Source organism: Caulobacter sp. SSI4214 (assembly GCF_012184455.1).
Classification (GTDB): Bacteria; Pseudomonadota; Alphaproteobacteria; order Caulobacterales; family Caulobacteraceae; genus Caulobacter; species Caulobacter vibrioides_E.
In genome coordinates, this window is the sequence record NZ_SZWJ01000012.1 from 1 (window position 1) to 57,671 (window position 57,671).

Sequence of the window (57,671 nt, forward strand, 5' to 3'; positions counted from 1 at the left end):
CGAGACGACGGGGCCGACTGGAAGGGCGCGGCGCAGGCGGCCGCGGCCTCGGGCCGCACGACCTGGACGGGCTCGGTGGGCGACACCGGCCGGCTCTATGTCGCCACCGCCGCGACGCTGGACCACACCCGCGCCTTCGTGATCGCCAGCGGCGACGCCTCGCGCCTGGTGGCCCAACCCGACAAGGGCGATGGCGTCGCCCTCGCCCTGCCCGACGGCAAGCTGCTCGCCGGCCGGGGTCGCGCCGCCCAGGGCGCGAGCAATATCAAGGAGGCGTTCGCCATCTCGCCCGACGATGTCGCCGGCGGCCTGTCCGCCCTGCGCGGACAGGCTTCGGACGGCGCGGGCCTGGACGTGGCCGTTCGACCGATCGGCGAGGGCGCGCTGCTGGCCCTGGCCGCCGCGCCGGCGCATGGCGGCGCCAATCTGGATGAACAGGTGATCGAGGGCGTCTTCAGCCTGCTGGCCCCACTGGCCGCCGGCATCGCCCTGGCCTTGCTGCTGATGGTCCAGAGCCGCAAGGCCGAGGTCGCGCACCGGGAATTCGTCGACAGCGAGCAACGCTTCCGCCTGGCTGTGGAAGCCGCCCGCTGCGGCATCTGGGAATGGGATCTGAACGCCGACCAGGTTTATCTGTCGGATGTCACCGGCGTGATGTTCGGCTGGGGCGGCGGCGGCGTCGTCTCGGGCCAGGACCTGATCGACCGCATCTCGCTCGACCACCAGGAACGCGTCCGAAAGGCGCTGGCCAACGCGGCCACCTATGGGGCGTTCGACGTCTCGTTCCGCGTGCCCGCCGCCGAGCAGGGCGCCCGCTCGCTCTGGATCGACGCGCGGGGTCAGGGCTTCGGCAAGCCGGGCGCGGACGGACACAACCGCATCATTGGCGTCGCCCTGGACGTCACCGAGGAGCGCATCGCCCAGGCCCGCGCCCAGGCCGCCGAGAACCGTCTGCGCGACGCCATCGAAAGCGTGTCGGAAGCCTTCGTCCTGTGGGATCGGCAAGGCCGCCTGCTGATGTGCAACCGCAACTATCGCAGCGTCTTCTCGCTGGAGCCCAAGATCCTGAAGCCCGGCGCCGCCCGGGCCGAGGTCAACCGCTTCGCCGCCCTGGCCATCAAGCACGATTTCCCCGCGCCCGACGGTCAGCGGGGCGTGCGCGAGGCCGAGTTGATGGACGGCCGCTGGATCCAGATCAGCGAACGCCGCACGGCCGAGGGCGGTCTGGTGATGACCGCCGCCGACATCACCGCCATCAAGAACCAGGAAGAAGCCCGGCGCCTCAACGAGGAGCAATTGCAGAAGGCCGTCACCGGACTGGAACGCAGCCAGGAGCAGCTGGCCGAACTGGCCCGCAAGTACGAGACCGAGAAGGTCAAGGCCGAGAGCGCCAACAAGGCCAAGAGCGAGTTCCTGGCCAACATGTCCCACGAGCTGCGCACGCCGCTGAACGCCATCAACGGCTTCTCCGAGATCATGATGAACGAGATGTTCGGCCCGCTCGGCGACGCGCGCTACAAGGGCTACAGCCAGGACATCCACGCCTCGGGCCAGCACCTCCTGGCCCTGATCAACGACATTCTGGACATGTCGAAGATCGAGGCCGGCAAGATGAACCTCAGGTTCGAGCCGATGCATCTGGAGGACGTGGCCGAGGACGCCGTGCGCCTGGTCCGCAATCGCGCCGAGGCCGCGGGCTTGAAGCTGGTCGTCGACTTCCCGCCCCTGCCCGAGATCGAGGCCGATTACCGCGCCGTCAAGCAGGTGCTGCTGAACCTGCTGTCGAACGCCATCAAGTTCACGCCGCGCGCCGGCAGCGTCACCGTCCGCGCGGAGATGCGCCGCGACCCGTTCCGCGACACCGTCAAGGTGTCGGTCACCGACACCGGCATCGGCATCGCCAAGGAAGACCTCGCGCGCCTGGCCAGGCCGTTCGAGCAGGTCGAGAGCCAGTTCTCCAAGACCACCCAGGGCACGGGGCTGGGCCTGGCCTTGACCAAGTCGCTGATCACGCTGCACGACGGCGTGCTGGACATGCACTCGACCCCCGGCGAGGGCACCACGGTCAGCTTCACCCTACCTGTCCGCCAGAGCGAACAGAAGCCCGCGCGAGACTTCGTGGCGGCCTAAGCTGGCCCGCACGGAATATTACTTATACGTCATAGACTTAATTCGACGTCATGAAGCACTCGTAACGGGTGTCCGGCGCTGGCCCAGACTACACCTTCCTCAACGGATCGCCTGGAGCGCGTTAGGTTTAAGTGCGAGCGGTTAAGCCGCTCGAACGCGCTCTCAATATTGGACTCTAGAGCCTGTCTGCCCGCTTCAAATGACTCCCTTTGAAGCGGACAGGCTCTAAGGCGGTCAATCGAGAGAGGGACCTGATCATGAGCGCTATCGTCAATCGCATCGCCGCCATCGCCGCCCTGGCCCTGGCCGCAACGCCGATCGTCGGCCTGGCCAGCGCCCACGCCGCCGAGCCGGAACAGCCGGTGATCCGCATCCCGATCGGCGACTTGGACCTGTCGCGGCCGGCCGACGCGCGCGAATTCCAACGCCGAGCCGACCGCGCCGCCGTCCAGATGTGTTCAGAACGCGGGGTGCGGGGCCTGTCCTACCGCGCTTGCCTGATGGATTTCCGCGAGGACCTGCGCGCCGAGCTGAGCCCTCTCCAGGTCGCCGACCTGCGCGCCGCGCGCAAGGCCGAGCCGGCGGTCTTCGCCTGGCGCGACTTCTGAGCGCTACAGTCCCCGCCTCAGCCACGCCGCCACGGCCCAGGCATGGGCGTCGTGGCGCAGGGCGACCACCGCGTCGCGCGGGTCAAGCCAGACCAGCCGATGGTCGTCCTCGACCTTCAGGGCCGGCTTTTCGTCCAGAAGCTTGACGACATAGACGCCGCCGAAGTTCCGAACAGGCTGGCCGTCGGACTTCAGAAAGAGCTGGGAGACCGTCTCGATCAGGACGCCCGCCTCGACGACGAGCCCCGTCTCCTCGCCGAACTCTCGCGCGACGGCCTGCCGTTCGGTCTCGTCGCCGTCCACCGCCCCGCCCGGCAGGTCGAAGTAAGGCGCCTTTCCCGGCTTGGTCACCTCCGCCAGGGCGATCTTGCCCTCGGCGTTCTCGGCGACGCCGAACGCGGCGGGACGGTCCTTGTAGATCGCCCCCGCGAAGGGCGCGCCGAAAGCCAGCATTCCTAGTCCTTGCCGTAGAGGTCGAACCACGGATCGGCCTTGCCGGACTCAACGTCGGACACGCTGATCTCGGGCCGATAGCCGATCGTACCCTTGGCGCTGGCGGTCCAGGCGTCGACCACCAAATCGCGCAAGGCCGCGGCGCCGGCGGCGATCCGCTCCTGGGTGAACGCCCGCCCTTGCGGATCGTTCTCGTTGAGCTTGCCGGCCTTTTCCAGCTGGTACAGCGGCTCGACCTGCTTCCAGGTGGTGGTCAGATAGCCGACGACGCGGGTCTCGATCGAGCAGTCGCAGGCCTTGTAGGCCGGGACCAGGGCCTTGATCGCCTTCTCGTCGTCGACGGCCTTGGCCAGCGGTCCCTCGAACTGGAAGTGAATCTGGCGCGACTGGGTGTAGCCGTTGGGGTTGGGATAGTCGCCCCAGCCGTTGTAGTGCACGCTCATGTGCAGCGGCTGGCTGGCGTCGCCGACATAGTGGGCCCAGACGCCCAGATCGCGGATCAGCAGCTCCTGGCGGCGCTTCAGATCGGCCTTGTAGTAGGCCAGCTTCGTGGCGTCCTTCTCGGTCTTCACCACCGCGCTCAGGATCCGCCAGTAGGTGAAGTCCTTCACCAGCTGCTGGTAGCCGTCGATGATCGAATACGGCAGGTAGCCGGCCTTCCAGCTGTCGACGCCGACGGCTTGCAGCGCCTTCTCGTAGTCGGCGCGGGTGGGCGGCAGGGTCGCCACCGTGAAGGCGGGACCGCCGAACATCCGACCCTGGTCATCGATATCCAGGAAGTGGGCGGCGTCGCGATCGGTGTCGTGAAGCTTGCCCGAGCCCTTCCAGCGATCCGGCTCGCGAGCGTATTCGCCGATGGCCGCCACCGCGTCCGGCGTGCGCAGGAAGGCCGGCAGATCGGCCGGGAAACTCTCCGCGCCGACGACGCCGACGACGCGGTGGCCCGAGGCCCCCCAGGCGAAGGCCGAGGCGGCCGGCGCCGACAGGGCGGCGGCGAGAGCGAGCACTTTCAGGCTGGACGACAGTCGCAAGGGAGGAACTCCGAGGAATCAGATCATGCCGAGCGCGGTCTTGAGAGCCGCCCTCGCGCGTCACGCGGGTGTAAGGCGCCGGTGGCTTATCCGCCAGGGTCAGCCGCGCCCCGACCAGAACGGGGGTTTGTTGCAACGGTGTTTCCAGGCGGGTTCCGGCCAAAAAGCTTGCCGAACGGTAAAAATCGACGCTTCAAGGCTCCGCTTCAACAGGCTGAATCCACGCCGCTTTTTCGCTCGACGGGAGAAATCGTCCGGGAACGCATCGACTCCCAGGGTTGTCACAGGCCTGTGATCCGACTATCCAGACGGCCGCCCGACAGAATACGCCGATAAGAGGACCCCCTCGATGCGACGCAAGCTCGCCGGAATTTTGGCCACCGCGGTCATCTCCGCGTTCGCCCTTCCCGCTCTCGCCCATGCCGCCCCCGGCGAGGATTCCGCCGCCGCGCCGGCCGCCCGCCAGGACCCGCTGGGCGACCTGATCGCCTCGGCCCTGGGCGGAGGCCTGCCGGGCACCGTCGAGTGGAAGATGAGGGCCACCCTGTACCACGCCGGCGCGCGCGGCATCCGGGCCTTCGACTCGCTGGGCTGTAAGGTCGCGGCGATGCGCACGGTGGCCGTGGACCCCAAGGTCATTCCGCGCCGCACCGTGATCTTCATCAAGGAAACCGTCGGCCTCACCATGCCCGACGGCAGCAAGCACGACGGCTACTGGTACGCCTCCGACATCGGCGGCGCGGTCAAGGGCCAGACCCTGGACCTGTTCAGCGGCTTCGGCGCCGCCTCGATGCGCGCCCTGGGCGGCCTGGACCTTTCCAATCTGTCGGTGAGCAAGGTCGGCGAATTCAAGGGCTGCCCGCCGCAATAGGCGGCATCTTCGGTCTCTTGGACTGGAATTGATCCTCGAACTCGGCTTGGATCCCCGTCTCTGGGGATGAGCATTCGGGGACCATCATGCGCAATCTGTCCGTCAGCGTCCTGGCCTTGCTTTCGGCCATGGTTCTTTCAACCAGCGCTGCTCGGGCTGATGACCTCCCCCGATTGAAGGCCCGCGCCGCCGCCGTTTCGATCACCCGCGACGACTGGGGAATCGCCCACGTCCACGGCAAGACCGACGCCGACGCGGTGTTCGGCATGGCCTACGCCCAGGCCGAGGACGACTTCAACCGCGTCGAGACCAACTTCATGACCTCGCTGGGCCGCACGGCCGAGGCGGAGGGCGAGAGCGCGATCTGGGCCGACCTGCGCCAGAAGCTGTTCATCGATCCCGTGGTGCTGAAGGCCGACTACGCCAAGAGCCCGCCCTGGCTGAAGGCTTTGATGAACGCCTGGGCCGATGGCCTGAACTTCTATCTGGCGACGCACCCGGCCGTGAAGCCCAAGGTCATCACCCATTTCGAGCCCTGGATGGCGCTCAGCTTCTCGGAAGGCAGCATCGGCGGCGATATCGAGCGCGTGCCCCTGACCCAGCTGGAAGCCTTCTATGGCCGCCGCCAGCTGGCCATGACCGCCGACGAGAAGGGCCTGCTGTTCAAGGAGCCGAAGGGCTCGAACGGCATCGCCATCGCGCCGAAGCTGACCGCGACCGGCCACGCCATGTTGCTGATCAATCCGCACACCAGCTTCTTCTTCCGCTCGGAGCTGCAGATGTCCAGCGACCAGGGCCTGAACGCCTATGGCGCGGTGACCTGGGGCCAGTTCTTCATCTACCAGGGCTTCAACGCCAAGGCCGGCTGGATGCACACGTCCAGCGGCGTCGACTCGGTCGACGAGTTCGCCGAGACGATCGTCGAGAAGGACGGCCAGCGCTTCTACAAGTACGGGTCCGAGCTGCGCCCCCTCAAGAGCCAGACGATCACCGTCCCCTACCGCGCCGCCGACGGGTCGATGGCCGCCAAGACCTTCACCGTGTTCAAGACCCACCATGGCCCGATCGTGCGCGAGGACGGCGGCAAGTGGATCGCCTTCGCCTTGATGAACAAGCCGGTGGCGGCGCTGGAGCAGTCGTTCCTGCGAACCAAGGCCGTCGACTACGCCGGCTTCATGAAGGTGGCGCAGCTGAAGGCCAATTCGTCGAACAACACCCTGTTCGCCGACAGCAAGGGCGAGATCGCCTATCTGCACCCGCAGTTCATCCCGCTGCGCGACGACCGCTTCGACTACACCAAGCCGGTGGACGGCGCCGATCCCGCCACCGACTGGAAGGGCCTGACGCCTCTGGACAAGGCCCCGCATGTGCTGAACCCGCCGAACGGCTGGGTCTTCAACACCAACAACTGGCCCTATACGGCCGCCGGTCCCTACAGCCCCAAGCAGGCCGATTTCCCGAAGTACATGGATACGGTCGGCGAGACGCCGCGCGGCGTCCACGCCCAGCTGGTGCTGAAGGACGCCAAGAACCTCACCCTGGGCGGACTGATCGACAAGGCTTACGATCCGTACCTGACCGCCTTCGCTCGCCTGGTCCCGACGCTGGAAACGGCCTATGCCGCCACGCCCGATAGCGACCCGCTGAAAGCCAGGGTCGCCGAGCAGGTCGCCGCGTTGAAGGCCTGGGACCGCAAGTGGTCAGCCAAGTCGACCGAGACCTCGCTGGCGGTGTTCTGGGGCGAGGCGATGTGGGCCAAGGCCGCGCCCGCCGCCAAGGCCGCGGGGCTGAACACCTACGACTACATGGCCGATAAGCTGACGCCGGCCGACAAGCTGGCCGCCCTGGCCGAGGCCTCCGACCGCCTGACCGCCGACTTCGGATCGTGGAAGACGCCCTGGGGCCAGATCAACCGCTTCCAGCGCAACGACGGGTCGATCGTGCAGACCTTCGACGACAACAAGCCCAGCATCCCGGTGCCGTTCACCTCGGCCCAATGGGGCTCGCTGGCCTCGTTCGGGGCCAAGCGTTATCCGGGGACCAAGAAGTACTACGGGACGCTCGGCAACAGCTTCGTGGCGGTCGTGGAGTTCGGCGACAAGGTCCGCGCCCGCGCGGTCTCGGCCGGCGGCGAGAGCGGCGACCCGGCCTCTCCGCACTTCAACGACCAGGCCCTGCGCTACAGCCTGGGCAATCTGCGCGACGTCTATTTCTATCCGGAAGACGTAAAGGCCCACGCGGTAAAGACCTACCGGCCGGGGGAATGAATAGACTAGATGCTCCGCCGCATCGCGGCGGAGCCTTAACCCTAGATATCCCCGCCCACGTTCGGCGCGACGCCTGGGGCCCGCGCGACGTGGATGCCGCACTCGGTCTTTTCCTGCCCCGCCCAGCGTCCCGCGCGGCCGTCGTCGGAGGGCTGGGTGCACGGCCAGCAGCCGATCGACGCATAGCCCTGGGCGACCAGCGGGTGGGCCGGGAGGTCGTGCTCGGCGGCGTAGGCGTCCAGCTCGACCTTGGTCCAGTTGGCCAGCGGGTTGAACTTCACCTTGCCGTCCGCGACCTCGACCACCGGCAGGCTCAGGCGGTCGCCGCCGTGGAAGCGCTTGCGACCGGTGATCCAGCCGTCGAAGCCCGCGAGCGCCCGGTCCAGCGGCAGCACCTTGCGGATGTGGCAGCAGTCGTCGACGCTCGTGCGCCAAAGGTCCGCCTTCGGGTCCTGGATCGCCAGGTCCGCGAAGGCCGGGCGCAGGTCGCGCACGTCGCTGAGGCCCAGCCGGGCGGCGAGGGACTTGCGATAGTCCAGCGTCTGGCCAAACAGCATTCCGGTGTCGAGGAACAGGATCGGGATGCCGGGCGAAACCTGGGCCGCCAGGTGCAGCAGCACGGCCGACTCGGCCCCGAACGACGAGACCAGGGCGAGGCGCGCGCCGAACCGCTCGTGCGCCGCGCGCAGCACGGTCAGCGGGTGGGCCTCCCGCAGTTCGGCGTCCAGCCGCGCCGCGAGGCCGGCGGCGCTGCCCTCGATCTGGTCGTAGGCCATCAGGACGCCCTTTCCTCGAAGGCCGTCGGCCGGGCGTCGGCCCCGCGCTGATAGACGTGGCGGAAGCGGCTGGCCGCCTTCGTCCAGGCCTCGGGCGTCGCGCCGTCGGCAGGCTCGAACGCGTCGAAGCCGCAGCGGACCATAAAGCCGGCCTGCTCGCGCAGCACGTCGCCGACGGCGCGGATCTGGCCCTGATAGCCGAACCGCTCACGCAGCAGACGGGCCGAGGTATAGGCGCGGCCGTCGCGATATTTCGGAAAGGCCAGAGCCACCACCGCGATGCGCGGCAGGTCATAGGCCAGCCCCTCGACCTCCTCGTGCGACTCGACCCGCACGCCGACACGGCGGCTGTTCGAGCTGAGCAAGGCGTCGCCCTCGGTCTCGAAGCGCGCCAGGGACAGGATCACGTCGCCCGTTTCCGGGATGGCGTCCTCGTCGGCGATCTGGGCGAAGCCGTCCTCGGTCCAGCGGGCCTCGCCATCGACCAGTTCAATAAGCCTGGGCATAGACAGCCTCCTTGAAGGGCTCGAGGCCGACGCGGCGATAGGTGTCGAGGAAGCGCTCGCCGTCATCGCGGACGGACAGATAGGCCCCGACCAGTTGGTCGACCGCCGTGGCGACCTTGTCGGCCGGCAGGGCGGGGCCGAGGATCTTGCCGATCGAGGCGTCCTCCGCGCCCGAGCCGCCCAGCGACAGCTGATAGAATTCCTCGCCCTTCTTATCGACGCCCAGGATGCCGATGTGGGCGATGTGGTGGTGGCCGCAGGCGTTGATGCAGCCGCTGATCTTGATCTTCAGCTCCCCGATCGCCTCGGCGCGATCGGCGTCGGCGAACTGGCGGGCGATGTCCTGGGCGATCGGGATGGCGCGGGCGTTGGCCAGGGCGCAGTAGTCCAGGCCGGGGCAGGCGATGATGTCGCTGATCAGATCGATGTTCGGCGTGGCCAGCCGCGCCGACTGAAGGGTCGCGAAGACCGTCGGCAGGTCGTCCAGCTTCACGTGCGGCAGGACCAGGTTCTGAACGTGGGTCACGCGCAGGTCCGACAGGCTATAGCGCTCGGCCAGATCCGCCACGACCTCCAACTGGTCGGCCGAAGCGTCGCCGGGCGTCTGGTCGGCGGCCTTTAGCGAGACCTCGACGATCGCATAGCCCGGCTGCTTGTGGGGCCGGATATTGTTGCGGACGAAGCGGGCGAAGGCCGGATCGTTGGCCTTGGCCGTCTCGAAGGCTTCCGAGCGAGCCGGCAGAGTCTCGAAGGGCGTCTTGGCGAAGGCGGCGCGGATGCGGGCCAGTTCGGCGGCCGGCAGGTCGGCGCGGGCGGCGTCGATCTTGGCCCACTCCTCCTCGACCTGGCGCGAGAATTCCTCGGCGCCGAGGGCGGCGACCAGGATCTTGATCCGGGCCTTGTATATATTGTCGCGGCGGCCATGGCGATTGTAGACGCGCAGGACCGCTTCCAGATAGCTGAGCAGCCGGTCGGTCGGCAGGAACTGCTTGATGGTCGGGCCGACATAGGGCGTGCGCCCCTGCCCGCCGCCGACGATCACCTCGAAGCCCAGTTGGCCGTCGCGGCCCTGGCGCAGCATCAGGCCGATATCATGCACCTTGGCCGCCGTGCGGTCCTTGGCCGAGGCGGTGATGGCGATCTTGAACTTGCGCGGCAGGAACGAGAATTCCGGGTGCAGGGTCGACCACTGGCGGATGACCTCGGCCCAGACGCGCGGGTCGTCAACCTCTTCCGACGTCGCGCCCGCATAGGGATCCGAGGTGGTGTTGCGGATGCAGTTGCCGCTGGTCTGGATGGCGTGCAGGTCCACCTCGGCCAGCTGGTCCAGGATGTCCGGCGCGTCCTTCAGCTTGATCCAGTTGAACTGGATGTTCTGGCGCGTGGTGAAGTGGCCATAGCCCTTGTCGTAGTCGCGGGCGATCCGCGCCAGCCGCCGGGCCTGGGTCGGGTTCAGCGAGCCATACGGGATGGCCACCCGCAGCATGTAGGCGTGCAGTTGCAGGTAGAGGCCGTTCATCAGGCGCAGCGGCTTGAACTGGTCCTCGGTCAGCTCGCCAGCGAGGCGGCGAGCGACCTGGCCTCGGAACTCGGCCGAACGGTCGGCCAGGAATTCCTTGTCGATGAGATCGTACTGGTACATGCCGCCCTACTTCCTGCGGATCAGGTCGACGCGGCCGGTCGAGCGGGCCGCGCCCGATGCGTGGCGCAGGGCCTCGACGACGTCGCCGCCCTCGGCCTGCTTGCCGTGCGTGGGTTCGTTGGTCGGGCCCAGAGCCCGGATGCGCTCGCGATAGCTGAGCGGGGCCCAGCGGCCGTCGGACGGCACGAGATCGATCGGATAGACGTCGACCACGACGGTCGGCTGGCCCTTGCCCGTAGCGACAGCGGCCTCGAGGTCGGCGGCGTCGTGATCGTCGAACAGCTGAGCGTCGCCGAAGCGGTCGACCCATTGGCCGGACTTCCAGAACACGACCTCGCCGTCGAGTAGGCGGTTGGCGGTGATCGCTTTCATTTGAACTCTCCTCCCCTGCGAAGCGGCGGAGGTGTCAGCTCGCCCCCGGGCGAGATGACGGAGGGGGCGCGCTCGGCGGCTAGCGCCCCCTCCACCGCTTCGCGGTCCCCCTCCCCCGTCAACAGGGGAGGAGATTGAACTTCAGCCATGGCCATGGCCTCGCCGACCATCAGCAGCGCGGGGCCTTTCACGTTCTGGGCGGCCTGCGCCAGGCCGGACAGCGTGGTCGGGATCCGGCGCTCGTCGGCGCGGCTGGCGTTCTCGACGATCAGCGCCGGGGTCGATCCCGCGCGGCCGGCGGCCATCAGGCGCTCGGCGATCAGGCCAGCCGTCGAGACGCCCATATAGACGACAACCGTCTGGTTTGGCCGGGCCAGGGCGCCCCAGTCCAGATCCGGCTCGCCGTGAGCGGCATGGCCCGTGACAAAGGTGACGGCCTGGGCGCTGCCGCGATGGGTCAGCGGCGCGCCGGCGCTGGCGCTGGCGGCCAGGGCGGCGGTGACGCCGGGAACCACATGGCACTCGACCCCGGCCTCGCGGCAGGCGGCCAGCTCCTCGCCGCCCCGGCCGAACAGGAACGGGTCGCCGCCCTTCAGGCGCACCACGTTCAGACCGTCCAGGGCCAGGGCCACGATCAGCTGGTTGATCCCGTCCTGCGGCAGGGTGTGGCGCGACTTGCGCTTGGCCACGTTGATGCGCCGGGCGCGGCTGGGCGCGAGGTCCAGAATCTCGTCCGAGACCAGGCCGTCATGCACGACGACATCGGCGCCGCGCAGGGCGTTGAAGGCCCGGAAGGTCAGCAAGTCCGGATCGCCCGGCCCCGCGCCGACCAGCCACACCGCGCCAAGCCCGCGGTTGGCGCGCGTCCCGTCCACCACGACGAGGCCAGGCTTGGCGTTCGCGACGTTTCGGATCGGCGAGCGGGCCATGCGGTTTAGAACCTCTATCAACGCGGTCGGAATAAACCCGTGAAACGCAAGGCGGGGTCGCCCCTGAAGACGACCCCGCTCAGCACGCCGACGAAAAGGGCCTATCCGTCAGCGAGCGCTTGCAAACTCGGCGCGAAGGGGCCAATTCGCAAACAAGGACTTCTGCCGGGGCGTTCAGTAAAACTATGGAAAGACCCAACGAGCGCCGTCGCCTGCCGCCGCTGAACGCCCTGCGCGCGTTCGAGGCCGCCGCGCGGCATCTGAACTTCAGCCGCGCCGCCGACGAGTTGTCGGTGACGCCGGGCGCCGTCAGCCAGCAGATCCAGAATCTGGAAGACTATGTCGGGGCGGCCCTGTTCAAGCGCACGCCCAAGGGCCTGCTGTTGACCGACGCGGCCCAGACCGCCCTGCCCGCCCTGCGCGAGGCTTTCGACCGTCTGGCCGAGGCCGCCAGCCTGCTCACCGCCGCCGTGGACGGTCGTCGCCTGACCCTGACCGCCGCGCCATCGTTCGCCGCCAAGTGGCTGGTGCCGCGCCTGGGCAAGTTCGAACAGGCCCATCCGCAGGTCGATGTCTGGCTGTCGGCCGGCATGGAGGTCGTCGACTTCGCCACCGGCGAGGTCGACATGGCCATCCGCTATGGTTCGGGCCGCTATCCGGGCCTGGAGGTCATCCGCCTGCTGCAGGAGACCGTCGTCCCGGTCGCCAGCCCCGAATTGCTGGAGCAGAACGCCCTCGAACGCCCCGAGGACCTGGCCCACCACATCCTGCTGCACGACGGCTCGCCCGACGCCGACGACAGCTGCCCCGACTGGGCGATGTGGCTGGCCGCGCGCGGGATCAAGGGCGTCGACGGCGCGCGGGGACCGCGCTTCAACCAGTCCAGTCTCGTGATCGAGGCCGCCGCCAACGGCCGCGGGATCGCCTTGGCCAAGCGCACCCTGGCCCAGGCCGACCTCGACGCGGGACGCCTGGTCATTCCGTTCGAAGCCTCCACCGCCGTCGACTTCGCCTATTATGTCGTTCACCCGAAGGCCAAGGGCCGCCTGCCTCAGGTCAAGGCCTTCGTGAACTGGCTGCGGGCCGAGGCCGAGGCCCACGAGGCGGCGCTGCGGACCCTGGACAACGGCGCCGGAATTTAGGGGTCGGAGCACTGGTTTCCGTCATGGGAACCGGCTTAAAGGAGCCCATGAAAATCACGACTCTCAATGTCGACGAGCACCTGGCTCCCGCCGACTGCCGAACCATGGCCGATGTGCGCCAGGGCGTGGACGCCCTGGACCGGGCCCTGGTCCAGCTCCTGACCGAGCGTCAGGGCTTCATGGACGCCGCCGCCCGCATCAAGGCCGACCGCTCCAAGGTCTTCGACCGCGCGCGGATCGAGGACGTGGTCGACAAGGTCAAGGCCGCCGCCCGCGCGTCGGGACTGTCGGAAGCGATCGCCGAACCGGTCTGGCGCACGCTGATCGACCGCTGCATCGCCTACGAATACGACAGCTGGGACAAGACGAAGGGCTGAGGCGAAGGCGCGTCCCGCGGCGCCCCCAGCTTGTCGCGCATTCCCAAACTCAACCTTAGTTTGAATGACATGTTTCGCGCCGGGCGGTCATGTCGGAACGGAAATCTGGTCTTACCATTCGTCAGACAAATGTGACGGAAGGCCCGGACCACTCCGCGCGCCTAGCCCGTCATGACCACCTATTTCGCCCCCAATAGGCCAGCCGATGGCCTTTGAGAGCGCGGCAGACTGGATGATCGCCAATGTGAGCCCAAGATGGCCTTACCAGGTGGTCGCCACGCGGTGAAAACTGGCATTACCAATTTCTTGACAACCGCCCTAACCGGTCGGATAAATCCTCTCAAGGGCGCCAAGTCAGTGCGCCGGGGGAGGATTCCGATGAACCATGCACGCAACCGTTTCGCTCTTCGCACGGCGCTGATGGCGTCCTGCGCGGCCCTGTCGCTGGGCGCATCCGCCCAGGCCCAGACGACGGCGCCGACCGGCGCCGAGCAAAAGGCCGAACCCTCCACGGTCGACGCCGTGGTGGTAACCGGTTTCCGCCAAGCCTACGCCAACGCCATCTCGACCAAGCGCGAGACCCTGGAAATCTCGGACGGCATCTCGTCCGACGGCCTGGGCCGCTTTCCCGACCTGAACGTCGGCGAAGCCATCCAGCGCATCCCGGGCATCCAGATCAATCGCGAGGCCGACAGCCGCAACGCCACGATCAGCCTGCGCGGCCTGCCGGGCTCGTTCGCGCGCACGACGCTGAACGGCGGTGCGTTCGCCGACCCCATCCTGAACGGCTCGACCCCGCTCGGCGCCTTCAACTCGGACATCTTCACGTCGATCAACGTCATCAAGTCGCCGATGTCCAACGATCTGGCCGGCGGGCTCTCGGGCAATATCGACCTGCGCATCGCCCCGGCCCTGCAGCGCAAGGACGGCGGCTTCGCCAAGGCCTCCTATGAGTATGACGACCTCGGCAAGCTGGGCAGCCCGCTGGCCTCGATGGGCTATAACAAGCACATCACCGACGACTTCGCGGTGTTCGGCGTCGTCGGCTGGAAGGACGAGAAGTTCCGCCGCGATTCCATCACCGTGAACTCCTGGGGCAACAAGCTGGGCTCGATTCAGCTAGGCAACCAGAAAGTCCCTGGCCAGAACCCCGACTATGACGCGCTGGTCGCCCAGTATCCGGGCGGCGTCTACTATCCCAGCCAGACCCGGCAGCTGGTGAAATACAACCGCGGGACCACCGTATCAGCCGCGACCGGCTTCGAATGGCGGATCAACGACAACTGGAAAGTCGGCGCCAATGGGTTCCTCACCAAGCGGAACCTGAAGGACGCCACCAACAACATTCTTTATATCGACGCCGGGCCGGGCAATGGGACCAACACGGCTCTGACCGCGACCTCGGCCGTCGCGCATATCACCAAGGTCGGCACGCCCTATATCGTGCATACCCCGAACGGCGACCGCGCCTACGTCAACAGCTTCTCGGCCGAGAACATCAATACGTTCGACTCGGTCCGCTCCGAACCGGCCGACAACCAGACCTGGGCCATCAACCCGACGATCGAGTTCAAGAACGACGCCTGGAAGGCCACGGCCAACTTCACGGTGTCCAAGGCCAAGGCCCAAGCCAACCAGATCGAACTGGACATCGTCGAAAATCCCTACCGGAACCTCGGTCCGGCCGGGCTCAACGGCATCACCACCTCGGTGGCCCTGAACGGCACGGATCTGTCGAACTACACCGCCGTTCTGAACACCCCGCACGCCACCCACCTGCCGACCGGCGGCTTCGTGATCCCGTCCACGGCGACCGCCGCCACCCAGGCCGGCGCGGTGATGCCGGGCCAGGCTGCCACCGTCGCCGGCGACAAGTTCGGCGTCACCGGCACGAGCGGCAACGCCGACAACGTGCTGAACGCGGCCCAATTCGACTTGGAGCGCTCGATCAACACCGCGTTCATCACCTCGGTGCAGATCGGCGCCCGCGCGGAGCACAATAAATACACCTCGACCGGTTCGCGAAACACCGCGCTGGGCGCCCAGACCCAGAACATCACGCCGGACATGGCCATGCCGCTGGGCTACGCCCGGGACTTCTTCGGCGGTCAGGCCGCCGGCGCGACGTCCAACTGGATGAACGTCGACATCAACCGGATCCTGAAGGCCATCACGCCGGTCAACACCAACCTGCGGACGACGACCAATCCGAACGGCCTGCCCGACCAGTTCCTGCTCGGCGCGCCGGGCGTGTTCCTGACCCCTTACGGCGTGGTCAACAACTACACGGACGGCAACTACTGGAACAACAACTTCAGCAATCAGAACGACGTGCTGTCGCTGTACGGCTCGGCGAAGTTCAAGACCGATCTGCTGTCGATCCCGGTCCGCGGCAGCGTCGGCGCGCGCTACGAGTCGACCAAGAACAAGATCGTCGCTCTGAACTGCGTGAACTGCGCCAGCACGCTCGCCGCCATCGCCGGCCCGATCAACCACGCGCTGAGCACCGCGACGACCAAGAACGACTACCACTACTGGCTGCCGTCGGCGATCGTCGTGGCCGACCTGCGCGACGACCTGGTTCTGCGCGCCGCCGCCTACCGCACCTATGTTCGTCCGCAGCCGCGCGACAACGCCCCGACCAGCTTCGTGCAGGTGCCGACCGACGTGAACCCGCCGACCGATCCGGTCTATACGGTCACGCTGGGCGCCACCAATCTCAAGCCCTACACCGCCGACTCCTACGATCTGTCGCTGGAATGGTACAATCGTCCCGGCGGGATGATCTCGCTGGCCGCCTATCGCAAGAAGATCGACGGCTATATCGGCCCGATCACCGATCAGTCGGCGCTCTGCCCCGCCAACGGCAAGCTTCCCGGCATCGATGTCGACCTGGGCACGCTGACCATCGACAATTCGGGCGGCACGCCGAAGTGCGTCAGCTCCAAGCAGTTCATCGGCGCGGGCGGCGTGCTTAAGAACGCTCAGGTCAATGTCAGCGGCAAGACCAACCAATCGCCGATGACCGTGACCGGCGTCGAGTTCAACGTTCAGCAGAACTTCGACTTCCTGCCGGGCTTCTGGAAGAATTTCGGCGGCGCGTTCAACTATTCGTATACGAAGATCGAGGGCAAGGACACGGCGGGTAACGCCATCACCCTGCCCAGCGTGTCCAAGAACAACATCAACCTCATCGGCTACTACGAGGCCAAATGGGGCGGTGTCCGCCTGGTCTATAACTGGCGCGACAAGTACGACCTGGCCGCCGGAAACTCGTTCGTCGGCGACGCCCGCACCGTCAAGGCGCGCAGCCAGTTGGACGCCTCGGCCTCATACAAGATCACCGAAAGCCTGACGGTCTCGGTCGACGCGTTCAACCTGACCGACGCCACCCGGTCCGAATACGAGAACGACCCCATGCTGCCGCGCCGCATCGACTATGACGGCCGGACCTACCAGGTCACGATGCGCGCCACCTTCTAGACCCCAACATACCGACCTCCCCTGCCAAGGGCCGGAGCAAGCGCTTCGGCCCTTCTTTTTCCGGGCAGCGGCCTTAACCTTGTTTGATCAGACACACTTAAGGCCGGGCGGCCAGAGTGCGGGCAGCCCCCAAAGGACGCCGCCGTGCAGCTCTCCGCCGCCAGTCCAGTGACCCGCTATGTCCCGGCGCCGGCCGGCGCCGCGAGCGATGCTTCGGCCAAAATCGCCGACCTGACCGCGCTGGCGGCGGCCCAGACCAACCAGAAGATGGCCGCGGCCGCAGGCGCGGCGCTCGGCCAGGCCACCAGCGATCTGGCCGGCGCGCTGGTCGACATCTCGGCCTGACGCCAGCCTATCCCTTCAGCGACCTCAGGGCCTGCTCGTGGGTGTAGGCGGCGATATCCATCAGCGCGGCGTCCAGGGCCGTCCTGACCGTCTCCAGCCCCTCCTCGCCGGCCTCGCAGCGTTCGCAGACCTCTCCCAAAGCGAAGGCCCCGACGCCCCGCGCGGCGCCCTTGACCGTGTGCACGGCGTCCCTCCAGCCGGGATGGCTCGGATCCAGCATCGGGGCCCACAGCGCGGCCTGTTCGCGGAACAGCGCCAGCACCTCGTCGACCAGGGCTGAATCCCCAGCCGCGAACCCTTCCAGATAGCCAAAATCCACGGCCCCGCTGATATCTCGTCTCGCCATGAAAAAAGCTCTTGCGCTCCCAAAATCATTGCGTATGTTCCGCGCCTCGCCGCCGGGGCTCGCAAGTGCTTCGGAAACGCGAATGGGTGTATAGCTCAGTTGGTAGAGCAGCTGACTCTTAATCAGCGGGTCCAAGGTTCGAATCCTTGTACACCCACCATTCTCCGCTTTTTTCAATGATCTAGCGATCAGCCCTCCGGGGCTCCGGTCGTGGCGGGCGCGCGTGAAAACGCGCTAGATCGGCGGGAAACGTCGGCTCCGAACGCGCGCGAGATGGTTCGGATACGGAGCTTTCGTCCGGGCCGTCGCGCCGAGTCCCACGAGCCGGAGCGCCCAGGCGGGGACTTGTGGGCGTCGCGTGGTCGTCAGTATACGCGATCCCTCAACCACATGGATCCGCGATGACCGCGCGACTGGAAGCCGACATCCTTCAGGTTCTGCGCGCGGCGATGGCGTTGGTTTCAGCCGATGGCCTGAGCGCCCTGACCTTGCGCCCCCTGGCGGAACGGCTGGGCACGACGGTCTCGATCCTGTCCTACAAATTTGGCCGCAAGGACGATCTGGTCGCCGCGATCATCGACGCGGCGCGCGAAGAGGACAGCGCCTTTCTGGATCTCTGGCTCGCGCGGATACGCGCCGTGAGGTCAATGACCCCCGCGATCATGGCGGAGTTCGCCGACTCGATCCTGGACGACATGGCGCGCGGACACGCCATTCGCGGCCAATTCTACTGCGAGCTGTTGCAAGGCGCGGCGTCGCGCCCGGAGATCGCGGCGCCGCTTGGCCTTTGGCGCGCCCAGCGCCTGGCGTTCTGGCGCGCGGCGACCGAGCGCCTTGAGCGCCCCGACCTGGCCGAAACCCTTCATGCTTATAGCGCCGACGAGGTTGTCCATGGACTCGCCCTCGGCGACCAGGCGGCCTACCGCTGGCTTCGACGCCTGGGCCTGAAGCGGCTTTGCGGCGGCCTGGTCGCCGCCGAGGGCGACACCGACGGCGAACTGTTCACCGTCTTCCACGCGGCCCTGGGCGATCTGCTGATGACGCCGGACGGGCGCTATCAAGCCGCGCCGATGAGCGAATGGCAGGCTCGGATCGCCGGGCACATCTCGGCGCTGATCATCGACGAGGGCGCCGACGCGGTGACCCACCGAGCCGTCGCCAAGCGCGCTGGCGTCGCCAGCTCGACCCTGGCCTATCACTTCCCGCGCCAGGATGACCTGCTGCGATCGGGCCTGGACGACGTCATCATCAGGCTTCAGGGCCATGTGGACCGCCCAGCCTCTCCAGTCTCGACGTCCGAGCCCAACCGCAGCCGCGAAGAGATCGCCCGCGCGACCTTCGCCGTCGCCCTGGCCGCCACGCGGAACGCCAGCCTCAGGGGCATCGCCGCCGACATGCGCCGACGGCGCGGCGAGAACCTTTATGTCTATCTGAAGCGCGAGGGCGGCGGCGCCACGCCCTTCGACCTGCTGAGCGCCCAGGTGATGTCGATCACCAGCATCGGGCAACTGATGCTGACAGCGGGCGAGGTCGGCGGCGCCGGAGCGGACTTCGAACTGATCGGCCGGATGCGGACGGCCGCCCTGGCGGCAGGTCCGAAACCTCCGCGCGAATATCGCACAACTGTATAATCCGCACCAAGAAGGCCGCCCACAATCGGCCGACGCTTTTCGCACAACTGTCGCAAGCGCGTCATGGACGGGTGCTAATCGCCCCAACCATTCAATGGTTCGGGGACGCACCGCAATGATTTCGACGCACAACCTTCGTTTCGGGCTTTCCTTGCTGGCGAGCGCCAGCCTCGCGCCATTCGCACAAGCGTATGCCGAGGCCGCGCCAGCCGCGGCGACGCAGGGCGTCGAGCTGGAGGCCGTCGTGGTCACCGCCCAGCGGCGCAGCGAGAACCTGCAGCAGGTGCCGGTCGCCATAACCTCGGTCAGCGGCAAGGCGCTGGAGGCGTCCAACTTCCAGGCGGTCACCGACCTTCAGTACGTGGTCCCGGGGGTGCAGTTCGATCCAACCAATGGCGCGGCCTTCCAGATCCGCGGCGTGGGCAGCACCTCGTTCGACTTCTCGAACGAAAAGTCCGTCAGCCTGGTCGTCGACGACGTGGTCATGGACGGTCAGCGCGACAACGGCATGACCGGCCTTTCTGACATCCAGCAGGTCGATGTGCTGATGGGGCCGCAGGGCACGCTGTTCGGCAAGAACGCCACCTCGGGCGTGATCTCGATCGCCACGGCCAAGCCGGTCTTGAGCCAGTGGGCCGTCAAGGCCAGCGCCAGCTATGGCGAGCGCGAGGACCGCAACGCCAACCTGATCGTCAACGCGCCCTTGGGCGACAAGTTCGCCCTGCGGGTCGCGGCCTTCACCCAAGGCCAGGAAGGTCACGGGCGCTATACGACGCTCAATCAGAACCTGAACACCTTCAAGGAGCATGGCTACCGGGCCAAGCTGCTGTTCAAGCCGTTCGAGGGCCTGGAGGCGATCTATACTCACGACGACGAGTATCACTGGGACAACAGCATCCGCACCGCCGTCGCGGTCGCCTCGCCGGCCGTCAACGCGCTGCAGATCGCAAATGGCGTGACCCAAGGCCCGGAGAACGGCGACGACGCCGACTCGTCGATGGGCATGATCCGCACGAAGACCCAAGGGGACTCGCTGCGGGTCCAGTATCAGGTCGGGCGCGACACCCTGACCTCGATCACCGCCTATCGTAAGACGACCTACGACAACGACACCCCGGCCGACCTCGTGCCGGCGACCCAGTTCGCCTACATCCCCTATAACAGCGGCCGGCTGAACACCTCCAAGGTCAGCCAGGAGCTGCGCTGGGCCTCGCCGACCGGCGGCTTTGTCGAATATCTGGCCGGGCTGTTCTACAATCGGCTGCTGGCCGAGCAGACCCAGCTGCAATGGGCCACCCTGGGCGCCCCGATCGTCTCGCCGACCGGCGTCAGGCTGACCAACTTCTACGCCCTGACCGGCGCGATCGGCGCGGCGGGCAACGCCTCGCTGTTCAAAGCCCAGAACACCACAGGCGCCGTGTTCGGACAGCTCAAGTTCAACCTGACGCCCAAGGCCAGCCTGGCGATCAGCGGCCGCTACACCAGCGACCACAACGGCCAGTCCCTGAACTACGTGTGGATCGATCCGCGCCCGATCACCGGGGTCAACGCGACCTTCACCGCGACCAGCGCCCAGCCCTATCAGAACCGCGGCCGGGTCAAGGACCACAATTTCTCGTACCGGATCGCGGGCCAGTATCAGCTTTCCGACCACGCCATGGCCTATGCGACCTACTCCACCGGCTACAAGCCCGGCGGCGTGGCCTTCGTCGGCAACAAGTACGCGCCGTTCGCCGACGAGACCGTCAAGAGCCTGGAAGCGGGCGTCAAATCCGAGCTGTTCGATCGCCGCGTGCGCCTGAACGTCGACGTCTTCAACTCCGAGTTCACCGACTTCCAGGCGACGATCCTGACCAACATCCCGGGCAACGTCCTGCAGCAGCTGGTGATCGGCAACGCTGGCGGCCTGAAAAGCTCGGGCGCGGAAGCCAACGTCGCCTGGCGGGTCAACGAGGCGCTCAGCCTGACCGGCGCGGTGACCTATGCCGACGCCCACTTCACCGACTATGTCTACAACGCCACCACCAACTACACCGGCACGCGCCTGACCAACGCGCCGCGCCTGTCCGCCCATCTGGGCGCCGAGTACGAACGCACCGTCGGGACGATGCGCGTCAGGGCCAATCTCGACTACGCCTATCGCAGCAAGAGCTGGACCGTGGTTGGTCAGCCCGCCTATTCGGAGGTCCCGGCCTACGGCCTGGCCAACGGGCGGATCAGCCTGTCGCCGGAGAACAGCCAGATCGAGTTCGGCCTCTACGGCCGCAATCTGTTCAACAAGTATTACTCGACCGGCTACCAGCAATACGGCGCGCTGGGCCTGCTGCACTACACGGCCCGCGACGCCTACCGGACCGTCGGCGTGTTCGCCAAGTACGCCTACTAGATCCCCTCGACTTCAGACCGCCCGGAGCGATCCGGGCGGCCTTTTTCTTTCCGAAGGTTCCCCATGCCCCGCTTCTCCGCGCGCCTCTGCGCCGCGCTCCTCGCCACCGCCACGCCGGTGATGGCCCAGGAGAGCCCCGCCCTTTCGCCCGATCTCAAGCTGAACGAGATCCAGGTGCTGGGCACCCACAACAGCTACGCCATGCCGGTCGACAAGCGGCTGCTGGCCATCGTCGACCCGATCCTCGGCCGCATGATGAGCGACATCGGGACCCGTATGCCGGCTTCGATGGCGGCGCTGTTCAAGGAAGAGCACCCCAACGACGTCAAGATGAGCGAAGGGCTCAGCTATGAGCATCCGGACCTGAAGACGCAGCTCGACGAGGGGATGCGCAGCCTGGAGATCGACGTCAATCCCGATCCCAAGGGCGGCAACTTCCTCGACCCCGCCGGCTATCGCGTGCTGCGCGAGAAGGGCGTGACCGATCTGCTGCCCTTCGACAAGACGGGCCTGGACGCGCCCGGCTACAAGGTGCTGCACATGCCGGACATCGACTTCCGCAGCCACTGCCCGACGTTCAAGCTGTGCCTGACCCAGGTGCGCGAATGGTCCGACGCCCACCCCGGCCACATTCCTCTGTTCCTGGTCGTCGAGGCCAAGGTCTCGGACATTCCGATCTTCCCCAACCCGACCCACACTGTGCCGTTCACCCCGGCGCTGTTCGACGACCTGGACCAGGAGATCGTCTCGGTGCTGGGACGCGAGCGCCTGATCACGCCAGACGACGTGCGCGGCGCGCACGCGACGCTGAACGAAGCGATCCGGGCCGGCGCCTGGCCGACGCTGAAATCGGCGCGCGGCAAGATCGTGATCCTGATGATCACCGCCACCGGCGAAGCCGCCACGCGAGGCTATCTGGAAGGCCACCCGTCGCTGAAGGGGCGCATGGCGTTCGTGCGCGCCGAGCCCGGCCAGGACCACGCCGCCTTCCTGATGTTCGACAACGCCCTGGTGCGCGCGGACGACATCAAGACCTACGTCCGCCAGGGCTATATCGTGCGCACGCGCTCGGACATCGAGACCTACGAAGCCAAGATCAACGACATGACCCGCGCCAACGCCGCCTTCGCCAGCGGCGCCCAGGTGGTGTCGACCGACTTCGAACATCCGGGCAACGCCTATGGCACGCCGTATGTGGTGAAACTGCCGGGCGGCGGCGTCGCGCGGCGCAATCCCGTGCTGGGCGCGCGATAGCCCCGCAACCAGCGGCTTCAAGCCCAAGCCCGGCGTCGGATCGCGACGTCGGGCTTTTGGCGTTCTTCGGCGTCCCGGAACCTTGGCCACGCGCCTTTCCGCCGCGAGTCCGACACTTTCCCCTATCGAAGCGGAGCCATATCGAGGCTAGATCATTTCAGCACTGAAAACCGGCGCACATGTTCGACTCTTACGGCTCGCTGGCTGTCCTCCGACGACAGCGACCCTGGGTTGGCGAGTCGCCGTCCCGAACGAACACGCCGCGCGCGTCGCGGCCGGACCGAAGGCTGATGATGATCGACTCCACGCCCCCCGCCTCGCGCACCTCGCCGCGCCGCCGGACGCGGATTATCGGCGGTGTCATCGCCGTCGCCGTCCTGGCCGGCGTCGGCGGTCTGTCCTGGGTTCTGCTGCATAACGCCAAGGATAGCGGCGGCCCGGGAGGCCCGGGTGGCTTCGGCGGCGGTCGTCGCGGCGGTCCGGCGAGCACGGTGGCGGTGGCCGCCGCGACCAGCACGGACCTGCCCATCATCATCGACGCCCTGGGCGCGGTGAAGCCGGCCGCGACCGTCACGGTGCGTCCGCAGGTCTCCGGCGTGATCACCGAGGTGCTGTTCCGCGAAGGCCAGATCGTCAAGCGCGGCCAGCCCTTGGTGCAAATCGATCCCCGCCCGTTCAAGATGGCCCTGCTGCAAGCGCAGGGGAACCTGACTCGGGACGAGGCCCAGCTGGCCAGCGCCAAGCTGACCCTGTCGCGCTACCAGACCCTGCTGAGCCAGGACTCGATCGCCCGCCAGGAGGTCGACACCCAGGCCGCGACGGTCAAGCAGCTGGAAGGTACGGTCATGACCGACCGCGCCGCCGTCGGCACGGCCCAGATCAATCTCGGCTACACCCGCATCGTCGCCCCGGTCGCCGGTCGCGTGGGCCTGCGGGTCACCGATGTCGGCAACTATATCGGCGCGGGTGACACGAACGGCGTGGCGGTCGTCACCACCCTCTCGCCGATCGATGTGGAGTTCACGGTCCCGCAGGACGACGTGCCGCGCATCGCCGCTCGCCAGGGCCGCGCCAACGTGCCCGTGGCCGCGCTCGACCGCACCCGCACCCAGACCCTGGACACCGGCGCCTTCTCGACCCTGGACAACGTGGTCGACGCCGGCACCGGCACGGTCAAGGCCAAGGCCCGCTTCCCGAACGCCAGCGGCGCCCTGTTCCCGAGCCAATTCGTCAATGTCCGCATGACGCTGGACACTATCAAGGGCGCGATCGTCGTGCCGGCCACGGCCGTGCGCCAGAGCGCGAACGGCCCCTTCGTGTGGCTGCTGAACGACGACCACACCGTCTCCAAGACCCCGGTCAAGACCGGCCAGGCCACCGGCGTTCAGGTGCAGATCACCGACGGCCTGAAGGTCGGCGACAAGGTCATCACCGAGGGCGGCGACCGCCTGCGCGATGGAAGCCGCGTCCAACTGCCAGGCGACAAGCCCCAAGGTCCCGGCCAGTGGGGCGGCAAGGGCGGCGGCAAGGGCGGACATCGCCAGCACGGCCAAGGCCACGGTCAGGGTGCTCAGGGACAGGGCGGTCAGGGACAGGCCGACGGCCAAGGCCAGGGCGGCGGTGAGAACCGTCGCCACCGCCAGCCGCAGCCCCAGGGCTAAGCGGACCCCGCAGCGATGAACCCCTCGCGCCCCTTTATCGAGCGGCCGGTCGCCACGGCCCTGTTCATGGTCGCCATCGTCCTGGCGGGCCTGGTCGGCTTCCGGCTGCTGCCGCTGTCGGCCCTGCCGCAGGTCGACTACCCCACGATCCAGGTCCAGACCCTCTATCCGGGCGCCAGCCCCGAGGTGATGAGCCAGACCGTCACCGCCCCGCTGGAGCGCCAGCTGGGCGAGATGGCGGGCCTGGCCCGGATGAGCTCGGTCAGCACGGCCGGCGCGTCGGTGATCACGCTGCAGTTCAATCTCGGCGAGTCTCTGGATGTCGCCGAACAGGAGGTGCAGGCCGCCATCAACGCCAGCGGCTCGCTGCTGCCCGCCGACCTGCCCGCGCCGCCAGTCTACGCCAAGGTCAATCCGGCCGACGCGCCGGTGCTGACCCTGGCGGTGACTTCGGACACCCTGCCGCTGACCGAGGTGCAGAACCTCGTGAACACCCGCCTGGCCCAGAAGATCAGCCAGGTCTCCGGCGTCGGTCTCGTCACCCTGTCGGGCGGCCAGCGGCCGGCCATGCGGATCCAGGCCGACACCCAGGCCCTGTCCAGCTATGGGCTGGCCCTGTCCGACGTTCAGACGGCGATCAGCGCCGCCAACGCCAACAGCGCCAAGGGCAGCTTCGACGGCCCGACCCGCGCCTACACGATCAACGCCAACGACCAGCTGCTCAGCGTCGACGACTACAAGAACCTGATCGTCACCTACAAGAACGGCGCTCCGGTGCGTCTTTCCGACGTGGCCCAGGTCATCTCCAGCGCGGAGAACACCCGCCTGGGCGCCTGGGCCGACAAGACGCCGGCCATCATCGTCAACGTCCAGCGCCAGCCCGGCGCCAACGTCATCAAGACGGTGGACGCCATCAAGGCCAAGCTGCCCGAGCTTCAAGCCGGCCTGCCGGCCACGCTCGATGTTCGCGTGCTGGCCGACCGCACCACCGGCATCCGCGCGTCGGTCCACCACGTCGAGATGGAGCTGCTGCTGGCCGTGGCGCTGGTGGTGCTGGTGATCTTCTTCTTCCTGCACAGCCTGCGGGCCACGGTGATCGCCAGCCTGGCCGTGCCGATCTCGCTGATCGGTTCGTGCGGGGTCATGTACCTGCTGGGCTTCAGCCTCAACAACCTCAGCCTGATGGCCCTGACCATCGCCACCGGCTTCGTGGTCGACGACGCCATCGTGATGATCGAGAACATCACCCGCCATCTGGAGCGCGGCGAAAAGCCGATGGAGGCGGCGCTGAAGGGCGCCAAGGAGATCGGCTTCACGATCATCTCGCTGACCATCTCGCTGATCGCGGTGCTGATCCCGCTGCTGTTCATGGGCGACGTGGTCGGCCGGCTGTTCCGCGAGTTCGCCATCAGCCTGGCCATCACCATCCTGATCTCGGCCGTGGTCTCGCTGACCCTGACTCCGATGCTGTCGGCCCGCTGGCTGCGCTCGCATCCGGAGCAGGAGCCCAAGGGCGTCAGCAAGAAGGCGCTAGACCTCTTCGAGCGCGTCGAAGGCCGCTACGAGAAGGCCCTGGCCTGGGTGCTGGAGCATCAACGCGCCACCCTGCTGGTGGCGATCGCCACCCTGGCCCTGACGGCCCTGCTCTACATCGTCATCCCCAAGGGCCTGTTCCCGACCCAGGACACCGGGCAGCTGTTGGCCCGGACCGAGATGAGCCAGTCGGTCTCCTACGACCGCATGTCGGCCCTGCAGCAACAGGCGGCCGAGGCGATCCTGGACGATCCGGCGGTCGAGAGCGTCGCGTCATTCATCGGCGTCGACGGCGCCAACAACGCCATGCTCCACACCGGCCAGATGCAGATCAACCTGAAAGCCGACCGCTCCGGCTCGCAGGAAAAGATCATGCAGCGGCTGCGTGATCGGGTCGCCCATGTGCCGGGCGTCACCCTGTACCTGCAGCCCACCCAGGACCTGACCATCGACGCCGAGACCGGCCCGACCCAGTACCGCGTCTCGCTGGAAGGCGCCGACACCCCGACCATCAAGGAATGGGCCGGCAAGCTGGTGGCCCAGCTGAACAAGGTCAAGGCCGTCCGCAACGTCTATTCGGACGCCTCCGCCACTGGCCAGGCCGCGTATGTCGACATCGACCGCGACTCCGCGGCGCGGCTGTCGATCACCGCCTCCGACGTCGACGACGCCCTGTACAGCGCGTTCGGCCAGCGGATCGTCTCGACCATCTTCACCGAGACCAACCAGTACCGCGTGATCCTGGAGGCCAAGCCCGGCGTTCTGACCGATCCGAGCAACCTGGGCGATCTGCACCTAAAGACCGGGAGCGGCCAGCCCGCGCCGCTGAACGCCTTCTCGACCATCAGCACGCGCCAAGCGCCGTTGCAGGTGACCCACGTCGCCCAGTTCCCCGCCACCACGATCGGCTTCGACACCGCGCCGGGGGTCTCGCTGGGTCACGCGGTCAGCGAGATCCGCAAGGCGATGAAGGACATCAAGATGCCCGCGTCGGTGACCCACACCTTCCTGGGCGCCGCGGGAGCCTATGAGAACTCGCTGTCCAACCAGCTGTGGCTGATCCTGGCGGCGGTGGTCTGCGTCTATATCGTGCTGGGCGTGCTCTATGAGAGCTATGTCCACCCGCTGACCATCCTGTCGACCCTGCCCTCGGCCGGCGTCGGCGCCCTGCTGTTCCTGTGGATCACGGGCGCGGGCCTGGGCGTGATCGGGATCATCGGCATCATACTGCTGATCGGCATCGTCAAGAAGAACGCGATCATGATGATCGACTTCGCCATCGACGCCGAGCGCAACGAGGGCAAGTCGCCGCGCGAGGCGATCTTCCAGGCCGCCGTCCTGCGGTTCCGTCCGATCCTGATGACCACCCTGGCGGCCCTGTTCGCGGCCATCCCGCTGATGCTGGGCTTTGGCGAGGGCGCCGAGCTGCGTCGTCCGCTGGGCGTGGCCATCTTCGGCGGCCTGATGGTCAGCCAGCTTCTGACCATCTTCACGACCCCGGTCGTCTATCTGGCCTTTGACAGCCTGCTTCCCAGCGGCCGCAAGGGCCGGACGGAAGAGCCCCCGCCGGGCGCCGAGCCGGAGCCGATCCCGGGGGCGCCGTCGTGAACCTGTCGTCGCCGTTCATCCGCCGTCCCGTCGCGACGGTCCTGCTGACCATCGGCGTCGCGATGGCGGGCATCGCGGCCTTCTTCGTGCTGCCCGTCGCGCCCCTGCCTCAGGTGGATTTTCCGACCATCTCGGTGCAGGCGAACCTGTCCGGCGCCAGCCCGCAGACCATGGCCTCCAGCGTGGCCACGCCGCTGGAGCGCCGCCTGGGGGTGATCTCGGGCGTCAACGAGATGACCTCGCAGAGCTCCACGGGCCGGGCGCAAATCACCCTGCAGTTCGACCTGAACCGCAAGATCGATGGCGCGGCGCGCGAGGTTCAGGCCGCGATCAACGCCGCGCGCGTCGATCTGCCGGCGACGCTGCGCAGCAACCCGACCTATCGAAAGATGAACCCATCGGACGCGCCGGTGGTCATCCTGGCCCTGACGTCCGACACCAAGACGCCGGGCCAGATCTACGACGCGGTGTCCAACATCGTCGCCCAGCGCCTGTCCCAGGTGACCGGCGTCGGCGACGTCGAGATCGGCGGCGGCTCCCTGCCGGCGGTGCGGATCTCGGCCAACCCGTTCCTGCTGAACCAATACGGCGTCAGCATGGAAGACATCCGAGCGGCCATTCAGTCCGCCAACGCCAATCGCCCCAAGGGCGCGATCGAGGGCGGCGGCCAGCGCTACCAGGTCTACACCACCGGAGCGGGCCGCAAGGCCGCCGACTATGCCGGCCTGATCGTCGCCTGGCGCAACGGCGCGGGCATCCGGCTGTCCGACGTCGCCGATGTCACCGACAGCGTCGCCGACACCCGCACGCTGGGCCTCTTCAACGGCAAGCCGGCCATCATCGTCCTGCTGACCGCCCAACCCGGCGCCAACGTCATCCAGACCGTCGACAGCGTCAAAGCGGTGCTGCCCGAGCTGCGCGCCCAGCTGCCAAGCGACATCACCGTGTCCCTGGCCAGCGACCGCACCAACTCGATCCGCGCCTCGCTGCGTGAGATCGAAGTGACGCTGCTGATCTCGATCATCCTGGTGATCGTGGTGGTCAGCGCCTTCCTGCGCAGCGCCCGGGCGACCTTCATCCCGGCGGCGGCGACTATCGTGTCGCTGCTGGGCACGTTCGGCGTGATGTACCTGCTGGGCTTCTCGCTGAACAATCTGAGCCTGATGGCCATCACGGTCGCCACCGGCTTCGTGGTCGACGACGCCATCGTCGTGCTCGAGAACACCGCGCGCCACATCGAGCGCGGGATGGACCGCTTCCAGGCCGCCATGCTGGGCGCGCGCGAGGTCGGCTTCACGGTGCTCTCGATCAGCATCTCGCTGGTCGCGGTGTTCATTCCCCTGCTGTTCATGGGCGGCCAGGTGGGCCGCCTGTTCCGCGAGTTCGCCGTCACCCTGTCGGCGGCCGTGCTGATCTCGCTGGTCATCTCGCTGACCACGACGCCGATGATGTGCGCCTATCTGCTGCGGCCGGAGAAGAAGGAGAAGGAGGGGCCCGTCGCCCGCGTCTTCGAGCGCCTGTTCGACCACGTGCACCGGGCCTACGAACATAGCCTCGACTGGGCCCTGGACGCCAAGCCGCTGGTTCTGTGCCTGTTGTTCGCCGTGATCGGCATGACGGCCTGGCTCTATATCGCCGTGCCGAAGGGCTTCTTCCCGCAGCAGGACACCGGCCAGCTCCAGGCCGGCCTGCGCGCCGACCAGTCCGTCTCGTCCCAGGCCATGCAGCAGAAGCTCCGTCAGGTCGTGAACATCATCCGCAAGGATCCCGCGGTCGAGACCGTGGTCGGCTTCACCGGCGGCGGCCGCGCCGGCGGCGGCTTCATGTTCGTCACGCTCAAGCCGATGGGCGAGCGCAAGGAGAAGGGTTCGGAGGTCATCGCCCGCCTGCGGCCAAAGCTGCAGCGCGTCACTGGCCTCAGCATCTTCCTCAACCCCGTCCAGGATCTGCGGATGGGCGGACGGCAAAGCAACTCGACCTATCAGTACACCCTGACCAGCGACTCCAGCGACTCCCTGAAAACCTGGGCGCCGAAGCTGGCGGAGGCGATGAAGGCCCACGACGATGTGCTCACCGACGTCGATTCCGACCAGGAAGAGAACGGGGTCGAGACCCTGGTCACGGTCGACCACGACAGCGCCTCGCGCGTGGGGATCACGCCCCGCGCGGTCGACAACGCGCTCTATGACGCCTTCGGCCAGCGACAGGTCGCGACCATCTATCAGGACGTCAACCAGTACGCCGTGATCCTGGAATGGAACCAGAAGTTCGCCCAGGGTCCCGAAGCCCTGAATGACGTTCGGGTGCCCACCAAGCCCACGACGACGACCACGACCAAGACCCGCAGCGTCAACCCGGCCCTGCGCGATCCGTCGACAGGCTCGGCCCTCAACACCTCCGCCGCCGCCATGACGCCGCTGCCCGCCATCGCCAGCGTCTCGCAGAACGCCACCCCGACCTCGGTCAACCACCAGAACGGCGAGCTGGCCACGACGGTCTCGTTCAACCTGGCGGAGGGCAAGACCCTGGCCGACGCGCGCGTCGCCATTCAGCAGGCCGAGGCCGAGATTGGAATGCCGACCAATGTCCGAGGCAGCTTCCAGGGCCAGGCCAAACAGGCGGGCGATCAGAATAACCAGCAACCCCTGCTGATCCTGGCGGCGATCGTGGCGATCTACATCGTGCTGGGCATTCTCTACGAAAGCTACATCCACCCGATCACGGTGCTGTCCACCCTGCCCGCCGCCGGCGTCGGCGCGGTCATCGCCCTGCTGATCTTCAAGATGGAGTTCTCGATCATCGCCCTGATCGGGGTCTTCCTGCTGCTGGGGATCGTCAAGAAGAACGCCATCATGATCATCGACTTCGCGCTGGACGCCCAGCGCAGCCGAGGCCTGACCGCTCAGGAGGCCGCTCGCGAGGCCAGCCTGCTGCGCTTCCGGCCGATCCTGATGACCACCCTGGCGGCCGCCCTGGGCGCCCTGCCTCTGGCGATTGGCTTTGGCGAAGGCGCCGAGCTGCGCCGCCCGCTGGGCGTGGCCATCATCGGCGGCCTGATCGCCAGCCAACTGCTGACCCTGATCACCACCCCGGTGGTCTATATCTATCTCGACCGACTGCGGGGGAAAAAGCGCCGCGACGAGCGCAACCTCTCCCACCATCCGCACGCGCCGGAGCCCGCCTGATGTCCAGTTCCTTCCGCCTCGCCGGCTCGGCCTCCCTGATCGTGCTCCTGGGCGCTTGCTCGATGACGCCGACCTACGAGACGCCGAAGCTCAAGGCCCCGGCCCCGGTCGCCTACAAGGCACTGGAAGGCTGGAAGACGGCGGCGCCGTCCGATCACATCGACCGGGGCGACTGGTGGACCCTGCTGGGCGATCCGACCCTGAACGCCCTCGCCGAGCGGGTGAAGGTCGACAACCAGACCATCGCCAAGGCCGAGGCCGCCTATCGCCAAGCCCGCGCCCTGGTCAGCGAGCAGCGCGCCAGCCTGTTCCCGACGGTCAACCTGACCGGCTCGGGAAGCAAGTCGGGCGGCGGCGGCGCCAGGAACGGCTCCTTCACCGGCGGAACGACCGGCGCCGGGGGAACGACCGCGGGCGGAACGACGACCGGCGGCGGCGATCAGCGTTACCAGGTCGGCATCGGCGCCAGCTGGGAGCCCGACGTCTGGGGCCGGGTCCGCGCCACGGTCAACGGCGCGTCGGCCAGCGCGCAAGCCAGCGCCGCCGACCTCGCGGCCGCCCAGCTGTCGGCGCAGGGCGAGCTGGCCACGAACTATCTGGGGCTTCGCCGCGCCGACACCGAGATCGCTCTGGTGAAGGCCACGGTCGAGGGCTATCAGCGCGCGCTGACCATCACCCAGAACCGCTACAACGCCGCCATCGCTCCGAAGTCGGACGTTCTGCAGGCCCAGACCCAGCTGGCCAACGCCCAGGCGACGCTGGAGGGCCTGGCTCAGACCCGCGCCACCTACGAGAACGCCATCGCCGTGTTGGTGGGCGAGCCGGCCAGCGGCTTCCACCTGGCGGCCGATCCGGCCTGGAAGCCGGTGGTGCCGGACATCCCGGTCGGCGTGCCCTCCACCCTGCTGGAGCGCCGCCCCGACGTCGCGGGCGCCGAGCGTCGCGCGGCCGCCGCCAACGCCCAGATCGGCGTGGCCCGCGCGGCCTTCTTCCCGACCTTCGACCTGACCGCCAATGGATCCTCGACCGGCAGCCGGCTGGGCGACCTCTTCCAGAGCTCGGCCAATACCTGGTCGCTGGGCCTGTCGGTCGCCCAGACCCTGTTCGACGCCGGCGCGCGCCGGGCGCGCGTGGCCGAGTCCCGAGCGGCCTACGACGCGGCCGCCGCCGACTACCGCCAGACGGCGCTCTCGGCGTTCTCGGACGTCGAGAACCAGCTGGCGGCGGCCCGCGCGCTGGAGCGGCAGTACGCCTTCCAGCTGACCGCCTCCCAGGCCGCCGATCAGACCGAACAGATGCTGCTGAACCAGTACCGCGCCGGCCAGGTGGCCTATACCGACGTGGTCGCGGCCCAGGCCACGGCCTTCGCCGCGCGCCGCACGCTGATCCAGACCGCCGTCGCGCGCCAGACCACGGCCGTGGCGCTGATCCAATCGCTGGGCGGCGGCTGGCGGCAGACCTAACGGCAAGCTGGACGTCGCCCGCGCCAGGCCCGAAGCTGGCGCGGCATGTCCATCGCCGCCGACCCCGAACTGATCGAAGCCCTACGCCAGACCGTGCGGGCGCTGTGTCGCGACTTCCCGCCGGCCTATTGGCGCGGCCTGGATCGCGAAAAGGCCTATCCGTCGGACTTCGTGGCCGCCATGACCCGAGCCGGTCTGCTGGGCGTCCTGATCCCCGAGGCCTATGGCGGCGGCGGCCTGGGCCTGACGGCGGCGGCGGCGATCCTCGAGGAGGTCCACGCCAGCGGCGGCAACGCCGCGGCCCTGCACGCCCAGATGTACACCATGGGCACGGTGCTGCGGCACGGTTCGACGGCGCAGAAGGAAACCTGGCTGCCGAAGATCGCCGATGGCTCGATCCGCCTTCAGGCCTTCGGCGTCACCGAGCCGACGGCCGGCACCGACACCACCTCGATCTCGACCTTCGCCCGACGCGAGGGCGACGCCTATGTCATCAATGGCCAGAAGGTCTGGACCAGCCGCGCCGAGCACTCGGACCTGATGGTCCTTCTGGCCCGCACCACGCCCAAGGACCAGGTCGCGCGCAAGGCCGACGGCCTCTCGGTGTTCCTGGTCGACATGCGCGAGGCCAGGGGCAAGGGCCTCACGATCAAGCCGATCGCCACCATGCTCAACCACGCCACCACCGAGGTGTTCTTCGACAACCTCGTGATCCCCGCCGACAGCCTGATCGGCGAGGAGGGCAAGGGCTTCCGCTACATCCTCGACGGCATGAACGCCGAACGGATCCTGATCGGCGCCGAGTGCCTGGGCGACGCGGCCTGGCTGATCGGCAAGGCGCGAGACTACGCCAACGGCCGCGTCGTGTTCGGCCGCCCGATCGGCCAGAACCAGGGCGTTCAATTCCCGATCGCCCGCGCCTACGCCCAGACCCACGCCGCGCGCCTGACGATCTATGACGCCGCCGCCCGCTATGACGCCGGCCAGCCCTGCGGCGAGCAAGCCAATATCGGCAAGATGCTGGCCTCCGAGGCCTCGTGGGCCGCCGCCGACATGTGCCTGCAGACCCATGGCGGCTTCGGCTTCGCCGAGGAGTACGACATCGAGCGCAAGTTCCGCGAAACGCGCCTCTATCAGGTGGCGCCGATCTCGACGAACCTGATCCTGGCCTATGTCGCCGAGCACGTGCTCGGCCTGCCTCGGTCCTACTGATGGACGGGGTGGGTCGCCAACGGCGGCGAACGGCGGTGCTGGCAGCCGGGGATCTGGCGCGCCTGGGCGCGGTGCTGGACCGGCCCCGCGTTCCGCTGGAGGTTCCGCCCGCCTGGCATTGGGCGTGTCTGGGCGAGCCCACGCGCCAGGCCGATCTGGGGCCCGACGGCCATCCGAGACGCGGTCTCTTCATGCCGCCCATCGCCGCGACGCGCCGGATGTTCGCGTCGGGCGAGATCACCTTTTCCGGCCCGCTGCGCGCGGGTCAGGAGACCGAACTGGTCGAGACGATCGCCAGCGTCGAGGAAAAGGCCGGCGCCAGCGGCCCCCTGACCTTCGTCACCGTGGACCGCGCGCTGAGCCAGTCCGGAGCCGTCCGCCTCAGCGAACGTCAGACGATCGTCTTCACCGACGCCCCGCCGGCGCCTCGGACTCCGGACGAAAGCGAGCCGCCGACCGCCGAGTGGAGCCGCGAGACCGCGACCGACCCCGTGCTGCTGTTCGCCTTCTCGGCCGCGACCTCGAACACCCATCGCATCCACTACGACCGGGCCTACGCCACCGCCGTGGAGGGCTATCCCGACCTCGTGGTCCACGGCCCGCTCATCGCCCTGCTGCTGCTGGAGGCGATGCCCGCGCGGCCCGTCCGGCGGTTCTCCTTCCGGGCGCTGAAACCGACCTATGTCGGCGAGACCGTCTTGGCGCGCGGACGCTGGATCGACGGCGGCGCGGCGCTTTGGGCCGAGGTCGGCGGCGCCGTCGTGATGACGGCGCGGGCGGAATTTTAGAGCGTGACGCCGAAAGTGGGAACCGGTTTTGGCGCGAGTCACGCTCTAAGTATTTGATTTAGAGCCTCTTTATCGCGTCAAAACGATTCCGTTTTGACGCGCGAGGCTCTAGCCTCTACTCCTCCAGGGTCGACGTATCGAACCCGTGGTACAGTGACAGGAACCGGAACGGGTGCCCCGGCACGTACTGGCTGAACATCACATTGTTGATGTCGCTGTTCGTGTCGAACAGACCGATCTTCACGTCCGGCGCGCGCAGCGCCACGTGATGACGCGCCAGGTTCAGAGCGACCTGATCGATCCAGCGCGTCACGGTCTCGCGCGACAGACGTTCGTCCAGATAGGCGCGCAGCCAGTTCAGGAAGGTCGCCGTCGCCGGGGTCGGCCGGGCCAACAACAGGTTGGCGGTGATGCGCGAGCCGGCCTGGGTGTTGGCCTCGTTCTCGTTCAAAACGAGATCGGCGTCGGCCCAGCGCTCCAGAAGGTCGGCGACGCCCCGTTGGAGCAAGAGGTCGATGTCGGACACGAACACCGGTCGCCGCAACAGGTCGAGCAGGCCGCCCAGACGCTGGAACCGCATCGACTGGTAGTGGGCGACCGGAATGTCCATCAGGCCCTTTGGCGGCGCCTCGTAGCACCGCGTGGTCACGGCCGAGGCGTCGAAGTCGTCGCCGGTGAAGACGATGCGCGGATCCGCGATCCGCACCGTCGCGGCGGCCTCGGCCAGCCGGTCGGCGCCGCCGATCACATGGATCACCACCAGGAACGGCGTGTCGCTGAACTTCAGCACCGACAGCGCCAGCCAACGGGCATAAAGCTCGACATAGCGGGCGTCGGCGGCGGCGAAGAACACCACCCGCGCGTCCAGGGCGTCGGCGTGAGCCTTCAGACCCTCGGCGTCCAAGGTCTGGCCGTCGCCGGTCAGGAAGACCGCGGGCGCTTCGGCGGGCGGCGGCGGGGTCGGGGCGGCAAGACCCGCGCCGGTCAGGGCCTCCAGCACGATGCGGTAATGAATCACCCAGCCTTCCCATTCGGGCGCCGGCGGCTCGACCTCCAGAGCCTCGGCTTCGGCCAGCAGAGCCTCGAACAGCGCCAGCCGATCGGGCGACAGAGGCTCGCACAGGATCAGGCTGACGGCGTCGTGGTAGAATTTCAACCGGCCCAGCGCGTGCAGACCCGGATCCGGGTCGCGGGCGGCGGCCACCGTCTGGGCCAGCTCGGCGGCGATCGGCGAAGCCTCGTCCGCCTCGGCCTTCGGCGCCGCGTCGGCGGTCACGCCCTCCAGGAAGCCTCCCAAGAGCGATAGCGCCTCGTCGCGAGGCGGCAAGCCGCCCTCCCCGCCCAGGACCTCGAACCGCAGAGCGCCGCGCCAGCCGACCTGCAGCTCCAAGCGATCGGGACGCTGACGCCATTCCGCCTCGTCCGGATAGGTCAGATGCTCGATCAGCGGCGTCTTGGGAGCCAGGACAAGGGTGTCGCCATGGTGATCCAGAATCCAGCCGTGATGGGCATAGCCGCGATGCGGCCCTTCGATCTTCATCAATTCCAGGAAACGCGAGGGCGCCGTAAGCCAGCCGGCCTCGGCCAGCAGCGGCAAGCGCCGCAACAGGGTCAAGGGCCGCGCCAGCAGCTGCGCCACGTGCGGAACGACGACATAGTCGAAGCGCCCCTCCCGCGCGACATGGTCCAGGATCGCGCGATAGGCGTCCGGATCCGAAAGGTCGCCGGGGAAGTCGGCGCCGGGCCCGCCCAGGACGGCGTCGCGCAGATCCTCGGGCCATCCCGGCGGACCGCCGCCGATCAGCAGGATGCGAAACTCCGGATCGCGGGCCCGGCGTTCATAGAGATGGCCGATCAGCCCCGACAGATCGTGCAGCGACGTCAGGCGTCCGGACTGCTTCGGCCGCGCGGCGCGACGCTTGAACAGCACGTCCATCTGCAGAAGGCCGCCTTCCTGGACGTCCAGCAGCCGGTGGAAGTCGGTGACGTCGACGGGCGCGAAGCCGAGCGCGTCCATCTGCTGGAACACAAGCTCGGCGGGCGCGCCGCCCTCGTTGAAATTGACGACCGAGATCTCCAGCAGGATGTAGTCGGCTTGGCGCAGCACGGTCGCCCCGCCGCGCAAGACGTCCAGTTCGGCGCCCTGGGTGTCGATCTTGACGAAGTCGAAGCGGCGGCCGGCGAACAGGTCGTCCAGCCGGACCTTCGGCACGGTCTTGCGGATCAAAACTTCGTCGCGGAAGTACTCGGTGGTCTCGCGATAGATCGACGCGCCGGTGGACTGGAGCCATTCGTTCGTCAGGTGAAGCTCGGCCTCGCCGTTTTCGTCGGAGGCGGCGACCATATGCCGTTCGTAGGGCGTGCGGGCCAGGGCCTCCTCGCAGAACGGGTTGGGCTCCACCAGGGTCGGCAGGCAGTCCGGGAAGACCTGCAGGAAGTTGCGCGTGAAGCTGCCCAGGTGCGCCCCAACATCCAGCAGCGTGCGCGGAGCGTAGCCGTCGAACCTCAGGGCCTCCAGCCGCGGGCGGTTCACCGGTCGCCGCCTTCCCAGAGGCGGCCGTCGGCGGGCATGGCCTTGATCCGCTGCCGTAGCTCCAGCTCGCGGCGGTACAGGCCGTGCAGGTCGGGCTCCGCCTGACTCTCGCGGTCGTCCCGGTCCAGGCTGACGCCAATGTCCAGATAGGTCGCCAGATTGGCCAGGTTGGGTCGCGGTCGAGCGCCCGCCTGATGCTCGGCGATCATCTCGCCATACAGGTCTTCCAGCTTGTCGGCCAACAGGTCCATGTCGAACAGCACGCAGCTGTCGCGGTTGGCTTGCAGCGTCGCCCGCAGGGCCTTGGCGCGCTGGCGATCGGCGCCGATCTCGACGGCCTTTTCGACATAGGCCCGCGCGCTATCCACCACCAGTTCGGGCAGGCCCGCGCTGCGCACCAGGCTGCCGCAAACCCGCGAGGCGAAGCACCGCCCCGACCAGGTCAGCACTGGCACGGCCATCCAGAGGGCGTCGGACGCCGTCGTGTGGGCGCCGTAGGGCGTGGTGTCCAGGAACAGGTCCGCCAGCGCATAGCGCGCCAGGTGATAGGCGTTCTGAAGCTTCTGGGCGAACACCAGCCGCGTGCGGTCGACGCCCCGCGCCTCGGCCGCGTCGCGCAGGCGCGCGTTGGTCTCGGGATTGCTGTCGAGAAGCCACAACACGCTGCCCGGCGTGCGCTTGAGGATCTCCATCCAGCGATCGAAGACGTGGGGGGTGATCTTCTGCGTGCCGTTGAAGCAGCAGAACACGAAGCCGTCCTCGGGCAGGCCCGCCTCGGCGCGGGTCGGAACGGTCTCGTCGACCTTCCGGCGGCGGTCGTTGGGCTGATAGCAGGGAATGCGCCGCACGGCCTCGGAGTAGTAGAGCTCCATCTCCGGCGGAATGATCCAGGGATCGGCGATGATGTAGTGATGATAATCGCTGCCCATGGTGCCCGGATAGCCCAGCCAATTGACCAGGATCGGCGCGGGACGGCGCGCGAAGACGGCGGTGCGGGCGTCGCGCGTGTGGCCATTGACGTCGACCAGGATGTCGATGCCGTCATCGACGATGCGCTGGACCGCTTCATCATCCGACATCGGACGAATGTCGATGAAGTGCTCGACCGCGGCGCGGATGCGGGTGTTCAGGCCGTCGCTGGACTCGGGCCCGCAATAATAGGCGAAGACCTCGATCTTCTCGCGGTCGTGCACCTCGAACAGCTCGGCCATCAGGTAGCCGACGGCGTGGTCGCGAAGGTCGGAAGAGATGTAGCCGATGCGCGGACGACGGCCCGTCAGGTCGATCGGCGCGTCGCGACGATCCTGACGGACCTGGTCGGGCGTGACCTTGGCCTCGCGCTCGATGAAGGCGTTGGCCGCGCCCAGTTGCAGCAACGGATCGTCGGAATAGGCCGCGACGGACAGCGGATTGACGCCCAGCAGCAGCGCCTTGCGATCGACGCGATCGTTGGGCGCCAGCGCCGGCCATTTGCATTGGGCCAGGCGGTTGGCGACCAGCTGGCCGATGACGTCCATCTGACGCGGATCGAGGTCGGCGGCGCGTTGCAGCGCCAGCTCGGCGCGAGCCGTCTGATGCATGTCGCCCAGCACCCGGGCGATCTGCTTCAGGCAGGTGAAGGCATAGCCGACCGAGACCCCGCTCATCACGCCTGGACGATTGGCTCCGGCCTCCCAGGTGGCGATCGCCATCTCCTGCAGGCCCGCCCGCTCCTGCAAACCGCCCAGATTGATGTAGGCGGGCAGGAAATCGGCGTTCTGGGCGATGGCCGCTTCCAATGAGGCCGCCGCGCCGGCGTTGTCGCCCAGCGCCGACTGCAGAACGGCCCGGTTGAAGTGCGCTACGCAGAGCTGCGGATGCTCGGGATTGAAGCGGATCCAGATCTTATAGGCCTGGTCGGCCAGGGCGGGCTGTCCGAGATCTCCCAAACGAACGGCGATCAAGATCGCGTCGCCGAGCGAGGCGCCGTCGGCGGTCAGTGTACTGAGGAGGTTCAGCGTGTCGACGTCGGCCATAGTCTTCCCGAAACCGATGAGCGGAAAACACGTGATGGGGTGCGAGTCAGCCCCTCGCGATCATGGCATGAGCCGACGATCCCGACCAACGGTCGAGACGGCGCCGCCGTCCGCGCGGCGAGGCGCGGACGGCGATCATCAGGGTCAGATGACCTTCAGGTAGGAGGCGACCTGGGCGTCGCTCAGGCTTTGCACCTGGGTCTGCGTCAGGGCGGCCGCCTGGGTCTTGCTCATCTGCTCGATATTGGTGGTCGAGAGATAGTCCAGCTGAGTGGTCGTCAGGCCAGACAGCTGCGTGGCTTGCAGCTGGCCGATCTGGGTCGTGGTGAAGCTGTTGATCACCGTCGTCGACAGCGCGCCCAACTGGGTCGAGGCCAAGGCCCCGAGCTGCGTATTGGCCAGGTCGGCCACATCGGCGCTGGTCAGGCCCTTCAGCTGCGTCGTCGTCAGGCCCATCACCTGCGTGGTCGACAGCGCAGCGGTCTGAGTGGCGTTCAGCGCCGAGATGCCGCTGGAGGAGATGGCCGCCAGTTGCAGGATGCTCAGCGCCGCGACCTGGGTATTGGCCAGCTGCCCGACATTGGTCGTCGTCAGATTGGCCAGCTGCGTCGTCGCCAGACCCTTCACCTGGGTCGTGCTCAGCGAGCCGACCTGGGTGTTGTTCAGCGCCGTATAGGCCGTGGCCGTCAGGGCGCCGATCTGGGTCGAGCTGAGAGCGTTCAGCTGCGTCGTCGACAGCTGTTGAGCCTGGGTGGAGGCCAGGGTCGAGATCTGCGAGGTGGTCAGCGCGCCGATCTGGGTGTTGCCCAGCTCGCCGATATCCGTCGTCGTCAGACCCTTCAGCTGATCGGTGGTCAGGCTCTTGACCTGGGTGGTCGACAGGGCCGCCGTCTGCGTGGCGGTCAGGGCCGAGACGTTCGTCGCCGAGAGCGCCGTCAGCTGGCTGGTGGTCAGGGCGGCGACCTGGGTGTCGGCGAATTCGCCGATATCCGTGGTCGTCAGGCCCTTCAGTTGATCGCCGGTCAGCCCCTGGATTTGAGTCGCGTTCAGCGCCGCGACCTGGGTGCGGCTCAGCGCCGAGAAGCTGGACGGCGCCAGCGCGCCGATCTGGGCCGCCGAAAGCGCCGCGACCTGGGTGTCGGCCAGTTCGCCGACATCCGTGGTCGTCAGCCCCTTCAGCTGGGTCGTCGTCAGGCCCTTCAGCTGGGTCGAGCTCAGCGCCGCCATCTGGGTGGCGTTGAGGTTCGAGAAGCCCGTCGGCGTCAGCGCCCCCAGTTGGGTGGATGTCAGCGCCCCGACTTGGGTGTTCGCGAGGTTGCCGATGTTGGCCGTCGTCAGGGCGCCGATCTGGGCCGTGGTCAGGCCCTTGATCTGGGTCGAGTTCAGCGCGCCGATCTGGGTCGCGTTCAGCTGGGTGATGTTGCCGGTGGCGATCGCGCCGATCTGCGTGGCCGAGAGGCCGCCGATCTGCGTGGTCGACAGTTCCTGCACCTGGGTCGAGGCCAGGGCGCCGATCTGGGCCGCCGCGAGGGCCCCGATCTGCGTCGCCGAGAACTCGTCGATGTCAGTGACCGACAGGCCCTTCAACTGCGTCGCGCTCAGCGCCTGCACCTGGGTGTTGCTCAGCGCCGCGACCTGGGTGTTGGCCAGGGCCGAGATATTGGTCGCCGACAGGCTCTTCAGCTGATCGGCGGTCAGGGCCGCGATCTGCGTGGTCGAGAACTCGCCGATATCGGTCGTGGTCAGGCTTTGCAGCTGGGTGCTGGCGATGCCCTTGACCTGGGTCGCCGACAGCGCCGCGACCTGCGTCTGGCTCAGCGCGGAGAAGGCGGTCGGCGACAGCGCGCCCAACTGGGTCGAAGCCAGCGCCGCTACCTGGGTGTCGGCCAATTCGCCGACATCAGTGGTGGTCAGCCCCCTAAGCTGGGTCGCCGTCAGCCCCTTGATTTGGGTCGAGCTTAGCGCCGCGACCTGGGTCCGGTTCAGGGCCGAGAAAGCCGTCGGCGACAGGGCGCCGATCTGGGTCGAGCTCAGCGCGCCGACCTGGGTGTTCGCCAGTTCGCCGACATCCGTGGTCGTCAAGCCGCCCAGTTGCTGGGTCGTGAGACCTTGCACCTGTGTGGTGGTGAGCACGCCGACCTGGGTCGCGTTCAGAGCCGAGAAGTTCGTGGCCGAGAGCGCGCCGAGCTGGGTCGAGCTCAGTGCGGTGATCTGGGTGGTCGACAGCTGCTGCACATTGGCCTGGCTCAGCGCCGAGACCTGAGACGCGGCGAGCGCCGCCACCTGGGTGGCCGCCAGTTCGCCGATGTCGGTCGTGGTCAACCCTTGCAATTGGCTCGTCGTCAGACCAGCGATCTGGGTCGTGGACAGAGCCGCGGTCTGGGTGCTGCTCAGCGCCGAGATGTTGGTCGCCGACAGGCTCTTCAGTTGGTCGTTCGTCAAAGCCGCGACCTGGGTCGTCGAGAACTCACCGATGTCGGTGGTCGTCAGCCCCTTGAGCTGATCCGCCGACAGGCCCTTGATCTGGGTCGCGCTAAGCGCGCCAACCCGGGTGGTGTCGAGCGCGGAGAACGCCGTCGGCGTCAACGAACCGATCTGGCCGGCCGTCAGGGCCGAGACCTGGGTCGTCGACAACTCGCCAACGTCGGTGGTCGTCAATCCCTTCAGCTGCGTGGTCGTCAGCCCCTTGATCTGGGTGTCGGCCAAGGCCGCGACCTGGGTCTGGTTCAGAGCCGAGAACGCGGTGGCCGACAAGGCGCCGATCTGGGTGGAGGCCAGCGCCGCGATCTGGGTGTTGGCGAAATTGCCGACATTCGTCGTCGTCAGGGCGCCCAGCTGCGAGGTCGTCAGACCCTTGACCTGGGTCGTGGAGAGGGCCCCGATCTGCGTCGCGCTCAGCCCGGTCACATTACCGGTCGTCAGAGCGGCAATCTGAGTGGCCGACAGACCGCCGATCTGGGTGGTCGACAGCTCCTGGACTTGGGTTGAAGCCAAAGCGGTGATCTGGGCCGCCGAGAGCGCGCCGACCTGGGTCGCGGACAGTTCATCGATGTCGCTGACCGACAAGCCCTTCAACTGAGTCGTGCTCAGCGCCTGCACTTGAGTGCTGTTGAGCGCGGCGACCTGGGTGTTGACCAGGGCCGAAATGTTCGTGGCCGAGAGGCTCTTCAACTGGTCGGCTGTCAGGGCCGAGACCTGGGTCGTCGAGAACTCGCCGATGTCGGTGGTCGTCAGACCCTGAAGCTGGCTCGCCGTGAGGCCCTTGATTTGCGTCGCCGAAAGCGCGGCGACCTGGGTCTGGCTCAGGGCCGAGAAGGCGGTCGGCGACAGCGCGCCGACTTGAGTCGAGGCCAGGGCGGCCACCTGGGTGGCGGCCAGTTCGCCGACGTCGGTAGTCGTCAGCCCCTTCAGCTGGGTCGCGGTCAGGCCCTGGATCTGGGTCGAGGACAGCGCCGCGACCTGGGTCTGGCTCAGGGCCGAGACGCCGGTGGCGCTCAGAGCGCCGATCTGGGTCGGCGACAGCGCCCCGACCTGGGTGTTCGCCAGCTCGCCGATATCCGTGGTGGTCAGCCCCTTGAGCTGATCGGCGGTCAGGCCCTGGATCTGGGTCGTGCTCAGCGAGCCGACCTGGGTAGCGTTCCAGGCCGAGAACTTGGTCGCGCCGATGGCGCCGATCACCGTCGAGCTGAGGCCCGAAATCTGTGTGGTGGTCAGGTTCTGGACGTTCAGCGCGGCGACCTGCGTCGCCGCCATGGCCGCGATCTGGGTATTGGACAGGTCGCCGATATCCGTCGTCGTCAGACCCGCGATCTGGGTCGTGGTCAGGCCCTTGATCACGGTCGAGGACAGCGCCGCCGTCTGGGTCGCGTCCAGAGCCGAGACGTTGGTGGCCGAGAGGCTCTTGATCTGGTCCGCCGTCAGCGCGCCGATCTGGGTGTCGACCAGTTCGCCGATGTCGGTGGTCGTCAGACCCTTCAGCTGGTCGGCGGTCAGGCCCTTGATCTGCGTGGTGTTCAGCGCGCTGACCTGGGTCTGGGTCAGCGCCGAGACCGCCGTGGCCGTCAGGGCGCCGATCTGGTTCGCCGTCAGGCCGCCGACCTGGGTCTTGGACAGCTCGCCGATGTCGGCCGCCGACAGGCCCTTCAGCTGGGTGGTCGTCAGGGCCTTGATCTGGGTGTCGGTGAGCGCCGTGACCTGCGTCTGGTTCAGGGCCGAGACATTGGTCGCCGACAGCGCGCCGATCTGAGTGCCCGTCAGCGCCGCGACCTGGGTGTCGGCGAGCTTGCTGATATTGGTCGTCGTCAGCGCCCCGAGCTGAGCGCTGGTCAGGCCCTTGAGCTGGGTGGACGACAGCGCCCCGATCTGGGTCGCGTTCAGCAACGAGATATTGCCGGTGGCGATCGCGCCGATCTGGGTGGCCGACAGACCGCCGATCTGGGTGGTCGACAGCTCCTGCACCTGGGTCGAGGCCAGGGCGGTGATCTGAGCCGCCGAGAGCGCGCCGATCTGGGTGGCCGAGAGTTCGTCGATGTCGGTGGTCGACAGCCCCTTCAGCTGGGTCGTCGACAGCGCCTGCACCTGGGTGGTCGACAGAGCCGCGACCTGGGTCTGGCTCAGGGCCGAGACGTTGGTCGCCGACAGACTCTTCAGCTGGTCGGCGGTCAGGGCGGCGACCTGGGTGTCGGCCAGCTCGCCGACATCCGTCGTCGTCAGACCCTTCAGCTGGTCAGCCGAAATGCCCTTGATCTGGGTGGTCGACAGCGCGGCGACCTGCGTTTGGCTCAGCGCCGAGAAGTTGGTGGCGCCCAGGGCGCCGATCTGCGTCGCGCCCAGCGCCGCCACCTGGGTGCCGGCCAGTTCGCCCACGTCCGTCGTGGTCAGCCCCTTCAGCTGGGTGGCCGTCAGCCCCTTGATCTGGGTCGCGTTCAGCGCCGCCACCTGGGTCTGGGTCAGCGCCGAGAAGGCGGTCGACGACAGCGCGCCGATCTGGGTCGCGCTGAGGGCCGCGACCTGGGTGGTGGCCAGTTCGCCGACGTCAGCCGCCGAAAGCGCGCCCAACTGCTGGGTCGTCAGCCCCGAGATCTGGGTGCTGTTCAGCGCGGCGACCTGGGTGCTGTTCAGGGCCGAGACCGCCGTCCCCGACAGCGCGCCAAGCTGGGTGGAGCTCAGGGCGCTGATCTGGGTGGTCGACAGCTTCTGCACGTTGGTCACGGACAGCGCCGCGATCTGCGAGGTCGCCAAGGCGGCGACCTGGGTATCGGCCAATTCGCCGATGTCGGTGGTCGACAGACCCTTCAGCTGGTCGACGGTCAGACCCTTGATCTGGGTGGTCGACAAAGCGGCCGTCTGGGTGGCGCTCAGCGCGGAGATATTGGTGGCCGACAGGCTCTTGATCTGGTCGGCCGTCAGGGCGGCGACCTGGGTGTCGGCCAGCTCGCCGATGTCGGTGGTCGACAGGCCCTTCAGCTGGTCGGCGGTCAAGCCCTTGATCTGGGTGGCGTTGAGCGCCGCGACCTGGGTGCGGCTCAAGGCCGAAACATTGGTCGCCGACAGGGCGCCGAGCTGCGAGGCGGTCAGGGCGGCGACCTGGGTATCGGCCAGCTCGCCGACGTCGGTGGTCGACAGGCCCTTCAGCTGGGTCGCGGTCAGGCCCTTGATCTGGGTGGCGTTCAGGGCCGAGATCTGGGTCTGGCTCAGGGCGGAGACGTTGGTCGCCGACAGGGCCGCCAGCTGCGAGGCGCTCAGAGCCGCCACCTGGGTATCGGCCAGGTTGCCGATGTTGGTCGTGGTCAGCGCCCCCAACTGGGCCGTCGTCAGACCCTTGATCTGGGTGGTCGTCAGGGCGCCGACCTGGGTGGCGTTGAGCAGCGAGATGTTGCCGGTCGCGATCGCGCCGATCTGGGTCGAGGACAGCCCGCCGATCTGCGTCGTCGAGAATTCCTGCACCTGGGTCGAGGCCAGAGCGCCGACCTGGGCCGCGGACAGGGCGCCGACCTGAGTGGCCGACAGCTCGTCGATGTCGGTGGTCGTCAGGCCCTTCAGCTGGGTCGCCGTCAAGGCGCCGACCTGCGTGCTCGAGAGGGCCGCGACTTGGGTCCGGCTCAGGGCCGAAACATTGGTCGCCGACAGGTTCTTGACCTGATCGGCGGTCAGGGCGGCGACCTGCGTATCGGCCAGCTCGCCGATGTCGGTGGTGGTCAGACCCTTCAGCTGGTCGGCGGTCAGCGCCTTGACCTGGGTCGAAGACAGGGCCGCGACCTGGGTCCGGCTCAGGGCCGAGACGCCGGTGGCGGTCAGGCCGGCCACCTGGCTCGCGCTCAGGGCGGCCACCTGGGTGTCGGCCAGTTCACCGATATCCGTCGTCGACAGAGCCTTCAGCTGGGTCGAGGTCACGCCGCGGATCTGGGTGGCGTTCAGCGCCGAGACCTGCGTCTGGCTCAAGGCCGAGAAGGCGGTCGGCGACAGCGCGCCGATCTGGGTGGACGACAGGGTCGCGATCTGGGTGTCGGCCAGCTCGCCGATGTCGGTGCTGGTCAGAGCGCCCAGCTGAGCGTTCGTCAGGCCTTGAATCTGGGTCGTGCTCAGCGCGCCGACCTGCGTGGCGTTCAACGCCGAGAAATTGGTCGCGCCGAGGGCGGCGATCTGGGTGGAGCTGAGGACCGACAGCTGGGTCGTGGCCAGCTGCTGGGTCTGGGTGGCGTTCAGCGCGCTGATCTGCGAAGTGGCGAGCGCGCCGACCTGGGTGTTGGCCAGCTCACCGATGTCGGTGGTGGTCAAGCCCTTCAGCTGATCCGGCGTGAGACCCTTGATCTGGGTGGTGGAGAGCGCGGCGACCTGCGTCTTGCTCAAGGCCGAGATGTTCGACGACGACAGCGCGCCCAGCTGCGCGGCGGACAAGGCGCCGACCTGCGTGGCCGACAGCTCGCCGATATCGGTGGTGGTCAGCCCCTTCAGCTGGGTTACGTTCAGGTTCGTGACCTGGGTCGTGCTCAGCGACGCGACCTGCGTGCTGCTCAAGGCCGAAACGCTGGCGGCGCTGAGCGCGGCGAAGCTGGCGGCGGCCAGGGCGGCCACCTGGGTGTTGGCCAGCTCACCGATATCGGTGGTGGTGAGGCCCTTGGCCTGGGTCGCGGTGATGCCCTGGACCTGGGTCGTGCTCAGCGACCCGATCTGCGTGGCGTCGAGACCGGAGAGGTTGGTGGCCGACAGGGCGCTCAGCTGGGTCGAGCTCAGAGCCGAGATATGCGAGGTGTCCATCGACGCCAGTTGGGTCGAGGTCAGGGCGGAAACCTGCTGGGTCGAAAGCTGGGTCAGCTGAGTGACGTCAAAGCTGACCGACGTCGCGAACTTCGGGATCTGGGTGGCGGTGAGCGCCTTGACCTGGGTGGTCGAAAGCGCGGCGACCTGGGTGCTGGCCAGCGCGCCAATGCCGGTCGCGCTGATCGCGGCGATCTGAGTGCCGTTGAGCGACTGGATTTCGGTCGTCGACAACCCCTGGATCGCGGTGACCGACAGGGCGCCAATCTGGGCGGCGGAAAGGCTCGAGATCGACATTCATCCATCCTTGCTGGGCGGACGCGATCCGGAGCGCGCCCAAAGCCAACGCGGAGACGCCCCCCAACGCAAGCGCCCCATTCAGCCACACCACGGCCTCAATTTCGTAACCTTATTTCCTTTCCAACACCTTTCAACGGGACATGCGGACGCAGCGTCAGGTGGAGCGGAAAGACTCGGTCCGAGCCCTTGCCGGCGGGCTCTGGAATTGCAGAAAGCCAAAAGAAGTCAAAGGTTAAGTCGAGCGAAGACCACGCCCTGCCTTGACGCCGCTTCGCCTCTGCTCGTCTTATCAAGCCATTAACAACCCGAGACGAAACGTCGCGGCGCGCCACTTTGGCGGGTTTATAGCCGCGCCCTGATTCGGATATCAGGTCGGCGGCGCCAGTAGTTCGAAGCTCAGCGGAAGACCGTCCACGGATGAGTTGGCGACGTAGACCTCAAACATCCCAGGCTCGGCGATCCAGTAATTGTTATCGCCGACAAACATCAGGTTTTGTCGCGCCAGATCGAACCGCACTTCCCGCTCGGCGCCCGGCGCCAGCGACACGCGCTGGAAGCCCTTAAGCTCGCGCACCGGCCGCGTGCGGCTGGCCACGCGGTCGCGGATATAAAGCTGGACGACGTGGTCGCCGTGGACCTGGCCGGTGTTCTTGACCTTGACCGTGACGCGCAGCGTGTCGTTCCAGCCCAGGCTTTGCGTGGAGAGCTTGGCGTCGCTGAGCGCGAAGCTCGCATAACCGAGGCCGAAGCCGAACGGATAGAGCGCCTCGTTGCGGATCGAGCGCCAGCGCGACTTGTACTCCTGGGCGTTGGGATCGGCGGGCGCCGGTCTCCCGGTGGTGCGGCCATTGTAGAAGAACGGCTCCTGGCCGCTGTCGAGCGGAAAGCTGACCGGCAGTCGGCCCGAGGGGTTCACCGCGCCGAAGACGACGTCGGCCACGGCGTTGCCCATCTCGCTGCCCAGGAACCACGTCGCCAGAATGGCCGGCGCGTCGCGGACCACGCCTTCGAGCTGGATGGCGCGGCCATGGCGCAGCAGGATCACCAGCGGCTTGCCGGCAGCGGCGACCGCCTCGGCCAAACGCATCTGGACCGGCGGAATGCGAATATCGGTGCGGGACTTGGCCTCGCCCGTCATGTCCTGGCTCTCGCCGATGGCCAGGAGCACGATGTCCGCGCTCTGGGCCGCGGCCACCGCGCGTTCGAAGCCGCCGGCGATCGTGGTCTCGACCTCGCAGCCGCGCTCGACGACCAGACCGTTCGGATCGGCCATCTGGGCGCGGAGGCCGCTGGCCAGGTCGACGTTCAGGCGGCGGTCCGCGAAGAACCCTCCCCAGGCTCCCAGCACGTTGTCGCGGTCGTCGGCGAACGGACCGATCAACGCCAGCCGCTTGCCGGCCTTGGGCAAGGGCAGCAGATTCTGGTCGTTCTTCAGCAGCACGATCGATCTCGCGCCGGCCTCTCTGCTCAACGCGCGCAGGGCCGGCGTGGCGGTATGGGTGCGCTCGGCGTTGGGATCCAGCGAGCGGTACGGATTGTCGAACAGGCCGATCGCTTCCTTGAGCGACAGCACGCGGCGCACCGCCGCGTCGACGATCTCGACCGGCACGGCGCCCGACGCGACCAGCTCGGGCAGGTAGCGGATGTAGAGCCCGCTCTGCATGCTGATGTCGACGCCGGCCAGGATCGCCAGGCGCGCGGCGTCGCGATCGTCGGCGGCGACCCCGTGGGCGACCAGTTCCTGGTCGGCCGTGTAGTCGGAGATCACCACGCCCTTGAAGCCCCACTCCCCGCGCAGCATGTCGGTGATCAGGCGCTTGTTGGCCGTCGAGGGCACGCCATTGATGTCGTTGAAGGCGGTCATCACTGTCTGGGCGCCGGCGGCGAACGCGGCCTGGAACGGCGGCAGGTGCACCTCCCGCAGCGTGGCCTCGGACAGTTCGACCGAATTGTACTCCAGACCCGCCGTCACCGCGCCGTAGGCCGCGAAGTGCTTGGGCGTGGCCAACATGCTGTCGTCGGCCTTGAGGTCCTTGCCCTGGAAGCCGCGCACCCGGGCGGCGGCCAGGATCTCGCCCAGGAACACGTCCTCGCCGGAGCCCTCGGCCACCCTGCCCCAGCGTTCGTCGCGCGCGACGTCGACCATCGGCGCGAAGGTCCAGTGCAGGCCCGAAGCCGACGCCTCTACAGCGGCGGCGCGCGCGGTGCGCTCGGCGAGATGCGGATCGAAGCTGGCCGCCTCCGCCAGCGGGATCGGGTAGACCGTGCGGAAGCCGTGGATCACGTCGGCGGCGAACAGCAGCGGGATCTTCAGGCGCGAGCCCTCGACCGCGGCCTTCTGAGTGTCCAGCGCCGCCTGGGCCCCGACGCCGTTCATCAGCACGCCGATCCGCCCGGCCTTGATCTCGGCGGTCAGCGTCTGGGCGTTGCGGATGTTGACCAGCGGGTTCATGTCGCCGATCGGCGGCCGGATCATATCGGCGAAGCACGACAGCTGGCCGGCCTTCTCCTCGATGGTCATCTGAGCCAACAGGGCCTCGACGCGACCGGAGGCGCGGCCGGCGGGCTCGCGCGCCCAGGCCGGACCGGTGACCGCCAGGCCCGCGACCGCTGCGGCGCCCGACAGGAAGCCGCGCCGGCTCGGCCCGGCCGGGCCGCCGTTGGTCGTGTTCAAAGCCATCGAGAATCCCCCGGACGCTTACGAGGCCGGCAAACTCGCCGCTAAAGCGCCCGGAAGCAACCGCGCTCGCCCATTCGGCGGCGGCGCCAAGTTCGGCTCAAAGACTGGGCAGCCAGAGACCGACCACGGCCAGCACCCCTCCCGCCGCCGTGGCCAGGGCCGCCACCGCCATCACCCCCGCCATCGCCAGCGCGGCCCAGGGCCCGCCTCGCTCGCGCGCCAGCAGGTAAAGCTCCAGCACCGCCAGCGGCAGCAGAACGTGCGCGAAGGCCAGAAAGATATCGAAGGGCCCATCGAACGCCTTGGTGTGACCGACCGGCCCGCCGTGCGCGGTGAACCACAGCATCATGCCCAACCGATAGAAGAACACGCCCAGCATCAGCACGAAGGTTCGCAGCGCCCAGCGTCGGTGCGCTTCGAACCGCCGCGCCATCGCCAGCCGCAGGGCCTGGGTCGCGCAGGCCGTCAGCAGCGCCGCGTTCAGCGTATTGCCGATCGCCATGTAGACGCCGGCCACCGCCCCGCGCGTGAAGGCAATGAACACCCCCGATCCCGCGATCGCATAGGCCACCGCGACGAACACTCGGCCGTTCCATCGGTGGAAGCCGGGCGCGCGCGTCCGGATATCGGGGATCATCTGCAGGGCGGCCATGAAGGTCACGAACGTCGCCATCAGCAGATGGACGCCCAGCGCCAGGTTTCCCGAGACGTCGCCAGGCGTGTAGCCGTGCCCCTTGGGAAGCATCACGTTCCAGCGGTCCCAACGCCCCGTGACCGCGCCCACGCCGTAGAGGCCGACGATATACATTCCGAACGCCCAAAGCCCGGCCATCAGAGCGGCGAACCAGGCCACGGTCGTGGTTCTCAGCGCCTTGGCGGCGATCTTCTCCATGCTCATTCTCGCTCATTCCCGTCGTTCTACCCTCTCGCTTTAGAGATCGAGCAGGAAGCGAGCCATGACGCCTGGCGACACGAACTTGACCTCCGCGATCACCCTGATACCGCTCGACCATGGTCAGCGCGGAGATTCAGGCGACGGTTTCGGGCGGGTTCTTCGGGGCCCTGCTGGAATTCGCCGTCTCGCTGGGCGCGGATCGCGAGACGCTCTTGGCGCGCGCCCAGGTGACGTCCGACGATCTGGCGGATCCGGACGCCCGTATCCCGTTGTCCGCCTACAAGGCGCTCTATCGCGCCGGCGAAGCGCTGACCGGGGAGCCGGCCCTCGCTCTGAAATTTCCAGAGGCCACGCGCTTCGAGCACATCTCGATCGTTGGCCTGATCTGTCAGTCGGCCGACACCATGGGCGGGGCGTTGAAGCAGCTAAACCGCTTCTCGCGGCTGGTGGTCGAGGTCGATGGGGTTTCGGACGGTCCGCGCTTCCAACTGATTTCAAAGGACGGCGAACTCTGGCTCGAGGATCGTTGCGCCAACGCCGACGACTTTCCCCAGTTGGTCGAGGCGGCGCTTGGCCGGTTTGTCTGCGAGATGGCCCGCCACTATCCCGATTTCGCGTTCGTCCGCGCGGTGTGCCTGACTCGTGAACGGCCCGCCCACGCGGCCGAGTACGAACGGATCCTGCGCGCGCCGGTCACATTCGGCGCGGCCTGGAACGCCTTGCGGATCGAACCGACCTGGCTGAGCCTGCGGATCCACCGGCCCAATCCCTACGCCTTTGGCCTGTTCAACAGCCGCGCCGATCAGCTGCTGAAGAGCTTGATCGCGTCCAAGACCAGCCGAGGCCAGGTCGAGGCCCTGCTGATCCCCCTGCTCCACACGGGCGAGTTGGCCATGGCCGATATCGCCGCGAGAATGGGCCTGTCGCGTCAGACCCTCTATCGCCGCCTCAAGCGCGAAGGCGTCAGCTTCGACCAGGTGTTGGACGCTCTCCGCCACCGGATGGCGCTCGATTACCTGGAACAGCTGTCGGTCAACGAGACCGCCTATCTGGTCGGCTTCTCCGAGGCCAGCGCCTTTTCCCGGGCGTTCCGGCGCTGGACGGGCGCCAGTCCTCGCGCCCGAAAGGCTTCCTAGAGCGTGATAGCCGAAAGTGTAAGCGGTTTCGGCGGTTATCACGCTCTAAATGTTTGATTTATAGCCTTATTTTTCCGTTCGAATGATTCCATTCGAGCGGATAAGGCTCTAGGCGCAAGCTAGGGGCAAGAAGCGCGAATAGGAAACGCGCTTCTTGCTCCAGGTTCTTGTTTTCGCACGGCCTTGGCGAAAAGCCGGCGCGCGATGCTCCAAAGATTCAATGCACGGTCGGCGCGGCGTCGAGACCGTCGATGGCCTTGGCGGGCTCGCGCGCCGACCAGCCGAAGGCGGCGATGACCAGATAGCAGACGGCCGGAACGAACATCGCCAGGCCCAGGCTGCCGATGTGGTCGGCGGTGAAGCCCGTCACCGGCGGGATCACCGCTCCGCCGACGATGGCCATGCAAAGCAGGCCGGACGCGGCCGGGGTCTTCTTGCCCATGCCGTCGATGCCCAGGGTGAAGATGGTCGGGAACATGATCGAATTGAACAGGCCCACCGCCAGCAGGGCGTAGCCGGCCGTCACGCCCGAGGTCAGGGCCGAGGTGGTGATCAGGGCCACGGCGACCAGGGCGCAGCAGGTCAGCACCTTGCCGGGTGAGACGCGGGCCAGCACCACGGAGCCCAGCAGACGGCCGACCATGGCCCCGCCCCAGTACCAGGACAGCATCTTGCCGGCGGCCGACAGCGACAGGCCCAGCGTGCTGGGCTGCGCCAGATAGCTGGTCATGAAGGTGCCGATCGACACCTCGGCGCCCACATAGACGAAGATGCACAGCACCGCGAAGGCCAGGCGCTTGTACTTCAAAAGGGCCAGCATCTCGCCCAGGCCGGCGGCGGCCTCGGCCTGCGGGGCCTTGTCGTTCTTGCGCAGGACCCAGAACAGCAGCGCCAGGACCAGCAGTCCGGAAGCGATGATCATGTAAGGCGTCTGGACGGCGTGGGCCTGGGTGTGGCGCAGCGCTTCCAGCTGGGCCGGCGACAGCACGGCCGCGTCCGGCGCTTTCTCGATGTGCTTGAGGATCAGGGCCGAGCCGACGAACGGCGCCAGATAGGTGCCAAACGAGTTGAGGAACTGAGCGAACGTCAGGCGGCTGGAGGCCGTCTCGCTCTTGCCCAGCAGGGCCACCAGGGGATTGGCCGCGACTTGCAGCAGGGTGATGCCGGAGGCCAGGATGAACAGCGCCCCGAGGAAGCCATAGTACACGCCGGTATTGGCGGCCGGCGCGAACAGCAGACAGCCGACCATCATCACGACCAGCCCGACGACGACGGCGCGCAGATAGCCCAGGCGGCTGAGCACCCAGCTCGACGGCAGCGACATCAGGAAGTAGGCGCCGAAGAAGCAGGTCTGGGTCAGGGCCGTCTGGAAGTTGTTCAGCTTGAACAGCGACTTCAGCGCCGGGGCCACCAGATCGACCAGACAGGTCGAAAAGCCCCAGGCGAAGAACAGAAGGATGACAAACGGCAGCAGCACGCCGCCTGACTTGCCCGCGCCATTTTGACCTGTCTCGCCCGAAGGCGCGACCGCGCCGCCCATGCCCGCCATCGCCCGACGTCTCCCTAGTGCATCGTTACCGAGTCCGTCTTAGCGCGGACGCGGCCATTCATCGGATGCGTGACAACGTTGTCAACAGAATCTTGCTTTGGAGCCGCCCCGGAAACGCCGCTGGAGGAACCGATCGTTCTTCCGTCCGCTTGTTCCAGCGAACAGGAGATCCGCATGTCGGTACTGGCGATCCTCATGATTTCGGGGCTTTTCGTGCTGGCGGCGATGGTCGGCCTAGCGGACGCTTTCCTGCATCTGATCCTGTGGATCATCGGCCGACTGAGGACCCCGAAATCCGAGCGGCCGGTTCAGCCCCCCGCGCAGGGGATCACCGCGTAGCGCGGAGCGATCAGCCAGCTATTGCCCCCGATATTGCCGACCAGTTCCAAGGCGTAGGGCGCCTTGGGCGACCAGTCCCGAGCCTGAAGACCCTGGTCCAGCGCCGCTGGCGTCCAGCGTGGCCAGACGATCCAGGCCGGCGCGTCCTTCGCCGCGCAGAAGGCCCGCACCTGATCCAGCCTGGGCGCGGGCGGCCGCGTCGGATCCACGCTCAGCGGCCGCATCCAGTCGTCGCCCACGAAGCCGCCGGCGCGCAGCCGGCCCACGCGGTCGCGCAAACCCATCGCCAGCGGCCGGGAGAATACGACCCCGGCGCTCTGCACCTTGCTGGCCCAGCTGGGCCGTCCGATCAACTCCCAGGGCTCCATGTCCCCGACCAGCCAGAGGACCTCACCCGGCTTCCCGGCGGTCATGGCCGCCAGCGCGGGATCAAGGCCCTCGTCGCGATGGCGGACATAGTCCGAGCGGTCGTCCCAAGTCAGGGCCGCGAGCCCGCCGATCGCGGCGACGGCGAGGATGGCCATCCCCGGCGAAGGCGCGCGCCAACCGCGACCGATCCATACGGCGATGACCGTGGCGACGACGAGACCGGGCGCGACGCTGTTCCAGACGAGCCCCTGGCTGAAGGGCCAGGCAGTCGGCATGTTCGAGAGGGCGTGAAGCAGCCCAAGGCCGCGCACGGCCCCATAGAACGCGATCGACAAGGCCAGAAACCCGATCGCGATGCCGGTGAACAGCTTGGGTCGGCTGAACTCCAGCCTGTCTCCCAGCAGCGCCAACAGAAGTCCGACCGGCGCGAAGATCAGGCCCAGGTCCCCCATGTCCCGGAACAGCCAGGCCGCGACGAGGAAGGACAGGCTCAGCCAGCCGGCGGGACCGCGCCGAGGCAGCTCGATCGCCAGCAGCGCCAGGCAGATCGTCGAGAGCACCGCCATCGGCTGCAGCATTCGCCAGGTCTGGACTTGCAGAAACAGCAGCAGCGAAAGGCGATCAGCCAGGATCTCCACGGCGACGACGCCCACGAGGCCGGCGATCAGCGCGCCCAGCGCCAGGCGACGCGGCGCGCCGCTCAGCAGCAGGGCGCCCGCCGCGACCGTGCAGGCCTGGGCGGCCATGCGGCTCCACGCCTCGGGTTTCCAGAACATCGGGAAGAGGACCGGGCTGCGCGCCTCGACCACCGCGCGCCAGTCCGGATCCATGACGGTGACGATCCGCTCGGCGACCGGCAGATGCAGCAGGCCCGCGACGGTCAGCAGCGCCAGGCCGACCAGACCGGCCCAAAGCCAGCGGCGGTCCTCGAGACACATGGCCATGGCGATGGCGGCGGCCGAGCACAGCCCCATGATCGGATGGAACACCATGCCAAGGCCGCAGACCGCCAGGGCCAGGAACCGCCGGCCGGAGAGATAGACGCCCATGCCCGCCAGGCCCGCCGCTTCGGCCAGGCCGCGCGGCGTCGCCAGCGGCTCGCCGAAGCTGATCACGTCCATCGGACCGTACAGCGGCGGCAGCGCGACCAGGAAGACCAGGGCGGCCCAGCGCACGGCGGGCGGACGATCGGCCAGCAGTCGCTGGACGAGGAAGGTCGCGGCCGCGAACCACAGCAGCAGCGTGACGACGACGATGGCGAGGGTCCCGGCCTGCAGGCCCAGGCCCTGGATCAGCTTGGACAGCATCGGCGTGTAGAGGCTGAACCCGAACTGGCCGTCGTTGACGAACATCAGGTCCTTGCCGATGTCGCCCCAGCCCGCCTTGGCCATGGCGTCGGCCACGTACAGCCGCGCGTCATGGCGCACGCCCTGATAGGGCCGGCTGAGCAGGAAGAGGCCGAACGCGGCCAGAATCCCAAGCCACGGCCCCTTGATCAGGCCCTGGAGACGTTGGCGCGACGCGGTCACGGCTGGATGGCGGGCGAGCGCCCGGCGCGGAACAGCAGCGCCTTGCGGACGACGAAATTGAAGACGAAGACGATCCCGGCCGTCGGGATCTTGGCCAGCCCCGGCCCCATATGCAGTCCCCCGACCCACAGCGCCATCAGCCCCTGGGTCAGGACCAGACCCGCCAGGCCCACGGCCAGAAAGCCGGCGAACTCGCTCCGGCGGTCGGCGACCGCGCGGTGACGGAAGACCACGGAGACCGAGAGAGCGTAGGTGACGGCCATCCCGCTCAGGAAACCCGTCGCCGACGCGACCAGGTAGTTCACGCCGAGGCGTGTCAGCAGCAACAGCAGCCCCCAGTCCAGCCCCAGCGCCAGGGCGCTGGCGAAGCCGTAGAGAACGAGCTCGCGCAGCCCTTCGGGCAGACGCCTCCAGAGCCGCGTCACCTCGCCCATGATCAGGCGGCGACCTTCTTGGGCACGGCGCGTTCGCTGCGCAGGGCCTCGCGCGCGCCCGAGACGCCGGCTTCGCCGTACTCGGCGTCTTCGTTGACCTCCCAGACGTCGTGGATCAGCTCGCCGGCGATGATGTTCTCGGCGGTGAGGACGCCGGTCATCATGGCGTGGTCCTGATTGTTGTACTTGTGCATCCCGTTGCGGCCGACCAGGTGCAGGCCCGGGAAGTGCATCTTCAGATCCAGGCGGATCATCTTGATGTGCTCGGCATAGGCGTCGTCATAGACCGGATAGGCCTTGTGCTGACGCACCACGCAGGCGTCGTAGACGTCGGCCGGGTCCATCAGGCCGATCTTGCCGATCTCGCGCTTGGCCTGGGCGACCAGTTCCTCGTCCGAAGCGGTCCACAGGCCGTCGCCCTCGAAGCAGAAATATTCCAGGCCCAGGCACGTCGAGACGCCGTCCGGGATCATTTCTGGCGACCACGAACGGAAGTTCTGCACCCGGCCGACCTTCACCGACGGATCGTGGATATAGATCCAGTTGTCCGGCAGTTCCTTCTGCGGCTTGCCGATCAGCACGACCGTCAGGAAGTCGCGGTACATCAGCTCGCCGGCGTGGAACAGGCTGATCGGGGTCGGGCTGATGGCGCCCATCAGCTCGCGGATCGGGGCCGAGGAGACGACGTCGTCGGCGGTGTAGATTTCCGTCTTGCCGTCGTGGCTGGTGACAGAGACCGTCCAGATCCCGGCCAGCTTGTCATAATGCAGGCCATCGACCTTGCGCCCCATGCGGACCTCGCCGCCCAGGGCGGTGATCTTCTCGGCGCAGGCCTCCCACATCATGCCGGGACCCTTGCGGGGGTAGCGGAAGCTCTCGATCAGGGTCTTGGGCGAGCCCTCCACGGTCGCCTTGGCCTTGACGCCCAGCGAGCGCTTCAGACCGTCGATGATCGCCGCGCCCAGGTCCAGGCCCTTGATGCGCTGGCTGGCCCAGTCGGCCGAGATCTCGTCGCAGCTCATGCCCCACACCTTCTCGGTGTAGGTCTTGAAGAAGATCGAGAACAGCTTCTCGCCGAACTGATTGCGGACCCACTGGTGGAAGGTGGTCGGGTTCTCGATCGGGTTCAGCTTGGCCCAGCCGAACGAGGCCATGCACTTGGTCGCCGTCCAGACGCCCAGATTGGCCAGGGCCTCGAAGGCCTTCAGCGGATAGGCGTAGAACTTCTCGCGATAATAGATGCGCGACAGGCGCGGCCGGTCGATGAAGTCGTCGGGCAGGATCTCGTTCCAGAGGTCGACGATCTCCTTGCTCTTCGAGAAGAAGCGGTGGCCGCCGATGTCGAACTTGAAGCCCTTGTAGTCCACGGTGCGGCTGATGCCGCCCACATAGACCGGGTCCATTTCCAGCACGGTCACGCCGCGCCCGGCCTTGGCCAGGGTGTAGGCGGTGGTCAGGCCGGCCGGACCGGCGCCGATCACCAGGGTTTCAACGTGCTGGGCCATGGCCCCCTCCAAATGCCGCTTCTGGGCAAATCCCGTTTCGACACACAGGATGGGGCTCCTTGGTTAAGGCGATGTCCCCAGGCTTGGTGAATCCGCGTTAATTGTGAATGACGGCTGTTCGCGCCGCATCGCGGTCTTGGAACGCGAGCGACGCCATGGCACGTTGACGGCGGACACCGCTCCGCACCGGGCGCGCGCACCGCCGTTCCCGCCCCATCCCGCAAGAGAGACAGAGCGATGACCTCATCGACCTCGACCATTCGGTTCGGCCGTCTGGCCGCGTCCGCCTTCACCCGCGACATCCAGGCGTCCTTCGCCTTCTATCGCGACGTGCTGGGCTTCGAGGCAGTGTTCCAGAACGGCGACCCGGTCGGCTTCATGATCCTGGTGAAGGACAAGGCCGAGCTGCATCTCAGCCTAGTCAGGGACCACAAGCCCTCGCCCCCCAACATCGCCCATCTGATCGTCGACGACGTCGACGCCCTGCACGATGTGCTGGTCGCCGCCGGCGTGAGGATCATCAAGTCTCTGGCCGACAAGGACTACGGCCTGCGCGCCTTCGTCTTCGCCGATCCCGACGGCAACCGTATCGACGTCGGGCAGCCCATGGCTCCGGTCGCCGAGGCCGCCCTCCATGTCGAGCGCCGCCGGGCGCCGGGCTCGACCTTCCGCAATGTCGGACTGGCGGACACCGTGTTCGAGGACGTCAATCTTGGCGGCGCGCGCTTTTCCGACGTCAACCTGGCCGGCGCGCGACTGGAGAACGTCAACCTCTCGGGCGTGACCATCGACAACGCCAATATCGAGGGCCTGACGATCTTTGGCATCGACATCCACGCTCTGGTGCAAGAAAGCCTGAAGCGGGGCGGCTGAAACAACGCGCGGAAACGCGCGGCCGCCGGCTTTCAGCCAAAGCGATGCGAAAACAAAAGCCTGGAGCAAGCCCCCGCGGCTTGCTCCAGATCACATCCGTCGCCGCTTAAGCATCCTTCCCGACACAACGGCGTTGTGTCGCTCGAGGGACCTTAACCGGTGAGGACAACATGCCCCGTCTCATCATCGTCGGCCTGACCGTCGCGGCCATGGCCTTGCCCGCCGTCATGGCGCCCACCGCGGCCGACGCCGCCTCGT

The 57,671-nt window shown here is 67.6% G+C and carries 38 protein-coding genes and 1 tRNA gene (1 of these 39 running past the window's edge); 22 read left to right on the forward strand and 17 right to left on the reverse strand.

From position 1 onward, the window contains the following. Positions 1-2,130: ATP-binding protein (locus tag FCU40_RS05500; RefSeq protein WP_168073463.1), on the forward strand; the 2,130-nt coding region annotated here is incomplete at its 5' end. 257 nt (positions 2,131-2,387) lie between these two features. Further along, positions 2,388-2,738 (forward strand): UrcA family protein, encoded by a 351-nt coding sequence (locus FCU40_RS05505; protein ID WP_168073465.1) that lies wholly within the window; start codon positions 2,388-2,390, stop codon positions 2,736-2,738. A gap of 3 nt (positions 2,739-2,741) precedes the next feature. Here FCU40_RS05505 and FCU40_RS05510 read toward each other — a convergent pair whose 3' ends face one another. After that, positions 2,742-3,191 (reverse strand): NUDIX domain-containing protein, encoded by a 450-nt coding sequence (locus FCU40_RS05510; RefSeq protein WP_168073467.1) that lies wholly within the window; start codon positions 3,189-3,191, stop codon positions 2,742-2,744. Between the two features lie 2 nt (positions 3,192-3,193). Beyond that, the gene (locus FCU40_RS05515) at positions 3,194-4,222 is read right to left on the reverse strand and encodes a S1/P1 Nuclease (protein ID WP_168073469.1); all 1,029 of its coding nucleotides are present in this window, start codon (positions 4,220-4,222) and stop codon (positions 3,194-3,196) included. A gap of 349 nt (positions 4,223-4,571) precedes the next feature. Here FCU40_RS05515 and FCU40_RS05520 point away from each other — a divergent pair, with 349 nt between their 5' ends. Together FCU40_RS05520 and FCU40_RS05525 are read left to right on the forward strand one after the other, a co-directional pair. After that, complete coding sequence (locus tag FCU40_RS05520; protein ID WP_004621398.1) at positions 4,572-5,093, forward strand: 3D domain-containing protein; 522 nt, start codon at positions 4,572-4,574, stop codon at positions 5,091-5,093. A gap of 86 nt (positions 5,094-5,179) precedes the next feature. After that, positions 5,180-7,360, forward strand: coding sequence for a penicillin acylase family protein (locus FCU40_RS05525; protein WP_168073471.1), 2,181 nt, complete (start codon positions 5,180-5,182; stop codon positions 7,358-7,360). A gap of 41 nt (positions 7,361-7,401) precedes the next feature. Here the strand turns inward: FCU40_RS05525 and FCU40_RS05530 are convergent, their stop codons facing one another. Genes FCU40_RS05530 through cobA form a run of 5 tightly spaced genes read right to left on the reverse strand, consistent with a single transcriptional unit; the run spans position 7,402 to position 11,585 of the window. Then, positions 7,402-8,136: a phosphoadenylyl-sulfate reductase gene (locus FCU40_RS05530; protein ID WP_168073473.1), complete on the reverse strand. Its 735-nt coding sequence runs from the start codon at positions 8,134-8,136 to the stop codon at positions 7,402-7,404. Then, a complete protein-coding gene (locus FCU40_RS05535) occupies positions 8,136-8,642 on the reverse strand; it encodes a DUF934 domain-containing protein (RefSeq protein ID WP_168073475.1) in 507 nt (168 codons plus the stop codon). The genes FCU40_RS05530 and FCU40_RS05535 overlap by 1 nt, the downstream gene beginning before the upstream one ends. After that, positions 8,626-10,284, reverse strand: coding sequence for a nitrite/sulfite reductase (locus FCU40_RS05540; protein ID WP_168073477.1), 1,659 nt, complete (start codon positions 10,282-10,284; stop codon positions 8,626-8,628). Before FCU40_RS05540 ends, FCU40_RS05535 begins: the two co-directional genes overlap by 17 nt. Positions 10,285-10,290: 6 nt before the next feature. Then, positions 10,291-10,656, reverse strand: coding sequence for a DUF2849 domain-containing protein (locus FCU40_RS05545; protein WP_168073479.1), 366 nt, complete (start codon positions 10,654-10,656; stop codon positions 10,291-10,293). Next, a complete protein-coding gene (gene cobA / locus FCU40_RS05550) occupies positions 10,653-11,585 on the reverse strand; it encodes a uroporphyrinogen-III C-methyltransferase (protein ID WP_168073481.1) in 933 nt (310 codons plus the stop codon). Before cobA ends, FCU40_RS05545 begins: the two co-directional genes overlap by 4 nt. 185 nt (positions 11,586-11,770) lie before the next feature. Here cobA and gcvA point away from each other — a divergent pair, with 185 nt between their 5' ends. The 4 genes from gcvA (at position 11,771) to FCU40_RS05570 (ending at position 16,932) form a co-directional block, all read left to right on the forward strand. Next, positions 11,771-12,727: a transcriptional regulator GcvA gene (gene gcvA / locus FCU40_RS05555; protein WP_004619571.1), complete on the forward strand. Its 957-nt coding sequence runs from the start codon at positions 11,771-11,773 to the stop codon at positions 12,725-12,727. A gap of 47 nt (positions 12,728-12,774) precedes the next feature. Further along, complete coding sequence (locus FCU40_RS05560; RefSeq protein ID WP_035017242.1) at positions 12,775-13,104, forward strand: chorismate mutase; 330 nt, start codon at positions 12,775-12,777, stop codon at positions 13,102-13,104. 378 nt (positions 13,105-13,482) lie between these two features. Continuing rightward, a complete protein-coding gene (locus FCU40_RS05565) occupies positions 13,483-16,587 on the forward strand; it encodes a TonB-dependent receptor (protein ID WP_168073483.1) in 3,105 nt (1,034 codons plus the stop codon). 144 nt (positions 16,588-16,731) lie between these two features. Further along, positions 16,732-16,932 (forward strand): hypothetical protein, encoded by a 201-nt coding sequence (locus FCU40_RS05570; protein ID WP_004619564.1) that lies wholly within the window; start codon positions 16,732-16,734, stop codon positions 16,930-16,932. Positions 16,933-16,939: 7 nt separating this feature from the next. On the opposite strand, the gene FCU40_RS05575 is transcribed toward FCU40_RS05570, so the two are convergent. Continuing rightward, on the reverse strand, positions 16,940-17,278 hold the full coding sequence (locus tag FCU40_RS05575) for an Hpt domain-containing protein (RefSeq protein WP_168073485.1): 339 nt from the start codon (positions 17,276-17,278) through the stop codon (positions 16,940-16,942). 84 nt (positions 17,279-17,362) lie between these two features. On the opposite strand from FCU40_RS05575, the gene FCU40_RS05580 reads away from it, so the two are divergent. From FCU40_RS05580 to FCU40_RS05625, 10 genes are all read left to right on the forward strand, one after another. Further along, positions 17,363-17,438, forward strand: a tRNA-Lys gene (locus FCU40_RS05580). 241 nt (positions 17,439-17,679) lie between these two features. After that, on the forward strand, positions 17,680-18,909 hold the full coding sequence (locus FCU40_RS05585; RefSeq protein WP_168073487.1) for a TetR/AcrR family transcriptional regulator: 1,230 nt from the start codon (positions 17,680-17,682) through the stop codon (positions 18,907-18,909). A gap of 115 nt (positions 18,910-19,024) precedes the next feature. Next, on the forward strand, positions 19,025-21,295 hold the full coding sequence (locus tag FCU40_RS05590) for a TonB-dependent receptor (RefSeq protein WP_168073489.1): 2,271 nt from the start codon (positions 19,025-19,027) through the stop codon (positions 21,293-21,295). Between the two features lie 63 nt (positions 21,296-21,358). Next, the gene (locus tag FCU40_RS05595; protein ID WP_004619558.1) at positions 21,359-22,549 is read left to right on the forward strand and encodes a Ca2+-dependent phosphoinositide-specific phospholipase C; all 1,191 of its coding nucleotides are present in this window, start codon (positions 21,359-21,361) and stop codon (positions 22,547-22,549) included. 290 nt (positions 22,550-22,839) lie between these two features. Continuing rightward, the gene (locus tag FCU40_RS05600; RefSeq protein ID WP_168073491.1) at positions 22,840-24,210 is read left to right on the forward strand and encodes an efflux RND transporter periplasmic adaptor subunit; all 1,371 of its coding nucleotides are present in this window, start codon (positions 22,840-22,842) and stop codon (positions 24,208-24,210) included. Positions 24,211-24,225: 15 nt separating this feature from the next. Continuing rightward, positions 24,226-27,351, forward strand: coding sequence for a multidrug efflux RND transporter permease subunit (locus tag FCU40_RS05605; protein WP_168073493.1), 3,126 nt, complete (start codon positions 24,226-24,228; stop codon positions 27,349-27,351). Continuing rightward, positions 27,348-30,536 carry an efflux RND transporter permease subunit gene (locus tag FCU40_RS05610; protein WP_004619553.1) on the forward strand — a complete coding sequence of 1,063 codons (3,189 nt, stop codon included), beginning with the start codon at positions 27,348-27,350 and terminating at the stop codon, positions 30,534-30,536. The genes FCU40_RS05605 and FCU40_RS05610 overlap by 4 nt, the downstream gene beginning before the upstream one ends. After that, positions 30,536-31,999 carry an efflux transporter outer membrane subunit gene (locus FCU40_RS05615; RefSeq protein WP_168073495.1) on the forward strand — a complete coding sequence of 488 codons (1,464 nt, stop codon included), beginning with the start codon at positions 30,536-30,538 and terminating at the stop codon, positions 31,997-31,999. Before FCU40_RS05610 ends, FCU40_RS05615 begins: the two co-directional genes overlap by 1 nt. Before the next feature lie 45 nt (positions 32,000-32,044). After that, positions 32,045-33,211: an acyl-CoA dehydrogenase family protein gene (locus tag FCU40_RS05620; protein ID WP_168073497.1), complete on the forward strand. Its 1,167-nt coding sequence runs from the start codon at positions 32,045-32,047 to the stop codon at positions 33,209-33,211. A gap of 35 nt (positions 33,212-33,246) precedes the next feature. Further along, positions 33,247-33,999 carry a MaoC family dehydratase N-terminal domain-containing protein gene (locus tag FCU40_RS05625; protein WP_241693549.1) on the forward strand — a complete coding sequence of 251 codons (753 nt, stop codon included), beginning with the start codon at positions 33,247-33,249 and terminating at the stop codon, positions 33,997-33,999. A gap of 115 nt (positions 34,000-34,114) precedes the next feature. On the opposite strand, the gene FCU40_RS05630 is transcribed toward FCU40_RS05625, so the two are convergent. The 5 genes from FCU40_RS05630 to FCU40_RS05650 form a co-directional block, all read right to left on the reverse strand. Continuing rightward, a complete protein-coding gene (locus tag FCU40_RS05630; protein ID WP_168073577.1) occupies positions 34,115-36,550 on the reverse strand; it encodes an FkbM family methyltransferase in 2,436 nt (811 codons plus the stop codon). Next, complete coding sequence (locus FCU40_RS05635; RefSeq protein WP_168073508.1) at positions 36,529-38,547, reverse strand: N-acetylglucosamine transferase; 2,019 nt, start codon at positions 38,545-38,547, stop codon at positions 36,529-36,531. Before FCU40_RS05635 ends, FCU40_RS05630 begins: the two co-directional genes overlap by 22 nt. Positions 38,548-38,691: 144 nt before the next feature. Continuing rightward, complete coding sequence (locus FCU40_RS05640; RefSeq protein WP_168073511.1) at positions 38,692-46,101, reverse strand: ice nucleation protein; 7,410 nt, start codon at positions 46,099-46,101, stop codon at positions 38,692-38,694. 370 nt (positions 46,102-46,471) lie between these two features. Then, positions 46,472-48,784 carry a glycoside hydrolase family 3 N-terminal domain-containing protein gene (locus tag FCU40_RS05645; protein ID WP_168073519.1) on the reverse strand — a complete coding sequence of 771 codons (2,313 nt, stop codon included), beginning with the start codon at positions 48,782-48,784 and terminating at the stop codon, positions 46,472-46,474. 97 nt (positions 48,785-48,881) lie between these two features. Beyond that, positions 48,882-49,682, reverse strand: coding sequence for a DUF2306 domain-containing protein (locus tag FCU40_RS05650; RefSeq protein WP_168073521.1), 801 nt, complete (start codon positions 49,680-49,682; stop codon positions 48,882-48,884). 113 nt (positions 49,683-49,795) lie between these two features. Between FCU40_RS05650 and FCU40_RS05655 the strand changes: the two genes are divergently transcribed. After that, complete coding sequence (locus FCU40_RS05655) at positions 49,796-50,815, forward strand: AraC family transcriptional regulator (protein WP_168073523.1); 1,020 nt, start codon at positions 49,796-49,798, stop codon at positions 50,813-50,815. Between the two features lie 217 nt (positions 50,816-51,032). Here FCU40_RS05655 and FCU40_RS05660 read toward each other — a convergent pair whose 3' ends face one another. Continuing rightward, positions 51,033-52,364, reverse strand: a complete 1,332-nt coding sequence (locus FCU40_RS05660; protein WP_168073525.1) for a sugar MFS transporter — start codon at positions 52,362-52,364, stop codon at positions 51,033-51,035. A gap of 174 nt (positions 52,365-52,538) precedes the next feature. Here FCU40_RS05660 and FCU40_RS05665 point away from each other — a divergent pair, with 174 nt between their 5' ends. Beyond that, the gene (locus FCU40_RS05665; RefSeq protein WP_168073527.1) at positions 52,539-52,703 is read left to right on the forward strand and encodes a hypothetical protein; all 165 of its coding nucleotides are present in this window, start codon (positions 52,539-52,541) and stop codon (positions 52,701-52,703) included. On the opposite strand, the gene FCU40_RS05670 is transcribed toward FCU40_RS05665, so the two are convergent. The 3 genes from FCU40_RS05670 to FCU40_RS05680 are packed head-to-tail and all read right to left on the reverse strand — an operon-like array spanning position 52,673 to position 56,540. Beyond that, positions 52,673-54,601 (reverse strand): hypothetical protein, encoded by a 1,929-nt coding sequence (locus tag FCU40_RS05670; protein ID WP_168073529.1) that lies wholly within the window; start codon positions 54,599-54,601, stop codon positions 52,673-52,675. The two genes, FCU40_RS05665 and FCU40_RS05670, sit on opposite strands and share 31 nt — an antisense overlap. Further along, positions 54,598-55,035, reverse strand: coding sequence for a GtrA family protein (locus FCU40_RS05675; RefSeq protein WP_168073531.1), 438 nt, complete (start codon positions 55,033-55,035; stop codon positions 54,598-54,600). The genes FCU40_RS05670 and FCU40_RS05675 overlap by 4 nt, the downstream gene beginning before the upstream one ends. Positions 55,036-55,037: 2 nt before the next feature. After that, positions 55,038-56,540 carry an NAD(P)/FAD-dependent oxidoreductase gene (locus FCU40_RS05680; protein WP_168073533.1) on the reverse strand — a complete coding sequence of 501 codons (1,503 nt, stop codon included), beginning with the start codon at positions 56,538-56,540 and terminating at the stop codon, positions 55,038-55,040. A 237-nt stretch (positions 56,541-56,777) separates the two neighbouring features. On the opposite strand from FCU40_RS05680, the gene FCU40_RS05685 reads away from it, so the two are divergent. Next, positions 56,778-57,413, forward strand: a complete 636-nt coding sequence (locus FCU40_RS05685; protein ID WP_168073535.1) for a VOC family protein — start codon at positions 56,778-56,780, stop codon at positions 57,411-57,413. A 170-nt stretch (positions 57,414-57,583) separates the two neighbouring features. Beyond that, positions 57,584-57,671 carry the 5' portion of a hypothetical protein gene (locus FCU40_RS05690; protein WP_168073537.1) on the forward strand. Its footprint extends 383 nt past the window's final position, so the window shows 88 of its 471 coding nt (coding positions 1-88); its start codon is at positions 57,584-57,586; its stop codon lies off the right edge, out of view.

What these genes read in the sequence shown, in the direction of transcription:
- FCU40_RS05505 (WP_168073465.1), top strand. Translation starts at nt 2,388, where the DNA reads ATGAGCGCTATCGTCAATCGCATCGCCGCCATCGCCGCCCTGGCCCTG.
- FCU40_RS05510 (WP_168073467.1), bottom strand. Translation starts at nt 3,191, where the DNA reads ATGCTGGCTTTCGGCGCGCCCTTCGCGGGGGCGATCTACAAGGACCGT.
- FCU40_RS05520 (WP_004621398.1), top strand. Translation starts at nt 4,572, where the DNA reads ATGCGACGCAAGCTCGCCGGAATTTTGGCCACCGCGGTCATCTCCGCG.
- FCU40_RS05525 (WP_168073471.1), top strand. Translation starts at nt 5,180, where the DNA reads ATGCGCAATCTGTCCGTCAGCGTCCTGGCCTTGCTTTCGGCCATGGTT.
- FCU40_RS05530 (WP_168073473.1), bottom strand. Translation starts at nt 8,136, where the DNA reads ATGGCCTACGACCAGATCGAGGGCAGCGCCGCCGGCCTCGCGGCGCGG.
- FCU40_RS05535 (WP_168073475.1), bottom strand. Translation starts at nt 8,642, where the DNA reads ATGCCCAGGCTTATTGAACTGGTCGATGGCGAGGCCCGCTGGACCGAG.
- FCU40_RS05540 (WP_168073477.1), bottom strand. Translation starts at nt 10,284, where the DNA reads ATGTACCAGTACGATCTCATCGACAAGGAATTCCTGGCCGACCGTTCG.
- FCU40_RS05545 (WP_168073479.1), bottom strand. Translation starts at nt 10,656, where the DNA reads ATGAAAGCGATCACCGCCAACCGCCTACTCGACGGCGAGGTCGTGTTC.
- cobA (WP_168073481.1), bottom strand. Translation starts at nt 11,585, where the DNA reads ATGGCCCGCTCGCCGATCCGAAACGTCGCGAACGCCAAGCCTGGCCTC.
- gcvA (WP_004619571.1), top strand. Translation starts at nt 11,771, where the DNA reads ATGGAAAGACCCAACGAGCGCCGTCGCCTGCCGCCGCTGAACGCCCTG.
- FCU40_RS05560 (WP_035017242.1), top strand. Translation starts at nt 12,775, where the DNA reads ATGAAAATCACGACTCTCAATGTCGACGAGCACCTGGCTCCCGCCGAC.
- FCU40_RS05565 (WP_168073483.1), top strand. Translation starts at nt 13,483, where the DNA reads ATGAACCATGCACGCAACCGTTTCGCTCTTCGCACGGCGCTGATGGCG.
- FCU40_RS05575 (WP_168073485.1), bottom strand. Translation starts at nt 17,278, where the DNA reads ATGGCGAGACGAGATATCAGCGGGGCCGTGGATTTTGGCTATCTGGAA.
- FCU40_RS05585 (WP_168073487.1), top strand. Translation starts at nt 17,680, where the DNA reads ATGACCGCGCGACTGGAAGCCGACATCCTTCAGGTTCTGCGCGCGGCG.
- FCU40_RS05590 (WP_168073489.1), top strand. Translation starts at nt 19,025, where the DNA reads ATGATTTCGACGCACAACCTTCGTTTCGGGCTTTCCTTGCTGGCGAGC.
- FCU40_RS05595 (WP_004619558.1), top strand. Translation starts at nt 21,359, where the DNA reads ATGCCCCGCTTCTCCGCGCGCCTCTGCGCCGCGCTCCTCGCCACCGCC.
- FCU40_RS05600 (WP_168073491.1), top strand. Translation starts at nt 22,840, where the DNA reads ATGATGATCGACTCCACGCCCCCCGCCTCGCGCACCTCGCCGCGCCGC.
- FCU40_RS05605 (WP_168073493.1), top strand. Translation starts at nt 24,226, where the DNA reads ATGAACCCCTCGCGCCCCTTTATCGAGCGGCCGGTCGCCACGGCCCTG.
- FCU40_RS05615 (WP_168073495.1), top strand. Translation starts at nt 30,536, where the DNA reads ATGTCCAGTTCCTTCCGCCTCGCCGGCTCGGCCTCCCTGATCGTGCTC.
- FCU40_RS05620 (WP_168073497.1), top strand. Translation starts at nt 32,045, where the DNA reads ATGTCCATCGCCGCCGACCCCGAACTGATCGAAGCCCTACGCCAGACC.
- FCU40_RS05635 (WP_168073508.1), bottom strand. Translation starts at nt 38,547, where the DNA reads ATGGCCGACGTCGACACGCTGAACCTCCTCAGTACACTGACCGCCGAC.
- FCU40_RS05640 (WP_168073511.1), bottom strand. Translation starts at nt 46,101, where the DNA reads ATGTCGATCTCGAGCCTTTCCGCCGCCCAGATTGGCGCCCTGTCGGTC.
- FCU40_RS05645 (WP_168073519.1), bottom strand. Translation starts at nt 48,784, where the DNA reads ATGGCTTTGAACACGACCAACGGCGGCCCGGCCGGGCCGAGCCGGCGC.
- FCU40_RS05650 (WP_168073521.1), bottom strand. Translation starts at nt 49,682, where the DNA reads ATGAGCATGGAGAAGATCGCCGCCAAGGCGCTGAGAACCACGACCGTG.
- FCU40_RS05655 (WP_168073523.1), top strand. Translation starts at nt 49,796, where the DNA reads ATGGTCAGCGCGGAGATTCAGGCGACGGTTTCGGGCGGGTTCTTCGGG.
- FCU40_RS05660 (WP_168073525.1), bottom strand. Translation starts at nt 52,364, where the DNA reads ATGGCGGGCATGGGCGGCGCGGTCGCGCCTTCGGGCGAGACAGGTCAA.
- FCU40_RS05665 (WP_168073527.1), top strand. Translation starts at nt 52,539, where the DNA reads ATGTCGGTACTGGCGATCCTCATGATTTCGGGGCTTTTCGTGCTGGCG.
- FCU40_RS05675 (WP_168073531.1), bottom strand. Translation starts at nt 55,035, where the DNA reads ATGGGCGAGGTGACGCGGCTCTGGAGGCGTCTGCCCGAAGGGCTGCGC.
- FCU40_RS05680 (WP_168073533.1), bottom strand. Translation starts at nt 56,540, where the DNA reads ATGGCCCAGCACGTTGAAACCCTGGTGATCGGCGCCGGTCCGGCCGGC.
- FCU40_RS05685 (WP_168073535.1), top strand. Translation starts at nt 56,778, where the DNA reads ATGACCTCATCGACCTCGACCATTCGGTTCGGCCGTCTGGCCGCGTCC.